At 48.1% G+C, this 57,671-nt stretch carries 45 protein-coding genes (2 of these 45 running past the window's edge); 21 read left to right on the top strand and 24 right to left on the bottom strand.

Features of this window, described 5'->3' with window-relative positions:
- Positions 1-1,315: the 5' portion of a carboxy terminal-processing peptidase gene (locus R0I52_RS02855; RefSeq protein WP_317053088.1), read on the bottom strand. The gene continues 902 nt to the left of window position 1, outside the view; only the first 1,315 of its 2,217 coding nucleotides appear in the window; the start codon lies at positions 1,313-1,315; the stop codon falls past the left edge of the window.
- Between the two features lie 606 nt (positions 1,316-1,921).
- On the opposite strand from R0I52_RS02855, the gene nagZ reads away from it, so the two are divergent.
- Positions 1,922-3,004: a beta-N-acetylhexosaminidase gene (gene nagZ, locus R0I52_RS02850; protein ID WP_317053067.1), complete on the top strand. Its 1,083-nt coding sequence runs from the start codon at positions 1,922-1,924 to the stop codon at positions 3,002-3,004.
- Positions 3,005-3,153: 149 nt separating this feature from the next.
- Here the strand turns inward: nagZ and R0I52_RS02845 are convergent, their stop codons facing one another.
- Entirely contained in the window at positions 3,154-4,752 is a 1,599-nt protein-coding gene (locus tag R0I52_RS02845; protein WP_317053066.1) for an OmpA family protein, read from the bottom strand.
- Positions 4,753-5,084: 332 nt separating this feature from the next.
- Positions 5,085-6,683 carry a hypothetical protein gene (locus tag R0I52_RS02840; protein ID WP_317053065.1) on the bottom strand — a complete coding sequence of 533 codons (1,599 nt, stop codon included), beginning with the start codon at positions 6,681-6,683 and terminating at the stop codon, positions 5,085-5,087.
- 660 nt (positions 6,684-7,343) lie between these two features.
- Here R0I52_RS02840 and R0I52_RS02835 point away from each other — a divergent pair.
- The 6 genes from R0I52_RS02835 (at position 7,344) to R0I52_RS02810 (ending at position 12,707) form a co-directional block, all read left to right on the top strand.
- Entirely contained in the window at positions 7,344-7,952 is a 609-nt protein-coding gene (locus tag R0I52_RS02835; RefSeq protein ID WP_317053064.1) for a rhomboid family intramembrane serine protease, read from the top strand.
- 114 nt (positions 7,953-8,066) lie between these two features.
- The gene (locus R0I52_RS02830; protein ID WP_317053063.1) at positions 8,067-9,017 is read left to right on the top strand and encodes a metallophosphoesterase; all 951 of its coding nucleotides are present in this window, start codon (positions 8,067-8,069) and stop codon (positions 9,015-9,017) included.
- Between the two features lie 142 nt (positions 9,018-9,159).
- On the top strand, positions 9,160-9,714 hold the full coding sequence (gene purE, locus R0I52_RS02825) for a 5-(carboxyamino)imidazole ribonucleotide mutase (protein WP_201584144.1): 555 nt from the start codon (positions 9,160-9,162) through the stop codon (positions 9,712-9,714).
- A gap of 262 nt (positions 9,715-9,976) precedes the next feature.
- Positions 9,977-11,359, top strand: a complete 1,383-nt coding sequence (locus R0I52_RS02820) for a 5-(carboxyamino)imidazole ribonucleotide synthase (protein WP_317053062.1) — start codon at positions 9,977-9,979, stop codon at positions 11,357-11,359.
- The gene (locus tag R0I52_RS02815) at positions 11,359-11,808 is read left to right on the top strand and encodes a YaiI/YqxD family protein (protein ID WP_317053061.1); all 450 of its coding nucleotides are present in this window, start codon (positions 11,359-11,361) and stop codon (positions 11,806-11,808) included. Before R0I52_RS02820 ends, R0I52_RS02815 begins: the two co-directional genes overlap by 1 nt.
- A gap of 260 nt (positions 11,809-12,068) precedes the next feature.
- Positions 12,069-12,707, top strand: coding sequence for an NAD(P)H-binding protein (locus R0I52_RS02810; RefSeq protein ID WP_075101765.1), 639 nt, complete (start codon positions 12,069-12,071; stop codon positions 12,705-12,707).
- A 113-nt stretch (positions 12,708-12,820) separates the two neighbouring features.
- On the opposite strand, the gene epmA is transcribed toward R0I52_RS02810, so the two are convergent.
- From epmA to R0I52_RS02795, 3 genes are read right to left on the bottom strand one after another with little or no spacing between them, the layout of a single operon-like run.
- Positions 12,821-13,879 (bottom strand): EF-P lysine aminoacylase EpmA, encoded by a 1,059-nt coding sequence (gene epmA / locus R0I52_RS02805; RefSeq protein ID WP_317053060.1) that lies wholly within the window; start codon positions 13,877-13,879, stop codon positions 12,821-12,823.
- 44 nt (positions 13,880-13,923) lie between these two features.
- Positions 13,924-15,081 carry a 4-phosphoerythronate dehydrogenase gene (locus R0I52_RS02800; RefSeq protein ID WP_317053087.1) on the bottom strand — a complete coding sequence of 386 codons (1,158 nt, stop codon included), beginning with the start codon at positions 15,079-15,081 and terminating at the stop codon, positions 13,924-13,926.
- Positions 15,082-15,120: 39 nt separating this feature from the next.
- Positions 15,121-16,248, bottom strand: a complete 1,128-nt coding sequence (locus R0I52_RS02795; protein WP_105244748.1) for an AI-2E family transporter — start codon at positions 16,246-16,248, stop codon at positions 15,121-15,123.
- 835 nt (positions 16,249-17,083) lie between these two features.
- Between R0I52_RS02795 and R0I52_RS02790 the strand changes: the two genes are divergently transcribed.
- Positions 17,084-18,775 carry an NAD+ synthase gene (locus tag R0I52_RS02790; protein ID WP_317053059.1) on the top strand — a complete coding sequence of 564 codons (1,692 nt, stop codon included), beginning with the start codon at positions 17,084-17,086 and terminating at the stop codon, positions 18,773-18,775.
- 210 nt (positions 18,776-18,985) lie between these two features.
- Positions 18,986-20,260, top strand: a complete 1,275-nt coding sequence (locus R0I52_RS02785) for a hemolysin family protein (protein WP_317053058.1) — start codon at positions 18,986-18,988, stop codon at positions 20,258-20,260.
- Positions 20,261-20,295: 35 nt separating this feature from the next.
- Here the strand turns inward: R0I52_RS02785 and R0I52_RS02780 are convergent, their stop codons facing one another.
- The gene (locus tag R0I52_RS02780; protein ID WP_317053057.1) at positions 20,296-20,991 is read right to left on the bottom strand and encodes a YggS family pyridoxal phosphate-dependent enzyme; all 696 of its coding nucleotides are present in this window, start codon (positions 20,989-20,991) and stop codon (positions 20,296-20,298) included.
- Between the two features lie 352 nt (positions 20,992-21,343).
- Between R0I52_RS02780 and R0I52_RS02775 the strand changes: the two genes are divergently transcribed.
- Complete coding sequence (locus R0I52_RS02775) at positions 21,344-22,399, top strand: type IV pilus twitching motility protein PilT (protein WP_317053056.1); 1,056 nt, start codon at positions 21,344-21,346, stop codon at positions 22,397-22,399.
- Between the two features lie 124 nt (positions 22,400-22,523).
- The gene (locus R0I52_RS02770) at positions 22,524-23,645 is read left to right on the top strand and encodes a PilT/PilU family type 4a pilus ATPase (RefSeq protein WP_317053055.1); all 1,122 of its coding nucleotides are present in this window, start codon (positions 22,524-22,526) and stop codon (positions 23,643-23,645) included.
- A gap of 153 nt (positions 23,646-23,798) precedes the next feature.
- On the opposite strand, the gene fur is transcribed toward R0I52_RS02770, so the two are convergent.
- The gene (gene fur / locus R0I52_RS02765; protein ID WP_075101773.1) at positions 23,799-24,233 is read right to left on the bottom strand and encodes a ferric iron uptake transcriptional regulator; all 435 of its coding nucleotides are present in this window, start codon (positions 24,231-24,233) and stop codon (positions 23,799-23,801) included.
- A gap of 362 nt (positions 24,234-24,595) precedes the next feature.
- On the opposite strand from fur, the gene R0I52_RS02760 reads away from it, so the two are divergent.
- Complete coding sequence (locus tag R0I52_RS02760; protein ID WP_083608584.1) at positions 24,596-25,015, top strand: outer membrane protein assembly factor BamE; 420 nt, start codon at positions 24,596-24,598, stop codon at positions 25,013-25,015.
- 19 nt (positions 25,016-25,034) lie between these two features.
- On the opposite strand, the gene R0I52_RS02755 is transcribed toward R0I52_RS02760, so the two are convergent.
- The 4 genes from R0I52_RS02755 to R0I52_RS02740 form a co-directional block, all read right to left on the bottom strand.
- Positions 25,035-25,367, bottom strand: a complete 333-nt coding sequence (locus R0I52_RS02755; protein WP_317053054.1) for an RnfH family protein — start codon at positions 25,365-25,367, stop codon at positions 25,035-25,037.
- Positions 25,355-26,497: a hypothetical protein gene (locus R0I52_RS02750; protein ID WP_317053053.1), complete on the bottom strand. Its 1,143-nt coding sequence runs from the start codon at positions 26,495-26,497 to the stop codon at positions 25,355-25,357. Before R0I52_RS02750 ends, R0I52_RS02755 begins: the two co-directional genes overlap by 13 nt.
- A gap of 388 nt (positions 26,498-26,885) precedes the next feature.
- The gene (locus R0I52_RS02745; protein WP_317053052.1) at positions 26,886-27,554 is read right to left on the bottom strand and encodes a c-type cytochrome; all 669 of its coding nucleotides are present in this window, start codon (positions 27,552-27,554) and stop codon (positions 26,886-26,888) included.
- Positions 27,555-27,871: 317 nt separating this feature from the next.
- The gene (locus R0I52_RS02740; RefSeq protein ID WP_317053051.1) at positions 27,872-28,204 is read right to left on the bottom strand and encodes a c-type cytochrome; all 333 of its coding nucleotides are present in this window, start codon (positions 28,202-28,204) and stop codon (positions 27,872-27,874) included.
- A gap of 386 nt (positions 28,205-28,590) precedes the next feature.
- Between R0I52_RS02740 and yihA the strand changes: the two genes are divergently transcribed.
- Positions 28,591-29,355, top strand: a complete 765-nt coding sequence (gene yihA / locus R0I52_RS02735) for a ribosome biogenesis GTP-binding protein YihA/YsxC (protein ID WP_317053050.1) — start codon at positions 28,591-28,593, stop codon at positions 29,353-29,355.
- Positions 29,356-29,663: 308 nt separating this feature from the next.
- On the opposite strand, the gene R0I52_RS02730 is transcribed toward yihA, so the two are convergent.
- The 3 genes from R0I52_RS02730 to R0I52_RS02720 all read right to left on the bottom strand — a co-directional run bounded on the left by R0I52_RS02730 (position 29,664) and on the right by R0I52_RS02720 (position 32,345).
- On the bottom strand, positions 29,664-30,404 hold the full coding sequence (locus tag R0I52_RS02730; RefSeq protein ID WP_317053049.1) for an HAD-IA family hydrolase: 741 nt from the start codon (positions 30,402-30,404) through the stop codon (positions 29,664-29,666).
- Between the two features lie 278 nt (positions 30,405-30,682).
- Positions 30,683-31,708: an RluA family pseudouridine synthase gene (locus R0I52_RS02725; protein ID WP_317053048.1), complete on the bottom strand. Its 1,026-nt coding sequence runs from the start codon at positions 31,706-31,708 to the stop codon at positions 30,683-30,685.
- A 376-nt stretch (positions 31,709-32,084) separates the two neighbouring features.
- A complete protein-coding gene (locus R0I52_RS02720) occupies positions 32,085-32,345 on the bottom strand; it encodes a hypothetical protein (RefSeq protein WP_178377941.1) in 261 nt (86 codons plus the stop codon).
- A 513-nt stretch (positions 32,346-32,858) separates the two neighbouring features.
- On the opposite strand from R0I52_RS02720, the gene R0I52_RS02715 reads away from it, so the two are divergent.
- Entirely contained in the window at positions 32,859-36,968 is a 4,110-nt protein-coding gene (locus R0I52_RS02715; RefSeq protein WP_317053047.1) for an Rne/Rng family ribonuclease, read from the top strand.
- Positions 36,969-37,130: 162 nt separating this feature from the next.
- Here R0I52_RS02715 and R0I52_RS02710 read toward each other — a convergent pair whose 3' ends face one another.
- Positions 37,131-38,057: a DUF808 domain-containing protein gene (locus tag R0I52_RS02710; protein WP_317053046.1), complete on the bottom strand. Its 927-nt coding sequence runs from the start codon at positions 38,055-38,057 to the stop codon at positions 37,131-37,133.
- Between the two features lie 844 nt (positions 38,058-38,901).
- Between R0I52_RS02710 and R0I52_RS02705 the strand changes: the two genes are divergently transcribed.
- From R0I52_RS02705 to R0I52_RS02685, 5 genes are all read left to right on the top strand, one after another.
- The gene (locus R0I52_RS02705) at positions 38,902-39,753 is read left to right on the top strand and encodes a DsbC family protein (RefSeq protein ID WP_317053045.1); all 852 of its coding nucleotides are present in this window, start codon (positions 38,902-38,904) and stop codon (positions 39,751-39,753) included.
- Positions 39,754-40,025: 272 nt separating this feature from the next.
- Positions 40,026-41,369 (top strand): homoserine dehydrogenase, encoded by a 1,344-nt coding sequence (locus tag R0I52_RS02700; protein ID WP_207970161.1) that lies wholly within the window; start codon positions 40,026-40,028, stop codon positions 41,367-41,369.
- Between the two features lie 90 nt (positions 41,370-41,459).
- On the top strand, positions 41,460-42,641 hold the full coding sequence (locus tag R0I52_RS02695; protein ID WP_317053044.1) for a thiolase family protein: 1,182 nt from the start codon (positions 41,460-41,462) through the stop codon (positions 42,639-42,641).
- A 501-nt stretch (positions 42,642-43,142) separates the two neighbouring features.
- Complete coding sequence (locus R0I52_RS02690) at positions 43,143-43,991, top strand: PRC and DUF2382 domain-containing protein (protein WP_317053043.1); 849 nt, start codon at positions 43,143-43,145, stop codon at positions 43,989-43,991.
- Between the two features lie 233 nt (positions 43,992-44,224).
- Positions 44,225-44,866 (top strand): YsnF/AvaK domain-containing protein, encoded by a 642-nt coding sequence (locus tag R0I52_RS02685; protein WP_317053042.1) that lies wholly within the window; start codon positions 44,225-44,227, stop codon positions 44,864-44,866.
- Positions 44,867-45,146: 280 nt separating this feature from the next.
- Here the strand turns inward: R0I52_RS02685 and R0I52_RS02680 are convergent, their stop codons facing one another.
- Positions 45,147-45,698 (bottom strand): hypothetical protein, encoded by a 552-nt coding sequence (locus R0I52_RS02680; RefSeq protein ID WP_317053041.1) that lies wholly within the window; start codon positions 45,696-45,698, stop codon positions 45,147-45,149.
- Positions 45,699-45,940: 242 nt separating this feature from the next.
- The gene (gene secA, locus R0I52_RS02675) at positions 45,941-48,742 is read right to left on the bottom strand and encodes a preprotein translocase subunit SecA (RefSeq protein ID WP_317053040.1); all 2,802 of its coding nucleotides are present in this window, start codon (positions 48,740-48,742) and stop codon (positions 45,941-45,943) included.
- Positions 48,743-49,130: 388 nt separating this feature from the next.
- Between secA and mutS the strand changes: the two genes are divergently transcribed.
- A complete protein-coding gene (gene mutS / locus R0I52_RS02670) occupies positions 49,131-52,328 on the top strand; it encodes a DNA mismatch repair protein MutS (RefSeq protein ID WP_410524022.1) in 3,198 nt (1,065 codons plus the stop codon).
- A gap of 204 nt (positions 52,329-52,532) precedes the next feature.
- Entirely contained in the window at positions 52,533-52,856 is a 324-nt protein-coding gene (gene fdxA, locus R0I52_RS02665; protein WP_317053039.1) for a ferredoxin FdxA, read from the top strand.
- Between the two features lie 90 nt (positions 52,857-52,946).
- Here the strand turns inward: fdxA and R0I52_RS02660 are convergent, their stop codons facing one another.
- The 6 genes from R0I52_RS02660 to R0I52_RS02635 form a co-directional block, all read right to left on the bottom strand.
- Positions 52,947-53,417 (bottom strand): prepilin-type N-terminal cleavage/methylation domain-containing protein, encoded by a 471-nt coding sequence (locus tag R0I52_RS02660; protein ID WP_317053038.1) that lies wholly within the window; start codon positions 53,415-53,417, stop codon positions 52,947-52,949.
- Positions 53,418-53,625: 208 nt separating this feature from the next.
- Entirely contained in the window at positions 53,626-54,819 is a 1,194-nt protein-coding gene (locus tag R0I52_RS02655; RefSeq protein WP_317053037.1) for a serine hydrolase domain-containing protein, read from the bottom strand.
- 132 nt (positions 54,820-54,951) lie between these two features.
- On the bottom strand, positions 54,952-55,452 hold the full coding sequence (locus tag R0I52_RS02650; RefSeq protein WP_317053036.1) for a pilin: 501 nt from the start codon (positions 55,450-55,452) through the stop codon (positions 54,952-54,954).
- Between the two features lie 309 nt (positions 55,453-55,761).
- Positions 55,762-56,229, bottom strand: a complete 468-nt coding sequence (locus tag R0I52_RS02645) for a type IV pilin protein (RefSeq protein ID WP_317053035.1) — start codon at positions 56,227-56,229, stop codon at positions 55,762-55,764.
- Complete coding sequence (locus R0I52_RS02640) at positions 56,229-56,816, bottom strand: prepilin-type N-terminal cleavage/methylation domain-containing protein (protein ID WP_317053034.1); 588 nt, start codon at positions 56,814-56,816, stop codon at positions 56,229-56,231. The genes R0I52_RS02645 and R0I52_RS02640 overlap by 1 nt, the downstream gene beginning before the upstream one ends.
- Positions 56,817-56,872: 56 nt before the next feature.
- Positions 56,873-57,671 carry the 3' portion of a PilC/PilY family type IV pilus protein gene (locus tag R0I52_RS02635; RefSeq protein WP_317053033.1) on the bottom strand. The gene runs 2,846 nt beyond the window's last position, so the window shows 799 of its 3,645 coding nt (coding positions 2,847-3,645); the start codon falls outside the window, past its right edge; it ends in the stop codon at positions 56,873-56,875.

Raw genomic sequence — 57,671 nt, 5'->3', positions numbered from 1 at the left:
GACCATCGATATTTTCTTTATTAAGGGCTTTTAGCGCCTTTTCGGTATCGATACTGACGCTGCGATAGTCTTCGCCATTGCGCCGTGCGCGGTAATTGAGATAAAAACTGGGTATCTCAAGCACACCGATACGTTTGGGCGTTTTGTCGATATTAGGACGCTGTACTTCGACGATGCGATGCTTGACGCCCGACTCTTCTTGTTGAATGATATCGCGCACCACCGTCACGGTGCGAGCACTTGAGTCTGGCGTATTGGGCTGACGTAGTTTAAGAGTCACTGAGGTGCCGCGCTTACCGCGAATCAAACTGACAATCTCTCGCGTCGACCAGCCGACCACATCGGTCATGTTTTTGCCGTCTTTGGCGATACCGACGATCAAGTCATTGGGTTTTATCTGGCCAGTTTTGGCTGCAGGGCCACCATCGACTAGCGTGACAATGCGCGTATAGTCTGGGTTTTTGCGATCTGGGCGAATCGATACACCGATGCCTTCTAGTTGCAAGCTTGACTGAATTTGCAGCTCAGTCGCTTGAATAGGCGCATAATAGTTGCTGTGTGGGTCATAGGTCAGCATCGCTGTATTTAAAATCGTCTCCATGATTTCATCGTCTTTGAGACGTTTAAACTGCTCTTGCTGACGTGTGAGACGTTTGAGTAATATCTCACTTGGTGTGCGTTTGTCATCACGGACGAGGTCTTGACCACGCGTGATATCGGGGTTGTTTAAAAATACCTGCTCTTTGGCTTTTTCGTCTTCTTGCCCTAAGGTGATGCTAATCAGCTGAAATTTTAGCTGGCGCGTCCAGTAGTCACGTTGCTCTTTTTTGGTCTTAAAATGCCCAAGCTTTTCACGGTCTAAAATGATGGTCTCATCACCCGTCAAATCAATATCGGTCTTGAGCATTTTACTTGCCATGGCGAAGTACTCACTTGAGCGCTTGCGATAACGCTCAAATATCTCCACCCCCGCCGACAAATCTCCACGCTTGAGCCGCGCGCCAAACTCGTCAGCGTATTTTTTATTAAACTCATCGACATCAGATTGCAAAAACAAAGTGTGATTGGGGTCTAGGCTATCGATATACATCGATAAAATCTCGCTACCCATTTTGCTATCGAGTGGCTGATTGAGATAATGACTACGATCTAGCAAGGCGGCGACTTGGCGCGTGGTGACTTTTTGTTCAGGCGTCGGTACAAAGCCTTCGGTGCTGGTCTCTGCCACAGCGGTGCTATAGCTTTGGGTTAAAATGATACCGGCGATGCCCACTGACACTGCACTGAGTAACCACTGTGCTGGTTGTTTTTTCATCATATATACCTAGTTTTTTAAGTGAGTAATAATATCGTTATTGTAAAAACCCAGAAGGCTTTGCTCTGCTGCTATCTTAATACCGTCTTTGTCATTACAACCATTGGTATCGCAGATTGTAGTGGTTGTAATAGTTGACTACCTATACGGCATTCTATACAGAATTGACCAGATAGCATTAAAATATCGTGAAAAATCAATCAATATTATCACGAGCATCCATATAAAACTGTCTTAAACTGTATAAACAATCTTACACGCTACGCCGCTCTGTACCAAACTTTCTGTCATATTTGTCACAGTCCATCTTTGCGTTGCTAGTGCTTTTTGTACATCGACGAGATCACTCATTAAACCTCATAAGCCTATAAATTTAAAGCCATTTATCTGGCGCATTATACGCCGTGCCTAATAACTGTCATAATAAGCCCATCTACACAATATACTAAGGCATGTCTGTCGCGAGCCGACGGGACTTAAGCTGTACAGTCTTCACAAATACCGTCACCCGCCTTAGTACTCCTTATTGTTAATCTTATTAAATGACAGTAACAGCCGTATTTTAAGATAACCACTTATCAAGTAATAACCAAAAAGGATAACGCAATGTATGGCGTTTTAATGATTGATATCGATAGTACCGCCCTGACCGCTGAAGATGTCAGTTTAATCAAACAAGCACAAGTCGGCGGTGTGATTTTGTTTGCCCGCAACGTCACTGACGCCGCGCAAGTGCGCCAGCTGTGTGATGACATACGCTACCACAACCCTGATATCTTGATCGGCGTCGATCAAGAAGGTGGACGCGTGGCACGACTACGCAACGGCTTTAGCCCTTTGCCAGCGATGGGCAAGCTGGGTGAACGGTTTGAGCAAGATCCGGCGCAGGCGCTGAGCCTCGCTTATGACTGCGGCTATCTGATGGCGACAGAGGTGCTGGCCGTGGGGATTGATTTGAGCTTTGCGCCTGTGCTTGATAGAGGCGGTATCAGCCAAGTCATCGGCGATCGCAGCTTTCATCAAGCGCCGCAAGCCATCATTGCCTTGGCCTCTCAGTTTATGCGCGGCATGAAAACCGCTGGCATGGCAACCACAGGTAAACATTTCCCTGGGCACGGTGCCATCGCACCTGACTCACACGTGGCAGAAGCAATTGATAATCGCAGCTTGGATGAGATCATCAATAGTGATATGCAGCCATTTGCCCAAACCCTACCATGGCTCGATGCGCTGATGCCCGCCCATGTGATTTTTTCGCAAGTGGATAATAAACCTGCAGGGTTTTCAAAGATTTGGCTACAAGACATCATCCGTGAGCAGTTAAAGTTTGATGGCGTGCTGTTTTCAGATGATTTGTCGATGGCAGGTGCGCAGGCGGCAGGCGATGTCAGTGCGCGGGTAAAAGCGGCCATCAACGCAGGCTGCGATATTGCTTTGGTCTGTAATGACCGTATCGCGGCTCATGAAGCCGCCCAAGCAGCGCAAGAGCTGCCCTATCCCAACCAAAACCGTGTCAAATCTATGTCCGGCAAGATACCTGCATGGCAAGGCGATCTTGAGTCAACTTGTCAGCAGTTTGACCACTGGCAGCAAGCCAAGCAAAACGTAACGCAGGCGTTTTTTGCAGCGGCCGAGACATCTGCTAATTATTCTGCTAGTGACTCAATAGACCCCACCGCTTATAAATAAGCGCTGCTCGTTTTTATCGCCATTTTTAAAGTGAGGACACATCCTAAATTCTATACTTTATTTTGTGTTCATTGCATTTTTGATAAATAAAGACCGCATTTTAAAATGCGGTTTTTATGAGCGTAGCTGATATTTGAACGCAGCTGATATTAGTTTGCTGGATCGATAACGCTACCTTGGGTGACGTCATCACCATCTGGCAATAAGTCATCGTTGTTGCTATCTAGCGGGTTTAAGTCTGGATCAAGCGCATCGTTACTGATTGTCGTGCCAGCATCTGCATTTGCCACGTTGAACTCATCGTTCACTACAAACTCGATGCGGCGATTGCGGAAACGGCCTTGTTCAGTTGAGTTATCAGCGATTGGCTCTGATTCACCCATACCTTTGGTGGCCAATTTGCTGGCATCGACTCCTTGGGCGACCAAATACTCTTTGACAGCATCGGCGCGCTCTTGTGACAGCTCGATATTGTAGTCATCAGACGCTTGGCTATCTGTATGGCCGATAATCATCAGCTTCATATCTGGTACTTCGGTGATGATTTTGGCCGCGCGGTCTAGTAGCGCTTTGTTGGCATCAGGGATGATCGCTTTGTCCAATTCAAAATTAATCACTTGTATACTCAGCGCGCGCGCCACATCACGAGGGTCTGGATTTTCACCCAAGTTGTTCATAGCGGCATCAGCGGCCGTTAGACTATCGTCAATCTCACCTTGTAAGTCCAGTGGGCCTTCCGCTTGAACAGTCATGGCTGGCGCAGCCGCTTGTAAATCGGTCACTAACTGTTGTAACGCAGCCTCGTCTGGGGCATTGACGGTGATGGTATCACCCTTGATGAGCATACTGGCGTTTGGCACGTTTTTGACGATGGGCAAAATAGAAGCAAGCTGAGCGGCGGCTGGCATATCGGTGGCAAAGTTATCATCGACGTCTGCGCGGCATTTATTGGCTTCATCGCCAAATGCGGCTGTCAATGCGTTCATCACTTTGCTTTGTAGGGTTTCGTCACCGGCATTCATACGGCAGGCATACAGCTCATTGTTTTCGCCTGTCGCGATACGCAGTGAGGCAGGCTCTACATCTGCGGCAACTGCCACTTGCTCATCGCCTGCTGCTTGTTGCTCACTGGCGACTGGTGTGGCAACTGGCTCAGGGTTTTCTTGACAGCCTCTGAGCAGCGCCCATGCCAATGCCCCCAAAATAATCAAACCAATAATCGGTAGCAGCGCTTTCATAAAGCTGCCTTTTTCTTCTTCAGTATGCTGCAATGGCGCGGTGCTGGTGGTATCAGAGATACGAGTACCCGCAGCTGGGGTAGCCGCCAACATACCAGCTGGCAAGACCGTACTTGCCCATGCCGGGATATGATGCTGGTAACTGGCCAAATTATCATTTAAGAACTGCGGCACAGGCGTGGTGCCTGCTAAGCTTTTGATTTCATGAAATGCGAGCGGTGCTGCCATCGCAATCAAGCCGCGAGCGGCGGTAGCATCGACATTGTGCTTGTCCGCCAGCTCACGCGAGATTTGATCGCGGTGAGCGCCTTCTGTCCAGACGCGGTCATAAAACCCTTGATCGTCACGGGCGATGTTTTCATTTGCAAAGCGTCCATAAGTATCATGATCAGCAAGACGCGCGGCAAAGATAGCATAAAACTGCTCAAGCAAGCTTTCTTTGGCTGGGCTGTGATCATCTCCTAGTACTGCAGGGCTGACGGTCCGTGTTAGATGACTGATAATATCCATTAGATAATTCCTCCGTTAATACGTATTTATGTAATTACACTCTTCACAATGCTTTTTTTAACAATACTTTATAGGTTCAACACTTTGTAGGTTCAACTCATACATTCAACTTTTGTTATTATAAAAGTATTAAGTATCCGTTCACAATCAACAGGTTGTTGTGCAAATGCTACGTTAAGTAATGTTTCAGTTGAGACACGTAACTATCTCACCCTAAAGCCCGCCCAAATGCGACTGTCCGACAAAAGCTTAGAAAAAGACTTAGAGAAAGACTTAAAGGAGAACACAGAGACAATTTTTTAGTAAAACGATCCATCTGTAGCCTCACATCGCTACCTAACTTTTGCTGGCTCGGCGACGATTATACTACTTGCCATTTCATCTACCTCTGATAGCGAAATAGGGCCTGATGGCCTAGCTTGGTTGTCATTAGACGGCATGTTATTGGGCAGGTCATTAGGAGCCGTGTTGGGCATATCGGCTGGTATACTGGCATCCTTGTTGGGCGCAGGCATAACGCTATCGCCTGTTTCATCGTCTGTTGCCTGATATTCGCCAGTACCAGTAGCATTATTGAGATACTGGTCATTGGGGTATGCATCATTGCTCAGACTGTCAGCATCACCCAATTCGCTGTTTGCCGCGCTCGGGTTATCAGGCAAAGGGATGGGTGCGGTACTATCGATGACCATGGCTGGCGCCAAAGCACGCATCTCACTGAGCAAATGCTGTAGCAGCATAGTATCTGGCGCTTCTAGCGTAAGTCGATCGTTTTGTAGATGCAAGCGGGCAAAGGGCGTGGATCTTAGCATCGTCAACATATTGGGCAATAGCTCCGCTGGTAAATTAGCAATACTGTTGGCAACCCCTTCTTGTACGGTAAACTGACATATCGTTGCCTGCTCACCAAAGCTTGATCTGAGCGCTTGCTGCAAGGTGTTTTGTAGTGCTGTATCACCGACAATCGCACTACAAGTGTATAGATTGCCACTATCGTCCACACCTACAATAACCTCAACGGGCGTCGACGCGGCTACTGGCTCAGGCGCAGGCGGCACGGACACAGGCTCGGTGACAACTGGCTCGGCTGGCGGCGCGCTATTGGGTTTTAGGACAAACGCCCATAAAGCAAGGCCAAGCGCAGCCACCGCCAGCAACAACAAAAACACCCGCACCAACAAGTCACGGCACTGATTACGGCTGCGTACCCTTTCTTGCTTTAGACTGGTGTTTTTGGCCAGATGATGCGCCGCTGGATTGGCATGGATAGCGCTACCTGCTTTATTAAAATGCCCCTCAGAACCATGTGTACCATAGGCACGTGCATTAGAGTCATCGGTATCGTTTGGGTTAATAGGCGCATGGGTAACCGTCGCTGCCTCGGCAGCCGTCTCAGGATCAGTTAAGCCGCCGCTGGTTTCGGCAGTTGACGATACACTAGGCGCGGCCGCATCGGGTTTTGGTGGTCTGCCTATACTGGCCGTAGCCATAGCCGCGGTGATGATAGGTGCTGACCATATCGGTAAATATGGGCGCAGCTCTGACATCTGCTGCTGTAGAAATGCGGGCAAAAACTGGCCATTTGCCAAGATCATAAGCTCCCGATAGACCAGCGGCGCGGCATTGATCAGTAGCTGTTTGGTCGCGGTTTCATCAATATGATGATCGGCTGCCAGCGCTTGTATCATCTCTTGCTTTACTGCAGAGTCTGGCCATAGCTGCGTAAAAAACGGACGCTCTACAGCCGCATCTGCACGGATTATCTCATCGCTACGCAATAGCTCAGAGTATATATCTGGCTGAGCCAAACGGGCAGCCAAAACCGCATAAAACTGCTCAAGCAAACTGACATAAGCCACGCTTTGGTGACTCGCCTGCTCACCTAAGACAGCTGGGGTCACGGTTTGCTCTAGTTGATCGATGATACTCATAGACGACTGCCTCTATCGGCCATTGATGGAAAGTTACAAAATGACAAGCTTGTGTTTTATTATGACTAGGGTTGACGCTATTGAAAAGCAGTATCGGTAAAGAAAAAGTACTGGCTGTAAGCTTTAGATAAAAACACCAGTGTCGCAAAACCACGCCGACATTGATGACCTATCATGCCCGCTCAAACGTTACCTTAGTCAGGTTTGACTGCTCTCAATCATTGCACGGCTACATTATTCACCAGAAAAGCATAAAAATGCAGCGTTTTGTCACATAATAGATTTTGGCATTGGCTCAACTACTGTTAGTATTATGATTGACCTCGGTGCTCGATCAGCAATAGTGGGTTTGTTATAAAACCGCTAGCGTAGGGCTGGGCCCGATACGGCTTATGCTAGGATTACGTAGACTTAAGATACATAAAAATAAAGTGATATAGGTTCAGTAGGCACAGCCGATAAGTAAAATGTAGCCCTCTAGGAGCACAATTTTAGCGTATTGATTTTTAAGTGGACTATCGCTAAAAACACAATTTATCATAAACCCTTGGTTATGAAGCTAGTAACGATCGTCAGTTTTTATGCAGCCGTAACGCTTAGGCTTTGAACGTTGTCATTTGTCGCATTGTCATACATCAGGCGCGGCCTAAGGATTTTTCTTTGTTAAACCATACCACTCTTATCATTATTATTACGGTTATCATCAGCTTGTTGGCATGGCAAAACAAACGCTTGTTTAACCGTTTTATTTTTTATCCACCAGCGGTAAACAACGGTCAGTGGGATCGTTTTGTGACGCATGGTTTTATTCATGCCGACAGTATGCATCTATTGTTTAACATGTTTACGCTGTATTTTTTTGGTCGCGCTATCGAAGGGCTATACCAGCCGTTTTTATTTGGCTATGGATTTGTGGTGTTTTATGTGCTTGCCATTATTATCGCCATAGTGCCAAGCTATCTAAAAAATAAAAACAATGCCAGCTATCTGAGTCTTGGCGCGTCAGGCGGGGTTTCAGCGGTGCTGTTTGCCTTTATCTTGCTGGCACCGTGGGAAAGCCTTTACTTGTTTGCCATTGTTCCGATTCCGGCGATTTTGTTTGCAGTAGCGTATGTGGCTTATAGTATTTATGCAGATAGGCGCGGCGGCTCAAATATCAATCATATGGCGCATATGTGGGGCGGCGCGTTTGGGGTGGTGGCCACGATTGTTTTAGAGCCGCGTGTCTTGCCGCATTTTCTCAACGCGCTGCTGTCGCCAAGTTTTTAGCGCCGCTATGGCTATGGCTGATAATGGCCGATAGACAATCATCTCATTGATGGTTTGACTTTCTATGTATTGCGTTTTTATAAGCGCATAACTTCTCCTTTATGTTGTTTCATTATGATTATAGATGTTATTGGTGATATTCACGGCTACGCAGACAAACTTGTCGGTTTGCTTAAGCAGTTGGGTTATGTCCATAATGGCCAATACTTTGTGCCGCTAAAGGGTCATCGAGCGCTGTTTATTGGCGACTTGATGGATCGCGGGCCACAGCAATTGGCGACGTTGGAGATTGTGTTTGCCATGCTAGACGCTGATGTGGCCGATGCGGTAATGGGCAATCATGAGTATAACGCGCTGGCTTTTGCCACCCCCGACCCGGACGCGCCTGGCGAGTATCTGCGCTCGCACGATGCGGTGCATACCCGTCAACACGAGGCGTTTTTGGCAGAAGTGCCTTTTGGCTCAAAGGCGCATCAGTACTGGCTCAAGCGTTTTTATGAGATTCCGTTGTGGCTTGAGACTGACTATGCCTGTTTTGTCCATGCCTGCTGGGATGTAGATAGCATGGCTGTACTAAAGCCATTGCTCACCGCAGATAATTGTCTGACGCCGCATGCGCTTGAGGTGACCTCGCGTGAGTTTAGTCCGGCCTTTGATGCGCTAGAGCGAGTGCTAAAAGGTGTGGAGACACCTTTGCCAGACGGCTTAGTGATGGTCGATAAAGAAGGCACGGAGCGCAAGCGAGTACGGGTACGCTGGTGGCTGGATGCGTTGAACCAGCGCACGCTGTACGAAATCGCTCGCGCGCCCGCCTCGGCATTGGCACAGATTCCTCAAGACGTCTTGGCTGATAATATCGATTTTGCCTTAAAGACCCACAAGCCTGTGTTTGTCGGGCATTATTGGCTGACAGGTACGCCTGAGCCACTCAGCGCGCAAGTCGCTTGCACAGATTATTCTGCCGCCGTAGACAGCGGCTATCTAACGTGCTATCAGCTTGATACGACCAAACCACTACCACTCACCGCAGATAGTTTTGTACAGTATCGTCACGATCAGCACTAAGACCGCGTATGATGAGCGCTACCTGCTAACACTTCTGTGATGCCTGAGGGGACAAAGACGCGATAATATAGCGAAACCTCAATCTTGGCTTTACGAATGCGGCAAAACTTTTGTATGATGGTCTTTTTGAGGATATCGCATCATGAGCACCCAATCAGCTACGACTCAACCTAACCCTATCGCCTCTCCTGCTGGCCAGCCAAAAGTCGGCATCATCATGGGCTCACAATCTGATTGGGCCACCATGAGCGCCGCCGCCCAGCTGCTAGCCGACTTTGATATTGCCTTTGATTGCGAAGTGGTCTCAGCGCACCGTACGCCTGATAGATTGTTTGACTACGCTAAGCGTGCAAAAGACAATGGCCTACAAGTGATTATCGCGGGTGCTGGCGGGGCGGCACATCTGCCTGGTATGTGTGCCAGCCAAACGCCGCTCCCTGTCTTTGGTGTACCGGTCAAGTCCTCCATGCTCAGCGGTTGGGACAGCCTACTCTCTATCGTACAGATGCCAAAAGGCGTGGCGGTCGGCACTCTCGCTATTGGGACAGCAGGCGCATATAACGCCGCTTTGCTGGCGATTCAAGTGTTGGCATTACATGACGAAGCGGTGGCCAGCAAGCTCGATACGCTGCGTCAGACGCAAACCGATACCATCCTTGCTAGCCCAACCCCAGGTATCATTAATCAATCCGCTTAGCTATTTATGGTATCTGGGCTGATGGCTATCATACAAAACAACGCGTGAAATAACTAGTCGAGATAACCACACGCAATAACCACTAGGAACCACCATGCAACAATATGCAAAGCCAAGCGATCACTCATCTTAGCGCGTCTAGCGATTGTTTAAAATGTGCGTTTAGCATGCGGGTTCACCCAAGAATAAGGTGCAGACATTGCGCCTTTTCCTATTTTAATACGCTCGTTTTCATCCATTATTTATTCAAAGAGTTACTATCATGACCACAGCCAATGCTTATCCTGTTACTCAAACTATCCGTACCATCGGTATCTTAGGTGGTGGTCAGCTGGGCATGATGCTCGCCCAAGCTGCGCTACCGCTCGGCTATCAATGCGTGTTTTTAGAGGACAATGCTGACTGCCCAGCCAGCCTTTATGGCACAGTATTTTCAAGCGCGCAGCTCGATGACTTTATCGCAGCGGCCGATGTCTTTACCTTAGAGTTCGAAAACACGCCAACTGCCACGGTCGAAAAACTGGCCAGCCTCTCAAAATCAGGCAACAAGCAAGGCATGTTTCCGCCGCCAGTGGCCTTAGATATCGCTCAAGACCGCTTAAAAGAAAAGCGGATGTTTAACGACTTAGCAATCGCCACGGTGCCTTTCCAAGAAGTCAGCTCTGAGGCTCAGTTAAAGCAAGCCTGCGATGAGTTAGGGCTGCCCATCGTTCTAAAAACCAGTCGCGGCGGTTATGATGGCAAAGGCCAATATGTCATCAAACAAGACAGCGATATCACCAAAGCTTGGCACGACCTCAAAGACGCGGTCAGCGGTAAAGGCAGTCTAACGCCTACCCCAGCGCCGCTGATTGCCGAAGGTTTTATCAACTTTAGCCGCGAGGTGTCTATCATTGCGGCGCGCGCCCAAGACGGTAGTGTGCGCTGTTATGATTTGGTCGAAAACCACCATCATCATGGTATTTTGGCCAAGACTCAAGCGCCTGCTGTCGGCACCAGCCACATCTTTAGCCAGGCTAAAGAAGCCATCACCACGATCATGAACCATTTAGGTTATGTAGGCGTGATGGCGCTTGAGCTGTTTGTCACCAAGGACGCGCGCGGTCATGACTATCTGCTGGCCAATGAGATTGCGCCGCGGGTACACAACTCTGGGCATTGGAGCATCGAAGGGGCAATTACCAGTCAATTTGAAAACCATATCCGCGCGGTGGTCGATTTGCCATTAGGCGATACTGATAACGTCCATCCAGCGATTATGGTCAATGTGCTGGGTCAATACCCTAACATCAGCGACGTACTGGCTATCGATGGTGCCCATTATCACAGCTACCACAAGGCTGAGCGCGACGATCGTAAAATCGCTCATATCACCTTGATGCCCAATGACGTCACTGATTTAGAGCCTTCGATGGCCAAGCTGGTCGCCATCTTACCCAACAAAGTCGGTTTGGATAAAGAGTACGCTGCCATCCAAAAGCCTCAAGAGCCGGCCAGTCCACAAACGAACAGTGCTGCCCAAAATACCAAATTGTTCGATAGCAAGGCCGCTAACACCGCTGTAACCCAAGCTACAGAGGGCCAAGTGGACAGTGAGGCGAAGGCACAGCTCACACAGGCCAAAACCACACAGGCCAAACAATAATGCAGATTTGGGTAGATGCAGATTCGGTACCATCCATTGCCAAAGACTTGATTATCAAAACTGCTGAGCGCACGCAAACGGCGGCGATATTCGTCGCCAATCAGCCGATTAAACTGCGCCGCTCACTCCTCCTTACCATGACGGTGGTACCATCGGGGTTTGATAAAGCCGATGATTATATCGTTGAGCAAATACAGGCAGGCGATCTGGCCATCACCAGCGATATTCCTTTGGCCAATGATATCTTGGACAAAGGCGCGTTGGTGCTTACCACGCGCGGCGTCATTTATAATAAAGAAAATATCAAGCAAAAGCTGAACATGCGTGACTTTATGGATACCATGCGCGGCACTGGCGTTTTAGAGCCACAAGAGATGAGTGGACAAAAGCCTTATGGCGAGCGTGACAAAAAAGCCTTTGCCGATGGTCTAAACAAGCTGGTACGCTGATCTCCCGCGTATTTCTGCGACTCTTGCAAAACCTATACACTCTATAACCAAACACTATGCAAACGGCACGCTTCATAACGAAGTGTGCCGTTTATTGTTGTTAGTCTATATGCAGTTTTTAAGATGTATGTTTTCAGACACGCTTTGATAGGGCGATGACATTGGCAACAGGCAGTATCGTTTAAAACACCGCATTATCAAATGCTCAATGATAAAAACGAAAACGTCATCGTAATTTATATATAACAATAGGAAGGCATATGAAAATTTTAGTGATTGGAGCAAGTGGCCGTGTGGGTACAGATTTGGTCGAGCAACTATTGGCAGACGACCATCAAGTCATCGGTACCACGCGTCAGGATAAAAAACTGTTTGATAACGACAATTACCGTCAGCTAGACTTAGATATCACCGCCGAAAAAGACGCCATCGCCGAGCAAATAGAGCAAGATATCGATGCGGTCTATTTTGTCGCAGGCTCAGGTGGCAAAGATGTTTTAGAAGTGGACTTACATGGCGCTGTAAAGACCATGCAAGCGGTAGAGGACAAAGGCATCAAACGCTATATCATGCTAAGCACGGTGTTTTCGTTAGACACCAGCAAGTGGGACACTCCTGGCATAGCTGATCTAAAAGAATACTATATCTGTAAGCATTATGCCGATCAGTGGCTGGTCAACGACAGCACGCTTGACTATACCATCGTACAAGCAGGGGCCCTAAAGGAACGTGCAGGTACTGGTAAAATCACCATCAACGATGACAATGCAGGCGAAAATGCGATTGCAGATGTGGCGGCGACCTTGACTGCGGTATTGGACGCAAACAATACCATCAAAAAAGTCTTTAGTCTACATAATGGTGAGACCGCCATCAACGAAGCCATCGCCACGTTGTAGTAGATAAACGACCGTTACAGCTGAAAAAGATAAAAGCGAGTCAGCCTTTTTGCTTGACTCGCTTTTTTATGATGGTCTCTTAAAAGACTTGACGCAGAACGCTTATAGCACAGTTACGCCAAACCACTAGGAAAGGCTATCACATCCTCTAAGCTGCGCGCCCCTGTTGTCACCATCAATAACCGATCGATACCAACCGCGATGCCGCTACAGGGCATCAGCGCATCAGAGGCTGCCAATAGATGCTCATCGATTGGCATGGCTGGCAGGTCATGCTGCTGACGCCGCTCATTGTCCTGCTCAAAACGCTGGCGTAACGCTGGCCCATCTGCCAGCTCATCATACGCATTGGCAATCTCGATGCCATTGATATACAGCTCAAAACGCTTGGCAACGGTATTACCTTCTTTATCCACCGCGGTCTTTGCCAGTGCTGCCGTCGCTGGTGGGTATTCAATAATCAGCGTCGGCAGATCATGACCTAAGTTTGGCTCAACGACGTGGCTAAACAGCAAGTCAAGCCAGCTTTGGCGGATGCTCTCCTCGCTCTGACCGGTGTCGTTTTTTTCGGCCTTATTGATGCCCGCATTAAAATCAAACCCCATCAGCCCTTTATCCTCTGCAACTGCTTGTAGCGTCGCAAGGCTAGCGGTCAGCGGATGAATCCCGACAAAATCCATAAAAGCATCGACATAGCGATAATGACTGAGCACCACTGCATGACCATATAGCGCTTCTAATAGCGCTCCCAGCTCGGCGGCCATATCCTCAAGGCTATAATGAGGCTGATACCACTCCAGCATGGTAAATTCGATATTATGCCGCGCTCCTATCTCATTGTCTCGAAACACAGGACAGATCTGATAAATCGGCACTTGCCAGCTGGCGAGTAAACGCTTCATGGCAAACTCAGGCGAGGTATGTAGATAGTAGGTGCGCGGCTTGTCTTGATAAGTGACCGCCGCGGCGACCGACTGCAAAAAAGTATCGGTATTGCCCGCTTGCGACAGTAGCGGCGTCTGCACCTCTAACACATGCCGCGCTGCAAAAAACTGCCGCACCTTACTCATAAAATGCGCGCGCTGCTGTGCCATGGCAAGCGTCATGGTCGGCGCATAACTGGGCTGAGAGCAAGCGTTTGGGCTTGATGTGACTGGTGCTTTGGAACTCATGATGATGTACTACAACTTTTTATAAAAACCTATGGAATATACGCCTAAAACTGCCACTCGCGGCGCAAATGATAATCACGGCGCAGCTGATCAAAAGCCGCGGCCTTTACCTGACCATCAGCGAGCGTGGCTCGCAGTGCTTTATCATCTTGCATGATGTCATAAAACTTAACCAGCCTATCAGGGTGCGCCTTTAGCTCAGACCACAAAAACATATTGAGCGGTAGCAGCTGATGCATCGACTGCACAGGGCTGATTGAGAGTTTTTCACAGAGCGCATCATAGATCATTTGAGTGCCGCGCAGCTTACCTTCCAAGGTGTAGCCGGCGATATGCGGGGTGGCAATCGCCAGTTTGCTTAGCAGTGCTTCTTCAATTTGCGGCTCATGCTCAAAGACATCGAGCACCACTTGCCGGCCGGTACGCTCAATATCCGCCTGCAAGGCAGCAGCATCGATGACGGGCCCGCGAGCACTGTTGATTAATAAGGTACTGGCTGGCATCGCATCCAGAGCGCTTTTGTCGATCAAATGCCGCGTTGGGTACTTACTGGCATGACTACTATGATTGGTACTGCCCGCCGCACTAGTCGCACTCGATTTGTCGGTCAAGGGCACATGCAGGCTGACCACATCGCTTTGTTTGATGACTTGCGCAAAGCTGGCATTATTGAGGCTTGAAGCTGGTAGCAGCGGATCATAGCCAAGCACTTGCCAGCCCAGACTACTGGCATATTGCGCCAAGGTACTACCGATATTGCCCAGTCCAATAATGCCCACTGTGGGCGGCGTCGATGACGGCGGCCAGTACTCAGGCCGCAAGGTCAAAATAGCGCTCAGCACATACTGCGCCACAGAGTGCTTGCTACAGCCTGCTGCATTAGCAAAGTGAATACGTCGCGCCGCTAAGTAATCTTGATCGACATGATCGGTGCCAATCGTCGCCGAACCGACAAACCTCACACTGTCGTTGTCTTTCAATAAATCTGCGTTGACCTGGGTCACTGAGCGTATCAGTAAGACATTGGGCTGCGTATCTGCCAATAGCTGCGCGTCGATATCGCGCCCTGCCACTTTGATCATACGCACGCGCCGACCTGTCGTCCCACTGAGCGTATTATCATTAAAAAACTCAGACAAGCTGGCGATATTGCTATCGGCCACGATGGTGAGGTCTGTTGCTGCATTTGGTTTATTTTCCATTGCCACATCCGCGTTTTTATTTAACATGGTCGTGCACCTCTATTCTGATTTAGTCACAGTTGGCAGCGTCTGAGTCTCAGACAGTACCACGTCTTGCTGAGCAAATATCTCATTTTTATGCTGAGATATCCACTCACGCCACACGGCCAGACCGATGGCTAGTACCACAGGCCCGATAAACAGACCGACAAAGCCAAACGCTGTCAGCCCGCCCAATACCCCGATAAATATAATAATAAAAGGAATCTTGGTTGCACCGCTGATGACGATAGGCCGAATCAAATTGTCCACCCAGCTAATGACAAATATCCCCCACAGTGCCAGACCGATACCTTCTACTGTATGGCCTTGGCTTAGCAGCCAGACCGACACCCCGCCCCACACAAACGGCGTCCCAAACGGAATCAAGGCAATAATAAAGGTGACGATGGTCAATAAAATAGGACTGGGCGCGCCTGAGAAATAATAGCCAATACCCGCAAGCAAAGCCTGCGCCAGCGCGGTCAGCCCGATGCCATAGACCACCGCTCGCGTCGTCGTGCCGACCGAATCAATATAGCCATCGATGCGATTGCCAATGATATTGCGCAAGGCTTGGCGTATTTGCCGTACCAAACTGGTGCCATCTCGGTAAAAAAAGAACAGCGTCATCAATGCCATACCCAGCTTGGCAAGTCCACTAAACACCACATCGAAGGCGACTTTGCCATAATATAAATGTGACTGCACCCACATCCGAAACGCTTCTAGCGTGCCCTCTGGGTTTTTATTGATGCGCCACAAGATATCTTTGACCTGCTGACCGATAACTGGCAGGTCCTTGATGGACTCTGGCACATCCAGATAGCCCACCTTGATACGATAGATCAAGTTACTGATAAGGCTCAACGCTTCTTGTTGTAAAATAAAAACCCCAATGACCAGCGGTATACCGATAATAAGTGAGATACTCACGGTCATAATCGCCGCGCTAAAGTCTGGACTGAGCTTTACTTTTTCATGAAAAAAACTATAAATAGGAAACGTCACATACGCCAAAATCGCCGCCCACAAAGCCGGCACAATAAAAAACTGTACCACCTGAAAGCACAGTACAAATAACGCAACCAATAAGGTAATGGCCAGCAGGCGCTGAATAATAAATTCTTTTGTCCAGTTTTCAATCATAGCGTATAAACCAAGGGCTGACAGCAAAGACCATCACAGCTTTGCTGACAAGTTTATAAATGGGTGATGAATATCCGTCTATAGATCATGTCCATAAGTCGTATTCACAAGCGAGGGTTTGTCCAACATTCATAGCGATAACACCATCACGATAGCAGTAGCAAGTCCTATGATACCGTAACACATTTAGCGGCCATTCTTTTTATAAAAACACACCAAAATCAAAGCGATTATCAACCCTCATTATGCAATAAAATATCCCAAATAAATAACGCTATGTTGTAATCTTTACTTACAACTTTCTCTATACAATCTTACCGAGCTATGAGCACAATAACCACACTGCATCATAGGGTTTTGGTCGATAAAAACCATCACCGACAGCAGCGCGCTTCTACCCATTTGCAGCAGATACCTCATCAGGTAATTCACCGGCGCGTTCTATTTGTCACGGTAATTGATGTTATACTAAAGCGATTATTTTACGCTTTTTGGGCGCATCAATGGCAATCCACCATAAAATAAAGACCGTTACAAAGCCGCTATCACATGGACATCGCCATTTTGATATCAAATCAAGAGGTTAGCGTCGTGTTATCGATGACGCTAATTTGAGAGATTAGCAGAATATTGGCGCACGTATCAGGTGCCGCTTTACGCCTTCTCTCAAAGCGAAAGTTTCATCTAGGCGCTGTATGATTTAATAATCAAGCGGTCTATACCAGTGCTGTATAACCGCATTATTTTGCATAAATGTTGTTTGAATGAATGTTGGATTTTTAGACCCACACTGCCTGACCACATTTTAAATACTATATCGATAGGAAAAATAACAATGTCAAAAGACACTGATAATCCCAATCTAAACCCCTCGAGCGAGGCCAGTCATACCAGCAAGCCGCCAGAGACCGTTACTTTTGCACTGGCGCAGTCACACTTTTTGGTCGGTGATATCACCGCCAACGCCGAAAAAATGCGTACCTTAGCGCTGCAAGCACGTGAGCAAGGCGCCGACGTTATCGTCTTTCCAGAGCTGTCCTTATTGGGCTACCCACCACAAGACCTATTGCTGCGCCCAAGCTTGTCAGGCCGCGTCAAAAGCGCGCTATCTACCCTAAGCGATATCGACGACATCGTCATGATTGTCGGCTATCCGCACGTCGATCATCACGGTACTTTCAACTCAGCGGCCATCTTACATAATGGTCATCAAAAAGGCTTTTATCATAAGCAAATTTTGCCAAATTATGGCGTGTTTGATGAACGCCGCTACTTTGATAAAGGCCGCAATCAAGTACTGTTTGACTATAAAGGTATCACCATCGGTCTGCTCATCTGTGAAGACTTGTGGGAAAAAGGCCCAGTCGCTGAGCTAAAAAAACAAGGCGCTGATATGATCGTCAGCCTAAACGCCTCACCGTTTGAGATCGAAAAACAAGAAAACCGCAAGACCATGCTGGCCAAGCGCAGCCGCGAAAACGACTTGCCTATTATCTATATCAATGCCGTGGGCGGACAAGATGACTTGGTGTTTGATGGCGGCTCGATGGTGATACAAGCAGATGGCAGCGTCGCCCACGAAGCGCCGCGTTTTATGAGCCAATTACTGCTGGCCACTTTAGATGTCAAAACAGCCAAGTTCGACAGCCAAACCAAAGCGCCACTGAGCTTGAGCCGCGAGTCGGAGATGTATCAAGCATTGGTGGTGGGGCTACGTGATTATGTCAATCTTTCAGGATTTTCAGGTGTCATCGTCGGCCTGTCAGGCGGTATCGATTCTGCCTTGACGCTTTGTATCGCGGTCGACGCGCTGGGCGCAGATAAAGTCTATGCAGTGATGATGCCGTACGAATATACCTCACAGATCAGCTTAGAGGACGCGCAAGCACAAGCGCGCCGCTTAAACGTTTCTTATACTGTCTGCCCAATCTTTGATGCGGTGGAAGGTATCCGTCATACCCTAGCGCCACTGTTTAATAAATCGCCTGCTGATACCACCGAAGAAAACATCCAAGCGCGCGCGCGCGGTGTGGTACTGATGGCACTGTCCAACAAGTTCGGTCATCTGGTCATCACCACTGGCAACAAGTCAGAGCTGGCAGTTGGTTACTCAACATTATATGGCGACATGGCAGGCGGTTTTGATGTACTAAAAGACGTCTATAAATCACAAGTATATAAGCTGGCAAGCTACCGTAACCGCCTAGAAGACACGCCTGTGATTCCAGAGCGCGTCATCACACGGCCGCCGTCCGCTGAGCTGCGTCCTGACCAAAAAGACCAAGACAGCCTGCCTGATTATGATGTATTGGACAGCATCTTGATGTCGTATATCGATGAAGACATGGGCTATCAAGAAATCGTCGATAAAGGGTTTGAGGCAGCTATGGTGGCCAAGGTCATCAAGATGGTGGACAACAGCGAATACAAACGCTGTCAGGCTCCTATCGGCACCAAAATCAGCCACAAAGCCTTTGGCCGTGAGCGCCGCTATCCACTGGTCAATAAGTGGTCAATCAAAGGCTAAACGCTCAGCGCTTTCGTCTTTAGTGTCTAAGTCTTTACTAACTTAGAAGCTAGAGCAGCGCTTAATATTATTTTACCTCCTTATGATTAGCTGGGTGCTTGCCCAGCTTTTTTGGTTTTTATACATAAGGACTCTATACCCATGCTGTTTTTCTTTTTATGCTAATTCTTCATTATCTTTAATGAATCTTACCTTTCTACCGAGTCTGTCATGAGTTTGCTAACCGCTAGTGTGTTTCTGCTTTTATTACTTGCCTTGAGTGCCTTTGTCTCTGGCGCTGAGATTGCCATTGCTGCTGCTCGCAAGATCAAGCTACAAATCATAGCAAAAGAAGGAGAAGTACGCGCCCTTGATGTGCTACATATGCAAGAAAATCCTGGTGGCTTTATCACCGTGGTGCAGGTGGTGTTAAACGCCGTTGCCATCTCCGCCGGCGCCATCGGTGAGTCTGCTATCAGCCCTTATTTTCAATTGGTGGTAAAAAACGAAGCCGTCTCGTCAGTCACCTCCTTTGTCCTCATCACCAGCATGTTTTCTTTGCTCGCAGACTTGATGCCCAGACGCTTGGCGATGTCCAATGCCGAGGCTTTTGCCGTGCGCTTGGTGCGGCCAATGATGGCGCTGACATTTATCTTCAAACCTGTTATTTGGGTATTTGACGGCGCGGCCAATATATTGTTTAAGTTTTTTGGTATCTCCACCATTCGTCAAGATGACATCACGCCAGAAGACATCTATGCGGTGATGGATGCTGGTGCCGAGGCAGGCGTGCTCAAAAAACAAGAGCATCATTTGATAGAAAACATCTTTGAGATGCAGGAGCGTACCGTCACTTCAGTGATGAACCCGCGCGAGCATATCGTGTATTTCGATACCAAAATGAGCACCGAGCAAATCGTCGAGACGATGATTGAACAGCCGCACAATAAGTTTTTGGTCTGTCATGACGATGATTTAGAGCATATCATCGGCTATGTCGAATCTCGTAGTTTTTTGGCGTTGGTACTCAATAAACAAGAAGTCAGCCTCACGGACAAATCCCTGATAAAACCAGCGCTGTTTGTGCCAGACACCTTGTCATTGTTTGAAGTGCTGGAGATGTTTAAATCCACAGGTGCTGACTTTGCCGTCATCGTCAATGAGTATGGCTTGGTGGTGGGCGTCATTACCTTGAGAGATGTCATGAGCATCGTCATGGGCGAGCTTGTGACATTAGAGGAGCAGCCTATCGTTCAGCGCACCGACAACTCATGGCTGATCGATGGTATGACGCCTATCGAAGATGTGGTGCGCGCGCTCGATATCGTCAATCTGCCGCGCAACCAAAACTATGAAACCATCAGCGGCTTTATGATGTATATGCTGCGCAAAATCCCCAAAAAGACCGACTCTATCGAATACGCCAATTATCGTTTTGAGATCATCGCCACCGACAACCTCAAAATTACCCAAATGCTGGTCACCAGACTTGATGAGACAGGGTAACTGGAGAATGGTTAGAGAGAAGATAGGACAAGCATCTACTCTCGCGACCCAAATATGGCGGTACCCACGCGCACCATCGTCGAGCCATGAGCGATGGCGTCCGCCATGTCCCCACTCATGCCCATGCTCAGCGTATCCCAATGCACCAAGTCTGGGTGCTTATCTTTAATGTCTTCAAACAGCTGCTGGGTACGGGCAAAGGCATTGGTATCTGTCTTGGCAGGGATAATCATCAGTCCGCGCAGTATCAGACGCTCATAGCGCTTCATGGCACTTATCAGCTCAGGCAAATCGGCTGGCAGACAGCCTGACTTACTGTCTTCATCATCAATATTGACCTGCACCAATACGTTCAATGGCGGTAAATCCTCTGGCCGCTGATCATTTAAGCGCTTGGCGATAATACCGCGCTCGACCGTTTGTACCCAATCAAAATGCTCAGCGATGGCACGGGTTTTGTTGCGCTGAATACTGCCGATGTAATGCCAAACGATATGCTCAGCGTCAGGTTGACTTTGTAGCTCATTGATTTTTTCGAGCGCTTCTTGTAAGTAGTTTTCGCCAAAGTGGCGCTGACCTTGCTGCGCCAGAGTCGCGATCATCTGTGCAGGTTTGGTTTTGGAGACGGCCAGTAGTGTTACCTGCTCGGCTTGAGAGTCCGCTTGCTCACAAGCTGCCACCACCTGTGCATGAACGCGTTGCCAATTGTCGATTAAGTATTGCTTATCCATAGTATTTTCGCTGTTGTTATATAGGTTTGTTTATAAGCTTCGCCCGTTGTGGTTGGGTCTAACAGCTGGGTCTGACATTAACTGTCTCACTCCTCATCCTGCGACCTACAACGCTAGACGAATTTTACATTTTCTTTGGGCAGTAGATGGTTAAATGCCAGCAGTCTTGTTATGATATTGTTACATGGTCTAACATATGCTACTGAATATAAGCGTCATGGTAAAGACAGGGTAGGCTGGCGGATCACCTTATTCAAGGCTGTGTCCTGCTGCGCTAGATATTAGCATCACACTATCATTGGCTTTTATCATCTTTTGTTTGACCTTTTTTGACTGATAGGACTATCCGATTATGGCTGAAAAAAACACCTTAAGCATCGAAGACTTGTTGCGTTTTACGGTTAAACATAAAGCATCTGATTTACATATTTCAGCCGGTATGCCCGCCATGATTCGTGTCGATGGCGAGATGACGCGCATCAATATGCCAGCGATGACGCATCAATCGGTGCATCAGCTGATTTATGACATCATGAATGACAAGCAGCGCGCCGATTTTGAGGAGTTTTTTGAGACGGACTTTTCTTTTGAGATTCCCAATCTTGCCCGCTTTCGGGTAAACGCTTTTAATCAAAACCGCGGCGCAGGTGCTGTGTTTCGTACCATTCCCTCTAAGGTCCTAACGATGGAAGATTTGGGGATGGGCGATGTGTTCAAACGCGTGTCAGACTTCAAACGCGGCGTGGTGCTGGTGACTGGCCCGACCGGCTCTGGTAAATCCACGACGCTGGCAGCCATGATTGATTATATCAATGAGAGCCGCAAAGAGCATATTTTAACCATCGAAGACCCCATCGAATTTGTCCATGAATCGAAAAAAAGCCTCATCAACCAGCGCGAAGTACACCGCGACACCTTGGGGTTTGAGCCAGCCTTACGCTCGGCACTGCGTGAGGATCCCGACGTTATCTTGGTGGGTGAGCTACGTGACCTTGAGACCATTCGCTTGGCACTAACAGCAGCTGAGACCGGTCACTTAGTCTTTGGCACCTTGCACACCAGCTCAGCGGCCAAAACCATTGACCGTGTGATTGATGTGTTCCCTGCCGCCGAAAAAGACATGATTCGCGCCATGCTCTCAGAGTCGCTACAGGCAGTCATCTCACAGACCTTGCTGCGCCGTCAAGCGGGTGGCCGTATCGCCGCACACGAGATCATGCTGGGTACGCCAGCCATCCGTAACCTCATTCGCGAAAACAAAATCGCCCAGATGTATTCGGCGATTCAAACAGGCGCAGGCGACGGTATGATCACCCTTGACCAGACTTTAAAAAACCTCGTGGCCAAAGGCACCATCAGCAAAGACGTGGCGCGCCCTTATGCCAAGCAGCCTGAGACTTTTTTATAGGCGGTGATTTGCCATTAAGACAGCACTGACGCAGTGCTCTGCAGTATCAGCATCACTGCGGGCATCACGTATCACATAATTTTAGATATTTTTTTAGGCGATTGACATCGAAAGCGGGTACAACATGGACATTGATAAACTATTGCAGTTAATGATCAATAAAAACGGCTCTGATCTTTTTATTACTGCTGAAGTGGCACCTTCGATGAAGGTGAATGGCAAGATATTGCCTGTGGGTAAGACCCCGCTGACCCCTGCCCAAACCCTAAAACTGGTCCAAAGTGTCATGACGGCCAGTCAGCGGCAAGAGTTTGAAGAGACCAACGAGTGTCAGTTTGCCATCACTGATGAAGCCAAGCAGGCACGTTTTCGGGTCAGCGCGTTTGTACAGCGCGACATGGCTGGGATGATTTTGCGTAAAATCGAAAACAAAATCCCAACCGTCGAAGAGCTGCGCCTGCCACCTGTCCTCAAAGAGCTGGCGATGAAAAAGCGCGGTATCATCCTATTGGTCGGTGCGACAGGTACGGGTAAATCGACGACGCTTGCTGCCATGATCGGCCATCGCAACCAGAACTCGCAAGGCCATATCATTACCATCGAAGACCCAATCGAGTTTGTCCACAAGCATCGCGGCTGTATCATTACCCAGCGCGAGGTCGGTATCGACACCCACTCTTTTGAAGCAGGTTTAAAAAACACCCTGCGCCAAGCCCCTGATGTCATCTTGATTGGTGAGATTCGTAACCGCGAGGTCATGAGCTACGCGATTCAGTATGCTGAGACGGGACATTTGGTATTTGCCACACTGCACGCAAACAACGCCAACCAAGCCATTGATCGTATCATTCATTTTTTTGAGACCAGCCGTCACAACCAGCTGTTTATGGATTTGTCGCTCAACCTGCAAGCGATCATCGCCCAACAGCTCATCCCAACGCCGGATGGCAAAGGGCGACGCGCGGCGATTGAGATTTTATTAAACTCCCAGCTCATCAGCGACTATATCCGTAAAGGCGAGATTCACGAGATTAAAGATGTGATGAAGCGTTCACGAGAGAGTGGCATGCAGACCTTCGATCAGGCACTGTTTGATTTATATGAGAACGGCGAGATTACCTATAAAGAAGCGATCTTGCATGCTGAATCACCAAACGATTTGCGCCTAAAAATCAAGCTCAGTAGCAAAAACAGCGCCCACCTTTTAGACGAAGGCGCAGATGGTTTGTCGCTAGATATCACATAAGCTTAGCGCTTCAATTAAGCCCATAAAAAAGCCCTCACAAAAATCGTGAGGGCTTTTTGCTGCGTGCTAGTATTTAAGTGTTTAAACATTAAACAAATAACAAAACGGTTAAAGGTGATAAAGCCTTATCAGACTTTGATAACTTAACCGCTATTATTTGACGCTGTCCTTACATTCTTGATCATCACAAATACCGTATAGCACCAGTGAGTGACCCGATAATTTAAAACCATGCGACTCTGCAACTTTGAGCTGCTCCTCTTCGATAGCTTCATTATGAAACTCGACAATTTTGCCGCAGTGGTCACAGACCAAGTGGTCATGATGTTCTTCTTGGGTGATCTCAAACACCGATAGATTGTTTTCAAAGTTGTGACGCTCGACGATGCCCGCTTGTTCAAACTGGGTCAATACTCGATACACCGTGGCCAGCCCCACATCTTCGCCTTGGTCGATCAGCGCCTTGTACACCTCTTCGGCACTCATATGATGCAGCTCTGCATTTTCTAGCAGTTCTAAAATTTTGATACGTGGTAAGGTGACCTTCAACCCTGCTTTGCGTAAATCTTGATTGGTAAAAGAAGCCATAATATCCCTTGTGACTGTGACAGTCTTAGCAAATAAAGAACCAAAAAATAGGAGGTAGATAAGCTAAAAAATTACTTTATAAAACGTGTTTTATCTAAGACATGCCAAACATGCCTTTTGCAATTCATTGATATCTCGCGTATGACCCTTGCTTATCTTCAACGCCTATATGGTCTATCATTTCGCCGAAAATATCAATGCAAGTCTATGAATTTAAAAAACAAATAACCAAATCGCCTCGATAGCATTTGGTAAATAATGTCGTAAGTGGTAGGCAATTGCAAGTAAATGACGTATCATTTGTTCAAGATAGTCGGCCAGACACCTTAGCATTGATGGTGGCCGCACCTAACCCATTTCTTATGAGTCATCTTACCATGATAAAGACATTAACTTTTCGTCCGTTCAGCCCTGCACGCGCATTACGTAACATTATTCTAACTAGTATGCTCAGCGCTACCGTCGCGATGTCCGGCTGCTCTTTACTGAGTGTTTATAAGATTGATTTACCACAAGGCACTGCCATCACCCAAGCTCAAGCACAAAAGCTGCAAGTGGGCATGAACCAAAACCAAGTGCTATACATCCTCGGCAGTCCCGCGATTAAAGATACCCTAGAGCCAAAGCGCTGGGACTATATCTACGACTATCAAGCGGGCACCGAAGGCCAACGCCAAGGCATTGCTGATGTCAAAAATGCCAGCCAACACCTGATTGTCTACTTTGATGATAATGGCTTGGTCAGCCGCATTGAGGGTATAGAGAGCTTGCCTGCGTCATAATGTAAAGGCTGACAAGCCGCTAGATTCGTGATTTGTTTTTGCGCTGAGACATCGGATCAGCGCTCAAACTACGATAGACTTCGATACGATCAAAAGGCTGCAAGCAATAGCTAAGCGGCTGTTTTTTTGCATAGACACCCACATGCCAGCGCTTCGCCATTGGGGTTGCCACCTCCGCCATCTCCTCGCACCACACGGCCAAAGCGGCAAACTGCGTCAGCCACCCTGCTTGCGATAGCGCTTCATACAGCGTGGTATCAGGGCGTACCTGTAGTGACTTGTAGTGCTGACGCGTGGCATCCTCGGCATAGGCCAGATATACGGTGATAGCGTCGTTATTTAGCTCAGCCACTGTAGCACCCAACCCAGTAATGCCAATATCAGAGCCAGTGGTACCACCAACCGTATCGCCACGCGCCACAAGTTATAAAACCCTTCACTACCGAAATTAAGCGACTTGCGCAAATGACTGATTTTCATTTGCCAGCCAGCAAATATCGATAGTAGCAGCACCGCGACACTACTGATAATGACCAAAATACCGACCAACCAAGTGGCAGGAATCGCCACAACTAACGCCAATGCCACCACTAAAGTGATCACCAAACTCACCACCAGCCCAAACTTATGCGCCAGCTGCTGAGTACTATAGTGCAGCAAATAACTGACAACGAATAGCACCCCTACCCAGTACAATAGCTGAGCGATAGGCGGCAATGCCATGCCACTGACAAACAAAGCCATCATCCCGACCAGTAGCTGCAGTATCCAAATCGGTAGCACCAGCTTGGTCGCACGCGGCTCGGCGGCCAGACGGCTACGAGCAGGTTTTTGGGCATTGTAATTGTCCACGCCGACGGCTGTCACTGACTGCTTGCTGGCCAAGCTTTGACCGAACCAATACAGCCCCGTACCCGCCCCCACACTGACCAGCGCCAAGGCAACCGCGCGCGCCCACTCGCCTAAGCTCACCTCTGTCATGGCAAAGTCAATATTTGGCAGTCCATTGACCGCACCCAGCAGTAACCCCGCAACCATCAATCCCAGACCAATCGGTAACGGCGCGACACCCACTAAGCTCAGCAATACAGCGATGACCATCAGACCTGCCGCCATTGCAAAGCTCGGTAGCGCAGGCGCGCTATCAAGCGCCGTCAAAGCCACCAAGATACCTGTACTAGCGCCCGAGATGACCAGCGCAGCGATGACAATCGACACCAGTGCCGCAAGCCAACCAAAACTGCGCCATATCGGACTAGCATCCGCCTCGCGGGTCAGCTTTTGCATACCAGCCAGTGGCGCATCGACGCTCCGATACGCCAGCGCTATCTCTGCATACACCACAGGCAGCGATACCAATACCATCGCCAGCAGCCACAATAGCCAAAAATCTATCTCACCGACTGAGGCAGGAGCAAACCAGCGAAACAACAGTAACGGCAGCAAGGCAGCAATGAAGTAAGAAGCATAACGGATCATCATAATCTAAATCCAAATGAGCTAGGGCGTGTCATCGTTTATGTCATTGACTATATAGCTAAGGTGTAAAATATTGAGCTTACAACAACAGATCTTAAAGCAACGAAGCTTTTAACAAGCTAATTGACGACACGCGCTTAAGTGAGGAACAGTAATTTATCACGATACAACATCATGTATCTTATAAAAACAAGCCCCTATAAGGGGTTTTATCTTTATAAGGTCATGATAGTGATAATATAAGGGAGCAGCAGTTATAAAAAAACCCCGAAATCGGGGTTTAATCATTAAATAATGCTTCATTATCACATAATAACGACTGGCTATCAGGCCCTCATCAGCAAATCAACGGACAACCGCGCTCTGTGGTCTATGCCGTGATTGCTACAGATTAGTGAACGGCACTAATGTAGTCTGATAGGATACGAATATCACGATCTGATAGCTTCGATGCTACCGTCTGCATCATACCCATCTCGCCTTCTTTGGCAGCGTCGTTGATACGTTTTTGCTCATCGCTATCGATATCATCAGCGCGGCCTGCGGCGCGGAACAGTTTTAGCTGAGTTGAGATATACTCGGCATGCTGGCCACCTAAGCGCGGAAATGCTGCCCACTCGTTACCAGCGGCATCTGGACCATGACAGCCTGCACAGCCGATCACGCCGCGCGACTTATCGCCGCCTAAATAGAGTTTGGTAGCTTCTTGGTTGGTCGCAGGGTTACCAAAACCGACACCCCAAGGCGCTTGGCTGGCATAATAACCTGCCACATTGGCTAGGTCTTGCTGAGATAAGTTGGCGACTTGCGATTGCATGATGCCGTTTTTACGATAGCCTGTTTTAAAATCGACCAACTGCTTATAGAGGTATTTTACGTTTTGGCCACCCAAGTTAGGCTGCGCAGGGACAACGCTAACACCATCAACACCGTGACAAGCAGCGCAGACGGTCTCTGCAATCTTCTTGCCTGCATCGACGTCATGCTCAGGAACAATAATAGCAGCTTGTACGCTGAAACTTGCAACGCATAAGCTGGCAGCAGCGATTAACTTTTTCATTGATACAAATCCTACTAACTCGGTGTAAGCATTATTTAGAGTGATTGTACTGATAAGATACCTGATACCGACCGCCCTATAATCAGCGAGGCAAGTATATAATTTAAGGTCTTGGCCACAAGCAATCTGAAAGTACTTACTAACATCAGGGTTTATTTTCGATTATTATAGCAAGACTTTGTAGCATTTGCCTACTTAATCGTCACATCTACCAGTTTTTCTAATTGGCTTATTATGCTGCTTGCAAAAAAATAAAAGCGCTTTCGGGCAATAAAACCCAGCGCTTTAGATGGCATGACTTATTGATTTTCTACTGATTATTTGCTCATATACTCGATCAGCTGACGATAATCATCATCACTGCAGCTGTCACAGAGTCCGCCCGCTGGCATCTGCGTCATGCCACTTTTTACTGAGTTTATCAAGGTCGGCATGCTCTTTTGTTTGATGAGCTGCTGCCATTTGGCGCTGTCGCCTTTTTTGATGGCATTGAGTGCGCCACTATCGTGACAGGCTGCACATGAGTTATTATAGGTCGCTGCGATATCAGCAGCAGCGCCCGTTATCATCGTGCTGCTTAAGATGAGCGCCGCCGCGCCGCTTATGAGTAAACGCTGAGCACGGTCAAAAAGTGTGGTGATTGAAGACATTGAACACCTCCTTTGGATATGACATTCGTTTAGTCTATTTTTTGAGTAAACGTGTGTCGCTAACTATCTCTTAGCAAATATTGTAACAATGTATGTCATGCAAATACAGATAAATATAGTTTGGCTTTGGTAACCTAATGATGACTGGTGTTACTACCATGATAGCCTGCGATATATGAGGGCCTATGATATTTATATGATATTAATTGCCGTTATTTCAATAAGTAAGCGGACGAATAGTATAGAATAAGCAATTATCAAGTCGTCTGCCATGCCGACTGCTATAAACGTTATGTGACGCTTATGCCCTACTGTCGCCTCTCACTGGTCTAAACGACGCAACGCCTTACCACTGTATCCAATTTTTTAAGATTAATGAGTCACTTATGAGTACCCCGTTTACCGATGTCGCCACCGACCAAGCCTTATTTAACACTAAGTCTCGTCAAAGAATTCAACAAACCGCCTTTATGATGTCAGCGCCGACTTTTCGCCTTTGTCCTGCCGATATGGGCTTAGAGGTCGCTTTTGCAGGCCGTTCAAACGCGGGCAAATCCTCTGCCATCAATGCGCTGACCAACCAGCGCCAGCTGGCACGCTCGTCCAAAACCCCTGGTCGTACGCAAATGATCAACTTTTTTAGCGTCGGTGATAGTGACAGACGACTGGTCGACTTACCAGGTTATGGCTACGCCGCTGTCCCTTTAGAGATGAAAAAAGAATGGCAGGTTGAGCTAGAAGAATATTTGGTATCGCGCTCAAGCCTTGCAGGGCTGGTGTTGATGACAGACATCCGTCATCCGCTTAAGTTTTTTGATGAGCAAATGCTGCATTGGGCCAAAGATGGAGATTTGCCCGTACACATTTTGCTCACCAAAGCGGACAAGCTAAAATACGGCGCCGCCAAAAACGCCCTGCTCAATACCCGTAAAAGACTAAAAAAACTGGGGTTAAACTGTAGCATTCAGCTGTTTTCTGCCTTGCGCAAAGAAGGGTTAGAGGAGCTGGCTGGCGTGATGGGCAAATGGTATGAGTATCAGCTCGATGGCGATAAAATCATTGAAACCAGCCTGAGTGAGTCTGCCGACGCTCAAGATGGCGAGCCGACGATAGCTGTAGAAGGGAGTGATGCAAAAGACGGCACTAAATAAGCGGCGCCACGTGGAAAAGCGGCGTCCTAGGGCGTGTCTTTATTTCAAAGATGGTGATAAAAATAAGATAAGTTGCGGTCAAACAAGGAAAATAGCGCCGTTAATATCGGGATATTGATCAGCTATTTGACAATGGTTGGCAAAGTTTTGCCATTTTTAGCCCATTTAGATAACTATAGTCGATGCACTCTAAAAAGCGCATAGCGTTACTGGGATGAATTTTGCGCAGCCTCTGGGAACGCAGCACGCAAGTAAAATTTATACCAGTAGCGCGTTTAAATTTATATAACAGTTTTATTTTCAACTGACTATAGCGAGTGACTTGAAGATACGCCCTCGCCACATAATAGCGCCATCAATGCTTGCGGCGTCTCAACCTGATAGGTAGGCTGCTGTGCGGCAAGCTCTGCCGCTGATGCTGTACCATAATTGACCGCAATACTAGTCATGCCCAGCTGCGTCGCCATCTCGATATCATAGACGCTATCACCGACAAAAACCGCGTCGGCGATACCCTGCTGAGTAGCCTGTAATATATCAATGAGCATCTGCGGATCAGGTTTTGAGCCTGCTTCATCAGCACAGCGGGTCATCACAAAATACTGATGACTGCTCGAAGCTGCAAGCACCCGATCTAGACCTTTTCGTTTTTTGCCTGTGGCGACGGCCAGCTGCTTACCTTGACGCTGTAGCGTTTGTAGCATGTTTTCTATCGAAGCAAACAGCGGCGTACGGTGGCTATTGGCGATATAGTACTCAGCATAGCTTTGCTGAATGGCCTGCTTTTGTAAATCGCTGGCCTGCGGATATAAAATATCAATACCATTCATCAAGCTAAGACCGATAATATCTTGCACTGCCTTATCTGTCGTTTGAAACCCGTGCGCCTGCCCTGCCACATGCATGGCCTCCACGATTAAACCTACCGAATCCATCAAGGTGCCGTCCCAATCAAAAATAATCAGCGTCTTATCGGCCAGATTATGCGGGTTGGATACGTGAGAGCTGGCTTCGGCAATCGCAATACTGGCAGCAGATTGTGGATTCATAAACAAACCTTGATGACTGTTAAAACTTGATGACCTTTAACACTTGATAAACTGACGTGTGACTTGATGGCTTTTATGAATAACGACTATGAATAACGACGATAAATGGCAAGTGTCAATACAAAAACGTCACGGCGACTTATCAAAAATAAGCGGGCATGACGTTCAGCGCACGTACTCGACTTTATCGTCCGTCCTTAGCGCGTGTTGAACAGTCACAAATAGTATGGACACACTGTCACCATACGCGAGAATGGGACAACACTAATGAGACAATACTAATCAGGTAGTGCGCTCTGCTCTGGCAGCCAGTCGGCCATGTCTTCTGGTAGCGGCGCGGTGATACTCTTATAGCCTGGGATATCCAAACGCCACGCGTGCAAGCACAGACGATGGACGCCTGATTTGTCGTGCACGTTATATTTATCATCGCCCAAGATGGCATGACCGATATGCGCTAAGTGTACACGAATCTGATGGGTGCGCCCAGTGAGCGGCTTGGCTTCAATCAAGCTCACAGGCTGATCGGCCAGCATAAAACGTTCATGAATGATAATGTCCGTCTGGCTGTCCTTGGCTTGCGGGTCTTGGCTATCTACCTTGACACGGCGCTCACCATTAGCAAGCGTATAGCGTAACAATGGCGCATCGATACGTTGCTCACCCATCACAGGCTGGCCTTTGGCGATACACAAATAGTGTTTTTGGATGGTTTTATCCACCAGATGCTGCTGCAAGGCTTTTAGCGTTGAGCGTTTTTTAGAGATCATCAGCAAGCCTGAGGTATCTTTGTCGATACGGTGCACCAGCTCCAGATATTTTTTGCCAGTGACTTCACGCATGGCCTCGATGACACCAAAGCCCAACCCGCTACCACCATGCACCGCAATGCCCGAAGGCTTGTTTAGCACCAACATCCCCTCATCTTCATACACCACTCGTGCCAGCAAGCTATTGGCAAACTCGGTGCTGATAATGGGCTTTTCGCGCGTCGCCAGCTGAATGGGCGCGATACGCACGACGTCTTCACGCTGGACTCTATCATGCGCTTTACAGCGTTTATTATTGACACGCACTTCATCCGAGCGAATCATCTTGTAGATGTGCGATTTTGGCAGACCCTTTAGGCGATTGAGCAAAAAATTATCCAAACGCTGGTCATGCTGATGGCGCGTTACCTCTAGATAATTGACTCTGGCAAAGTTGCTGATTTCGTCGTCAGCGCTTTGCGGGCGTGTTTTGCTATTGAAAATAGCAGGCGCTTCGTGGATCGGCGCGTCATCGGTCGTTTTTGAGTTTGTCATTTTTCGTTAGGTATTTACACAAAGATTTGCTATAGTTTAGCATGTTGAGCGCCAATTAAGCAGAAGCTGCGCAATAATCATTATTGCAAAAGATTGCTTAACGCTATTGTGCCAATCACGGCTTTATGAGTGATTGCCAAGCGCGGTTAGCGATGCCTCTGCCAAGATGGGCCGTCTCATCTGATTTTAGGGTGCATAAACTGAGTAAAGCTGTTTTTATAGACCTCGCTTCTCAGACCGCTCCATAAATTGTAAACGCGGTATGAATGCTTCTTTTTTGATAAGAGTAGGTTTCTTTACCGCATGGCTATTTGTATGATAAAACTGATAGTGACACAAAATACCATTGCGTGAATAATGCTGGCAAAACGCCTATTTATTGACCATTTACCCCATAACACTGATTTACTACCCGCATAATCACGACTGTTTTTGATAACACATTATCAACGTCTTTTATGTGAGGCAGCCGAGCAAGTATGGGACGTTTTACCTTAGCATCGAGACAGATATCGATAGCCGCCTTAGTATCGGTGGTCAAACAGATGACAATAAAGACATAGACATAAACCGTGCCGATAAGCCGGTCATTTACTCTGTTTGCCAAGTACGCCCCGCCGATGACTGATGCGACCATAGCTAACAAAACGCCCAAGATATGATTGACGTAATCGCAAAAGAACGAAAAATAAAGCAAGACCCATTGTTTTACCTGATCTAACAGATGCTGCATCGCGCTATTTTTTATAATAGTATTGATGACAGCGATTATTGCTAGACTTTGAGGATGCATAGCAACAACACAGCGCCTTTTTTAGGATCAGTATTTTTAGAGCCGTCGCTAAGGCTTGCCCACTCTGACAAAGTGCGCGGTCATAATGACCCTAAAAGCCACTGACCAAAAACTTACCTAAGACGCTGATGCATAGATGTTTAGAGCAATCTGCATTTGCATGGTTTGACGTAGCTTGTTTGATATGGCTTGTCTGACACTGCTGGCCTCTTTAGATCACCGTAAAGCAGCCCTTGAGGCTGATTGCTTATGTTCTCCGGTCACCATATCTGCCGCCGATGTCGCCATTTGCAGCACTTGCCGGCACCTCCTAAAGTCCAAGCTTAGTCGTCGTTATGCGTACTCATAGGATAAAATATGAAACGCATTTTGATCAACGCCACTCAAAACGAAGAAATTCGCGTCGCCCTTTGTAAAGGCAACCATCTATATGATTTTGATCTAGAAAACCGCACCCGCGAACAAAAAAAATCCAACATTTATAAAGGTCATGTGACCCGTGTCGAGCCATCGCTTGAAGCGGTGTTTGTCGAATACGGCTCACAGCGTCAGGGCTTTTTGCCGATTCGTGAAATCTCTGCTGAGTATCTAAGCGGCAACCCACGTGATGAAAACATCAAAAAGCTCATCAAAGAAGGCGACGAGCTAATCGTTCAGGTCGAAAAAGAAGAGCGCGGTAACAAAGGCGCAGCCCTATCGACTTATGTATCACTCGCTGGCCGTTATTTGGTACTGATGCCCAACAACCCTCGTGGCGGCGGTATCTCACGTCAAATATCAGGCAAACTACGTGAAGACATGAAGCGCATGCTAGGCAATCTTGACTTGCCAAAAGGCATGAGTGTCATCATCCGCACCGCTGGTATCGGTAAAACCCAAGAAGACTTGCAGCACGATCTCAATCACTTGCTCAACATCTGGCAAGCCATCCAAGAACAGAATAAAAAATACCCATCACCGCGCTTGGTGCATCAAGAAGCAGGCGTGGTCACCCGTGCCGTGCGTGACTATCTGCGTGACGATATCGCTGAGATCTGGATCGATAACGAGAACGCCTATATCGAAGCGGCAGGTTTTATCGATGCAGTGATGCCAAAACAGGCTGAAAAGCTGCGCAAATATACTGACTACGAGCCGATGTTTTCGCGCTTTAATATCGAAAAGCAAATCGAGACGGCCTATCAGCGCGAAGTGCGCTTGCCTTCAGGTGGCTCTATCGTCATTGACCAAACCGAAGCGCTGGTCTCTATCGATATCAACTCCGCTAAATCAACCAAAGGCTCAGACGTCGCCGAAACCGCCTACCACACCAATCTAGAGGCCGCTGACGAGATTGCCCGTCAGCTACGCCTACGTGATATGGGCGGCTTGATTGTCATTGATTTTATTGACATGAATGACAATAAACATCAAAAAGAAGTCGAAAAACGTCTGGTTGATGCCACCAAATACGACCGCGCCCGCGTACAGTTCGGTGATATCTCCAAGTTTGGCCTGATGGAGATGAGCCGTCAGCGCTTGCGTCCCTCACTCGAAGAGTCGACAGGCTATATCTGCCCGCGCTGTCATGGTAACGGTATGATTCGCGACTTGCGCTCATTGTCATTGTCAATCATGCGTCAAATCGAGCAGATCGCCCTAAAAGAGCGTCAAGGTGAAGTACAGGCCGAAGTACCGACCGATATTGCAGCGTTTTTGTTAAACGAAAAACGCGACAGCTTGGTTTATCTCGAGCAAGACAGCGGTACACGTATCACCATCTTGCCGCACGCGCATCTTGAGTCACCAAACTTTAAGCTGCACTTTAACCGTGATGGTTTTGCCCCATCCAGTTACGAGCGTATCACTGACACCCAGCAGCAAGAGTATAGCGATCTTGGCTACGACGTCGATTGGCAAACGGCGGACAACGAACGCCCTGAGCAGCAGCCAACGCGTCAGCCGCGCCAAAGCAGCGATAAAAGCGCAGCACAGAAAAACAAAAACCGCGCCCAGACACCGTCAAACGCTCCTGCGCAAACACGAAACAACAGCGCGCAACAAAGCGAACGCCATCAAAGCGACCGCCATCAAAGTAAAAGCACCAACACCGCGGCCGCGACACGTACGCCGCAAGCAGATAAGCCTCAACCAGCAGCCACGCCATCAGCGAGTGTGACCACCGCCCAGCCGCAAGCCGTTGCTTGGCTATCCAACCTGTTTGCTCAGGCACCGCAAGCATCGACCACGCCTACCGTGAGCAGCCGTGATGCTGCCGAAGCAATCGAAGCCTTGGTCAACACTGGCGCACAAAGCTTAGGCGCTTTTGGTCAAATCGATAACAGCGCGCTGAGTGTCGAAAGCCGTACTGCGAGCACCGAGCAAAACTCGCAAGCCCCTGCGCAGCAGATCGATGGCAAATCAGACAGCGCCAACCGTCAGCAAGCGCGTCGCAGCTCAGACAATAAAAACGAAGAGAGCAGCGACGACAGAAGAAGACGCAAATCACGTAAGTCTCGCTCTGCTAAGCCGCGTCAACGCAAAGAGCAAAATAGCGAGAGTAACCAAAACGTAAGCGCTGAGACCCAAAGCAGCTCCGATGCCGCCGAAAGCACAAACGAGCAGCCAAATAAACGTCAGCAAGACAATAGACGTAGCAGTGAGCGCAGTCGCCACAACCGCCAAGATAACGGCCGCGATACTGGCGAGCGCCTTGATATAGATAGCAGCACCAGTGAGCGTAAAGCAGCAGACGAGCAGCCGCTCAATAAACGTAAGTCGCACAGCCAACGCGGCTCACGCGGCAAGCTAGAACGCGGTGAGACGCTTACCTCTGATAGCGTCAAGCAGCCCTCTGGCAAAAATGGCGACGCAAACACCAGCAAACACGCTGCGAACACGCGCCGTAACCAAGACCCAAACGAGGTCATGCTGCAGGTCAACGAAGCCCCAGCAGTGCTAAAATCGCCAGAAGTGGTGCATCTATCCTTAGATGATAGTAAGCCGGCCTCTGCCAAACGCTCATCTGCTGACAAGCAACAGTCAGCAAATGACAGTACAGCAAACGATACTGCGAGCAAAACAAACGCTGATCAAGCAACTACGGCCAAAAGCGATTCACAAAAATCGCCTGCCGATAAACAGTCAGCAAATCGCCAAAGCGCAGATAAATCTGGTAAAAATGGCACTACGGCGCAGGCAGATACCAGCGGTGATAAAGCGGCGCACAGCAAAGCGGTAACCGCTAACGAGCAGGCAACTGCTAAACAGCCGACCGCCGATGAGCCGTCAGCTGCGAAGAGCCCTACTACGCGTCCAGCTTCAGAGCCCGCTCCAGCTGATAGCGCTGCTGCCACCAAGGCGCAGGGCACAGCGGCAAACACGGGTGACCGTGATACCGGCAATACAAATAGCAGCGCTGCTAAACAGACGCACGCCACTGACAAAGGCACACAGAGCATAAGTGCCCAAAGCAGTCCTACTGCGGATAAAGCCGGTGTGGACGTTGGCGCAGCGCCCTTGCTCACGCATGATGCCTTGTTTGCCAATCGTTACGTCACCGCTCAGAAGTTTGGACAGGCCAGTAACGACCCACGTGTCGTGCGTCGTCAGAAGGCACAGTCCACTCAGCAGCCAGCGGTAGAATCGGCAACATCTGTACCAACAATACGTGGTAGCGTTGGTGACTTTGTGCGTCAAGCACTCACCGATGCCGAGAGCCGTCTAAAAAATGACGGTGTAATCCGCTGCTTTATCGAAGCACACTCACAGCAAGCAAAATCTGCTGACACCGCGCAAGCACAGCAACCAGTTGCTGACGCTCAGGCTCGAGACTTTGACTTTAGCAACTATGGCTACCAGCCATTGGCGACAGACTATCTGGCGCGCTTTGAGGCGATGACTCAGGCCGTTAGTCAGTTTGCTGTCGCCCAAGGCAAAACAGCGGTCGCGCCGCGAGCGATCGGCAAACGTGCTAGCAATGACCCCCGTGGTCAGCATCCTGATTATCAGGCAGACGAGGTGGACGCTCATGATGTCGATGCAACTGCCCTAGCCAATCAAGCACAGGCAGACAATGTCAGCACTGAAAGTGAGCAACTGCTAAAAGCCGATGAAAACGTGGCGCCTGCTACTAGTTCATCAGCTGATCATGTTGACAATGACGATACTCGCACAAAGACGGCTGAGTCTGACAGCGAAGTCGCTCAGCAAGGCGATACATCTGAGTCAGAGGCTCCGTCTAAAGACGCAGACAAAGGCGCAGAAAAGGAAGACAGCCAAGCGGCCAAGTCCAAAACCACGATCGCCAGTTATAAAAACATGATTGAAAATGTGGCCGAGCAGTTATTGCCACAGACTGGCATGTTTAACTTGACCACACCAAAGGTTCCTAAGGCGCGCAGTCGTAAGCCAAAGACTGAGCACAAAAAGCCGACACCAGCTGAAAAACCAGACGCTGAGGATGCCGATAAACAAGCGGACAGTTAATCACCGTCGCTTGTACTATTAAATCGCTTGTATTACCGCTTGTATTATTAGATACAGTACAAGCATAGATACTCAAAAGCCCCGATAGTTCACTATCGGGGCTTTTATTTTGCTTCACTTTGCTGAGTAATGCGTTATCTGTTTAGCACTTTTCATTCAAGCTTAGTGCGTCGCTGATTTTGTATCGTCGTCGCGCATTTTGCCAACGATAGTAAAAATCCCAACAATAACAGCACCGATAATAAAACCGATGACTCCATTTAAAATAGCGGTGGTCACGCTCTCAAAGATACCCGTCAAATGGGCGATGTCCTCGACACCGTGATGCAAAAATCCAATGCCATGCACCAAAATACCACCACCGACCAAAAACATCGCTAAAGTACCGGCGATAGAGAGAAACTTCATCAGTTTTGGCGCAGCGGCAAACATCACTTTTCCAAGTTTCTGTTTAAAATTGCCTTCTTGCTCCATCAAATGCAAACCAGCATCATCTATCTTGACGATACCAGCCACCAATCCATAAATACCGATGGTAATACCAATTGCCAAAATGGACAATACCAAACTGCGTTCTAACAAGGTAGCGCTTGCCGTTGCCCCTAGTGCAATCACGATGATCTCAGCGGATAAGATAAAATCAGTTCGTATCGCCCCTTTGATTTTGTCTTTTTCAAAAGCGACTAAGTCGACGGTTTCATCGGCATTGGCCTGCCGGCGAGCGTTTTGCTCTTCATCATGCGGCAAAGCATGCGGCCAAAATCGATGAATGACTTTTTCTGCACCTTCATAAACCAAAAACAACCCGCCACACATCAATAAAAATGTCACCAAAGGCGGGTAAATAGCACTAATAATAAGTGCCGCTGGGACTAATATTAGCTTATTGACAAAAGAGCCTTTGGCGACTGCCCACACCACTGGTAACTCACGGTTGGCCTTGACCCCCGTGACTTGCTCTGCGTTTAGCGCCAAATCATCGCCCAGCACCCCCGCGGTTTTTTTGGCCGCAACTTTGGTCATGACGGAGACGTCATCCAATATCACACTGATATCATCGAGTAGGGTTAATAAACTGGCACCTGCCATGTGGGCTCCTTAGCGCAATCATTGAAGTGAGTGATTGAAATAAATACTATTAAAGGGACATATATAAAGAATTCATATAATTTTTTAGCAAAAACAATGCCGTTAGCAGTAGACTATAGTCAGTTCTAAATAAAATCGATACGCTCATATGAACGTGCAACTGGTATAAATTTTCCTTGCTTGCTGTGTCTACGCTGACAGATGCTGCGCAAAATCCATACCAGCTGCACTGTATCGTTTTTAAAGTGAATCAACTATATCTGATTAAACATCACAATCAAACATCATGACCAGATGTTGTGACTCAGCACGGTAGCTAAACATTGATAGTAACTAGCCAAGCTTTGATATTACATAGTACAAATGTATCTTGTTTTTTGAATTTAGGTGTATAAACATTATGTTTTTCAACACCGCGATGACATCATTTTAGATATCATCAGCCCTAAATAAAACGGACATAGCAAACACTATGAGCCACGTTCTGCTGGTGTCTATTTAGCGCCGTATCTGTCGGCGGCGGTACAGCACGCAAGGAAAGCGCCGTCATAGAAGTATATAAGATCGCCGTACCTGACCATCGCTGTACCTGCTCAACGATGGCTATTATTTATCATAAATATGTTAAGATAAGCGGCATTATCAAGTGGGGGCGCTTCTCGTTTGAAAGAAAAACCCCTTTGTATTGAACCTTTTAACTCTTATTGATAAGCGCTATATCCACGTTCACAGTCTGGCATGATGGCGGCGTTTTTCTCACGTTGCCCCATACTGCACGCGATAGCGTTTATTTGTTTTATGCCGACGCATTTATGATTAGGCGCAATGCCTACAGGAAACCTATATGTCATCCTCCATCACCCAAAAAGCCCACACTGTCATTGGATTTCGCAAAACCCGCCTATCACGCTTTATGATGGGGGCGTTATTGGTCGCCATTGCTGCTGGCTGCTCAAACAATGCCGCCGATGCCACCAGCAACACCGGCGTGGTCAATAGCACTCAGGCAAATACCAAGACGGTATCGGCAGAGAGTGATGCAGCGGTGGTCAGCGCGTTGCAAGAAAACCTAAAAGCCTCGGGAATTGAGGAGACTATCCTCTCAGCCGTACCGACAGATATGGACGGTATCTATTGGGCGACCGCTGAAGGGCTGCCGTCTTTTTTTACGGATAAGTCGGGCAAGCACATCATTCAAGGTCAGATCATCGCGGTCGGTGACGGCGCGCCGGTCGATATCAGTGCTGCATTGGTGGCCAATACCGCCCAAAAAGCATTGCAAGCGGTCGATAAAGACGAGCTGATTATTTACCCAGCCAAGGGTGAGACCAAAGCGGTGGTCTACTCGTTTACCGATGCCGACTGCCCTTATTGCACCAAGCTGCATGAAGAGATGGCTGATATCAATGCGCGCGGTATCGAAGTGCGTTATTTGGCGTGGCCTCGTAGCCAAGCATCGGTACCCAAAATGGAGGCAATCTGGTGCAGCCAAGATCGCCATGCCGCTATGAACCAAGCAAAAATGGGTGCCAACGTGCAAGCGCCCAGCTGCGAAAACCCAGTCGCAGCGCATATGGCATTAGGCGCAAGATTGGGCGTGCGCGGTACGCCAGCTATCTTTACGGAGTCTGGCCAGCAAATCGGTGGCTATCTGCCGGCTGAGCAGCTGGCACAAACAGCGATTGACGCCAGCTAGCACACTGCTTTTATATCATTGACTTTGGCGACAGTCAGTTTGGGTAGACGTCACAACTGCATGTCGGTATGATACGATGAAGTGTCATAAAACATCAGTAACACAACCGTAGTGTAAACATCAATGTGAGTCTTTTTTATTCAACGATAATGACGCCTTGATAACCCTATCAACAACGACATTTGCGCCCACCGTATGCTCGATACGACCAGCGCATTTATCTGATAGCAGTGTTATGCTGGGCGTCTTATATTTAACCTCTTGAGGATACTGTGAGTCATTCCATCAAACTAGCGATACTTGGTCTAGGCACCGTCGGAACGGGCGTGATCAATCTAATCAATGACAATTTAGATGAGCTAAAGCGCCGCAGCGGCCAAGACATTACCATTACCGAAGTGGGTACGCGCCGTCATCGTGATGATATTGATCCCAATATTATGCAAAGCAGTGACTTGATGGCAATTGCGGCAAGCGACAATGTCGACATCGTGATCGAGGTGATCGGCGGTACCACGCTCGCCCGCGAAGTCATCATGCATGCCATCAAAAACGGTAAGCATGTGGTCACCGCAAACAAAGCCTTGCTCGCCGAACATGGCAATGAGATTTTTGCTTTTGCAGAAGAGCATCATGTCCATGTGGCATACGAGGCAGCAGTCGCAGGCGGTATTCCAATCATCAAAGTGATGCGTGAAGCCTTGGCGGCCAATAAAGTAGAGTGGCTGGCCGGCATCATCAACGGCACGGGCAACTTTATCATGACAGAGATGCGTGATAAGGGTCGTCCGTTTGCTGATGTACTGAGCGAAGCCCAAGCGCTAGGATATGCCGAAGCCGACCCAACCTTCGATGTCGAGGGTATCGATGCGGCGCATAAGCTGGCCTTACTGGCCTCTATCGCCTTTGGTATCCCGCTACAGTTTGATAAGGTCTATTGCGAAGGCATCACAGGTATCACCTTACAAGACGTCAACTATGCCGAAGAGCTGGGCTATCGCATCAAACATTTAGGCTTTGCGGTGCGCCGTGATGGCACAGGCGACGATGCTGCAACTGGTGTCGAGCTGCGTGTCCATCCGACCCTCATCCCGCAAGACGCTCTTTTGGCCAATGTCAATGGCGTAAAAAACGCAGTTTTGGTCAATTCACACCCACTCGGGCAGACCTTGTACTGCGGTGATGGTGCCGGTGCTGGTGCGACCGCGTCTGCGGTGATGGCGGATGTCATGGATTTGGTACGTGTGTTAGGTAGCAAGGATGCCGACGATAAAAGCAACAACGGTCACCATGTGCCGCACCTCGCGTTTATCCCTGAGCAACTATCTGACACACCGATCCTACGCGCCGAGCAGATGACCACGGGTTACTACTTGCGCGTCCATGCTTATGATAACCCAGGAGTGCTGGCCGATATCACGCGTATTCTCAGCGATGCAGGTATCAATATCGATGCGATTTTGCAAAAGCCGGCGCACAAGGTTGGTCAGGTGCCCGTCATTATCTTGACGCTACCTGTGGTTGAGAGCCGCATGAACCTGGCCATCGAAAAAATCGAAAAACTAGACACAATTACTGATAAAGTAGTACGCATTCGCCTAGATGAGCTAGCGTAAACAACAGCAAGATGGATAGCTGCTAGCCTGTCAGCGTTTGGCCAAAAAGTGCCACACGTTCATTTAAATACGTAAAAAGGAATAATAACGATGTCAAATGATGCAATTGTGATTTTAAATGGTGCCCGTACTCCTATGGGCGGTTTTCAAGGCTCGCTAAAAGATGTGAGCGCAACCGAACTTGGCGGGGCGGCGATCAAAGCCGCTGTCGAGCGCTCAGGTGTCGATGTCGACAGTATTGACGAAGTCATCATGGGCTGTATTTTGACAGCAGGCTTAGGTCAGGGTCCTGCCCGTCAAGCGATGCGCAACGCCGGCTTGTCTGATGCGACGGGCGCGGTCACTATCAATAAACTGTGCGGCTCAGGCCTAAAAGCAGTCATGCAGGCTCACGATGGCATCAAAGCGGGCAGCTTTAAGGTCGCAGTCGCAGGTGGTATGGAGTCGATGACCAACGCTCCTTATATCATGCCAGGCGCGCGCGCAGGCTACCGTATGGGACACAAAGAAGTCAAAGACCATATGTTTTTAGACGGTTTAGAAGACGCAGAAACGGGCAAGCTGATGGGCATGTTTGCCCAAGAAATGGCTGACGAAAAAGGCTATACACGCGAGCAAATGGACGAGTTTGCCATCGAATCGCTCAATCGTGCGCTGACAGCAATCAAAGACGATCACTTCAAAGACGAGATCGAACCCGTTACTTTTAAAACCCGCAAGGGCGAGCAAACGGTCGATACCGATGAGCAGCCAGGTCTGGCCAACGCCGAGCGCATCCCTACCCTGCGGCCAGCATTTGCCAAAGGCGGTACCATCACCGCTGCAAACGCCAGCTCAATCTCAGACGGTGCAGCAGCAGTCGTGTTGATGAAAGAATCACAAGCCAAAGAAGAAGGTCGTGATTATCAAGCACGTATCATCGCCACCGCGTCTAACTCTCGTCATCCAAGCGAGTTTACCATTGCACCGATTGGCGCTATCGAAAAAGTCCTTGCTAATGCTGGCTGGTCCATCGCTGATGTCGATCTTTGGGAGATCAATGAAGCCTTTGCTATGGTCACGATGGCGGCGATGGATGAGCTAAATATCGACCATGCCAAAGTCAATGTCGAAGGCGGCGCTTGTGCTCTTGGTCATCCAGTTGGATGCTCTGGCGCGCGTATCTTGGTCACTTTGATCAATTCACTCAAGCGTACAGGCGGCAAAAAAGGCGTGGCGACCTTATGTATCGGTGGCGGCGAAGCCGTGGCAGTGGCCATCGAGCTTGCCTAATCAGCAGCTACCTGATGATAGGGGCAATATCTAGATTAATATAAGCCCTAATAGCTGTCAGGCTGCTTATTCTTTAATATATCAAGCTCTTGAATGTATCAAAACCGCATGGCGATATGCTCTGCGGTTTTTTTGTGTTTGTCATTTTTTAAAATAGCCAGATTATTACATCGTGTAAAAACGCGTTAACTTGTACCCCTTACTCTGTTATGCCACTTACAGCCTATTACACGCCATTACCTCAAGCGCACACTTTGCTACCTTGCTTATATATCTCATCTAAAATCAGGGTGTTACGATAATTACAAGTTGAGGCAGCAACTGCCAAGCTAACACTGGCAGGTATAAAAGTTAATAATACGATGTGTCCATAGCAACTTTATACAAGACACTTTTCTAAGTAAATATTGTTTAAACCATTATCTTTACCTAACTGTCAAAGATAATGTCTTAAACAGAATTTAATAATCAATAATGAACTCATAAAAAAGGAAGATAATAATGAGCCAGCTAATCCGTTTAAAAGACATCCAAGCCACGCACCGCGACCTAATCGGTGATGACTATTATGATCCAACAGGCAAAACTGCCTATGGTGTTAATGAAGAAAAAATCGGTAAAATCGAAGGCGCACTGGTAGAAGACACCACGGGCCGTATCCGTTATTTGATCGTAGATGTAGGCGGCTGGTTTAGCTCAAAAGAAGTCCTTGTCCCAGCAGGCCTGGCACGTATCGTCGGTGATGATGTATTCTTCGATAGCTTAACAGAAGCGCAAGTCGAAGCAATGGAAGTATATGACCACGATTATCAGTACAGCTATAAAGAGCAGTACGAAAAAGACCGTCAAGCCTTTGTCGCAGACAGTGTGCCAGAAGCTGAGCGTATGGAAATTGCTGACAATGCTTATGATGCACCAAACACCCTAGAACTACTAGAAGAGCGTCTAACCGTCAATAAAGATCGTATCGTAGCAGGTCTGGTCAAAGTCGGTAAACATGTGGTCACAGAAGAGCGCAACGTCGATGTCGAGCTAGAAGAAGAGCATGCCAACATCCAGCGTACCAATGTCGATCGTCCAACAGATCGCCGCATCGGAGATGTCGATGGTAATGAAACCATCGAAGTCGAGCTAGAAGCAGAGCGTGCACGTGTGGGCAAAGACACTTATGTGGCAGAAGAGGTCAACGTCGGTAAGACGACTGAGCGCCATACTGAGACGATCGTCGAAACCATTCAGCGCGAAGAGCTCGACATCGACCGTGATGGTAATGTGGTAGACCGTGAGGGCAACATCGTCAATCGTGACGACATCACTGCCGAAGACGTACGCCGTGCTCGCGGTATGTAATCCATAACAGCCTTATACTGGCCTACTCCCTGATTGGTTATAATAATATGATAAACACACCAGTCATAGTCGCCACTTACAGCTAAGTACGGCTGCACTACAAGATAGGAGGTAGCGTCACTTAGCAAATAAAGGCCAGAGCATGTCTCTGGCCTTTTTTCTGGCTTTCACCAAATAGCACATCGATCTTGCTCCATGACATTGATAGTATTTCATAATATAAGGATATCAAAATGACCACTGACCCTAATGCCGTCACCGACTCCAACCGCGACCCATCGAAAGACGATGGCATCTCTACATCAGCCACTCCTCTTCACAAAGACACCACGCAGATGGCCGAAGATACAGATCCAGCAGTTGACCGGCACCCCTTATCACAAGAGGTTGGTCATTTAGAGCTGCTAGAAGAGCGCCCTGTGGTCAACAAAGAGCGTCTTGATGTCGGCAAAGTCACAGTGACCAAGCACCGTCGCACCAAAACCATCGATGTGCCGATAGAGCTGGTAGAAGAGTATCTTACCATTCGTACTGAATACCACGATGCCGAAAGCCAGGACTTACTATCAGGTCAGTACGATGATAAAGATATTTTGCGTCACGTCGAGCCTGCGCTAGATAGCAAAGCGGTGGTGACGGTCAATGGCCAACAGATTGAAATCGATGAAGCACCGCTCGAGATCGTCTTGTCTCGCCAAGTTGCCACCATTACCAAGGAGACATTTGCCATTCAAGAAGTTGATGTCAATAAAACCACACATACCCATACCGATAGTATTCAGGTGACCCTAAAGCATGAAGAGCTTGATGTCACCGAAGAAGGGTTTTTGGCTCATGAGCATAATGCCGGTGATGATATAGCCAATTTAAAATAAAACCGATAGGCGCATCTTACAGTGCATTAACTATAGCAGCTTTATCAGAAGCCCACGATAAGTAAGCTGATGACATAAAGACAATATCAGGCAAGACGACAAAAAAAGCAACGCTGTGTTAGCGTTGCTTTTTGCGTACAGTATCGAATCAATGCTTAGTCGTAAAATCTAAATATAACCATATAAAGGTATCAGCTGTTGTCTAGCTGTAGACTCACTCTTACTGCTGGTTAGCTGTTTAGTTGGCTAGCTATCTAATGATAAAATCGCGACGGCGTGGTTAGGCAGCTGACTCATCGGCGCTAGGCTCGGCTGATTTTTTACATTCATAAGTGCTGACATTATCGGCATCGGCACCAGCGGTACGCATTATACCTGTCTCACGCTCTGTATGCGCCACACGCCACTGTACAAACCCTACACCACCATCGATGGCGGTATCGAGATTGAAAACTTCTGGGTTGCTCGCATCATTGGTTTTGGTCAAAGTCGCAGTGCCATTGGCAGTTTCGATGACCACTTGGTTATCAGCGTCTTTATAAGTTGCTTTTACCTCTAGTGCTGGCGAGCATGAATAGGTCATCTGAGTGACACCGCTATTGACCATCGCGACTGTGTCGTCTGCCACCTCATCAGCTGGCGCATCTACTACCATATCATTTGGCTCGGCAGGCTCAGCAGACATCGGTACAGACTGCTCTTCGCTGATGCTTTCTTCTAGGCTAGGCTCTGTTTCTTGCTGTTTTTGGCAAGCGCTGACAGTCATGACACCAGCCAATAAGCCTGTTAAAACGACAGAGGTTCGAAATTGTTTTAATAATTCTACGTTCATCACACTCTCCATACAAATATGTTAAATACTATAGCGTGTCCCTAAATGCACGCCTATGTGCAATTTGTAAACAATCCATACAAAAACAGTGAGTATATACCTGATACCTGCTTCTAAAGGCTGTCTGCAAGCCAAAAAAGACACTTAACGTCTTTCTGGGTGTCCTAATCCTTTTCATAAAAAAACCCCTATCTGTGCAAGATAAGGGCCTGTAAACATCTCATTTAAATTACTTGCTATGCTTAGATCTTACCGTGGCACTGCTTGTACTTCAGGCCTGAGCCGCAAGGACAAGGCGCGTTACGGCTGATATGCATACCCGCGTATGGGTTTTCCCCAGCAGCGCTCGCACTGGCATTCGCACCTGCAGCACCGGCCGTCATACCAGCGGCGACCGCTCCCGCTGCTTGGTTACGGTTTTGCGCTGGTGGCTGCGCGGCACCGGCGTTGCTGTCTAAGTTATCGACATCATTGTGCTCAAACTGCATCTGCATTTGTGCGGCGTTTTCACGCTGCTGCGCCTCTAGCGCCTCTAACTCTTCTTTGGTCGGGATGTGCACGCGTGATAAGTCTTGTACGGTCTCAGACTTGATAGCACCAAGCATCATCTGAAACAGCTCAAAGGACTCGCGCTTGTACTCTTGCTCTGGGTTTTTTTGTGCATAACCGCGCAGATGGATACCTTTGCGTAACTGGTCCATCTGGGTTAAGTGCTCTTTCCAGTGCTTGTCCAGACTTTGCAGCATAAGGTGACGCTCAAGCTGGGCGGCGTCTTTTTCGCCCATCTGCTCGCGGCGAGTATGATAACGCTCCAATGCCGTTTGGATGATTTTGGCACGCAAGCCTTCTTCATCTAGGCGGCGGTCTTCATCCAGCCAGTCATTAATCGGCATCGAGATTTTAAACTCATCCTCTAGCTCATCTTCTAGGCCGTCGATATTCCACTGATCATCGATAGAGCCTGGCGGAATAAACTGATCAATCAGGGCATTGTAGACTTCATGATGCATGACTTCGATGGCCTCTTTTAAGTCCATCTCTGCGAGCAAATCATCGCGCTGACTATAGATGACTTTACGCTGCTCATTGGCGACGTCATCGTATTTGAGTAGGTTTTTACGGGCATCAAAGTCGCGGCTTTCGACTTTACCTTGCGCGTTTTCGATCGACTTTGAGACTATCTTATGCTCGATGGCTTCGTCTTCTTTTAGTCCCATGGCGCGCATCATATTGACCACGCGGTCGCCTGCGAAGATACGCATCAAGTCGTCTTCTAATGATAAAAAGAAGCGCGACATGCCAGGGTCACCTTGACGACCGGCACGGCCACGTAGCTGATTATCGATACGGCGTGACTCATGACGCTCAGAGCCGATGATATGCAGGCCACCAGCGGCCACGACTTGGTCATGCTTAACTTGCCATTCTGCTTTCAGGCGTGCCATCTCTTCTGGGCTGACCGCATCAATGTCTTCGATAAACGACTGCCAGTTACCGCCCAAGATAATATCGGTACCACGGCCTGCCATGTTGGTGGCGATGGTCACCGCTTTTGGGCTACCTGCCTGCGCGATAATCTCTGCCTCACGCTCATGCTGTTTGGCGTTTAGGACGTTGTGTTTGATGCCTTCTTGATCGAGCAGATAAGACAATTCTTCACTGGCCTCAATCGTCGCTGTACCGACCAGTACCGGCGCACCTTTGGCCTGAATCTCTTTGATCTCGCGAATGATGCCCTTGTATTTGCCAAGCTTGGTCAAGAAAATCTGATCGTCCATGTCGATACGGGCGATCGGCTCGTGCGTTGGAATCACGATGACATCTAAATCATACGTGGATTTAAACTCCGCCGCTTCGGTATCGGCCGTGCCCGTCATGCCAGAGAGTTTGTCATAAAGACGGAAGTAGTTCTGAAAAGTTGTGGTCGCAAGCGTTTGGTTTTCTGCCTGAATCTCGACGTTTTCTTTGGCTTCTACCGCTTGGTGCAGGCCCTCTGACCAGCGGCGACCGGGCATGGTACGGCCCGTGTTTTCATCGACGATGATGATTTCACCGTCGTCAACGATATAGTGGACGTTTTTGACAAACACATGATGGGCGCGAATGGCGGCTTGGACGTGCGCGAGCAGCGGCAAACGACTTGGGCTATACAAGCTCTCGTTTTCGCCAAGCTCACCGACTTCTGTTAAAAAACGCTCGATTTTTTCATAGCCTTTTTCGCTAATCTCAATCTGACGGTTTTTTTCATCAATCCAAAAATCTTCATCTTCGTTATTTTTATTGGCTTCTTCGTCTTTTGAGCGCTTAAGCCGCGGAATGATGGTGTTAATCAGCGCATACATGCGTGAAGAGTCTTCGGCTTGCCCTGAGATAATCAGCGGCGTACGTGCTTCATCAATCAAGATTGAGTCGATCTCATCGATAATACAAAAATTCAGCGGGCGCTGTTTTTTTTCAGCGAGGCTAAACACCATGTTGTCACGCAAATAATCAAAACCGTACTCGTTGTTGGTACCGTACGTGATATCAGCTTGATAGGCGTCGATTTTTTCTTGTGGCGGCTGCTGTGAGTAAATCACGCCGACGGTCATGCCCAAAAAGTTAAAGAGCGGACGGTTTAGCTCCGCATCACGCGCCGCAAGATAGTCGTTGACCGTGACCAAATGCACACCTTTACCGCTGATGGCGTTTAGATACATGGCCAAAGTACCCATGAGGGTTTTACCTTCACCTGTTTTCATCTCGGCGATTTTGCCTTCGTGCAAGGTGATACCACCGATTAGCTGCACATCATAGTGGCGCATGCCATTGACGCGCCATGACGCCTCACGGCAGACAGCAAACGCTTCTGGCAATAGCGCATCCAAACTCTCGCCGTTTTGGTGCCGCGCTTTAAACTCGGCAGTTTTTTGTTGTAATTGCTCATCAGACAGGGCTTGTATCTCAGCCTCTTGTGCATTGATCTTACTGACCACGCGGCGCATGCGTTTTAGTTCGCGGTCATTTTTGGTGCCAACCACACTGCCTATAATCTTTGATAACATAATTTTTTGACCTATGGAAATATTCGATAATTAGTGCGCATTAACCAATGCCTAGCGTTGCACCCTGCTGGGTGCCTGTCGTCACTCGGCGCAGTATCATCTAATACTGCGCGCTATTTTATGATACTGCGCCTAACTAAGTATCGCCCAATTAAGTGTGCCGTCATTATATATGGTTATGACGCTGATGGATACAAGGGCTGTGAGCAGATATTTGCCGACGTAAAAACAGCGCTGAACGTGTTAAAATAGCGCCTATACCCTTAATTTAACAGCTGTTTGGTGATATTAATAAAAGCAAATAATTGCCAATCTGCATCCCTGATTTTTTCTAAAAAATACGCATTCTTTCTAAGCAAACCCATTTAAGTACCATAAGAGACTCTGCATGACCGTCAACACCTCTGCCCCGCACGCTCGTATTAGCCATCCTGCGCCCACAACAGATACCGCGTCCAAGCAGCCTTTATCCAAGGCAAGCGCTGCCAAATCTGCGGACGCCGATCAGCTACTTATCGGCGATACTGTCTATCATCTGGCCGATCACACGCCGATGATGGTGCAATATCTAACCATGAAAGCCAACTATCCACAAGCGCTGCTGCTGTACCGGATGGGTGATTTTTATGAGCTGTTTTTTGATGATGCCAAGCGCGCCGCGCAAATACTAGACATCACGCTCACGCGCCGCGGCACCGACAAAGCAGGCAATACCATTGCCATGGCAGGTGTGCCGTTTCATGCCGCCGACAGCTACATGGCGCGGCTCATCGCGGCAGGTCAGACAGTGGTCGTCTGTGAGCAAATGGACGACGCATCAACCGATGCCGCCAGCCCCTCATCCGCCCCATCGGCGATGGGCGATAAACAAAAAAAGAGTAGCAAGGCCACTGGTATCATGCGCCGTGAGGTAGTCAAAACGCTGACCGCAGGCACCATCACGGATGACGCACTGATCGCGCCCAACCACACGCCGACCGTGGTGGCAATCGATATCGCCCAGCCGCGCGCAAACAGCAAGCAGCCACTACAGGCCGCCGTCAGTCAGCTCGACTTAGCCGCTGGCACCTTGACCACTCAGAGCCTGAGCGCCAATCATGATGACTACGATGACCTACAAACACAGATGCTGACGGTGCTTGCCCGCTTCGCCCCTAGCGAATGTATCATCAGCGAAGCACTAAGCGATGCTACTGGCAGTACTGATACCGACTGGCCGCTATGGCTGCGACAACACCTTGACTGCCCGATCATCGAGGTAGCTGCCAATGACTTTCACCGCGACCATGCCACAGACACCCTTTGTCAGCAGTTTGGGGTGCAGCGTCTCGATGGACTTGGTATCCATGACGCGCCGCTTAGCCAGTCTAGCTGTGCCGCCTTGATTCATTATGCGCAGCAAACCCAGCAGCGTCACGTGCCGCAGGTCAATCAGCTTATCGTCGAGTTTAGCGATGATTACTTGATCATCGATGCCGGTAGCCAGCAAAACCTTGAGCTGTTTGCTCCAGTCAGTAGCAGCGGCACATCGCTGATCTCGGTCGTCAATCACTGCCAAACGCCGATGGGACGTCGCCTGCTGGTGCAGCAAATGAAACGCCCCTTGCGCCAGCATGCGCGTATCAATATGCGCCTAGACGCCATAGACAGACTTTTGCAAGCAGACAGCCCAGCTGACAGCAGCAAGCAAGGTAGTCCGCATAGTCCGCAACTACAGCGTCCCTCATTGGTCAGCCATATACGCGATACGCTAAGTGCCATCGGTGATATCGAGCGCATCACCAGCCGCATCGGCCTGATGAGTGCCAAACCGCGAGACTTGCGCAAACTGGTGGACGGTATCAACAGCAGCGCGCAGCTGAGCACCTTATTAGAGCAAGCAGGCATCCATCACGAGCAGGCAGGACTGCTGGCCATGCTCATGCAGCAACTGCCCGCGCAGCTACCTGCGGTACAATCCGTCGCCGAGCTGATCGAGCGTGCCATTATCCCAGAGCCGCCTGCTCATATCCGCGATGGCGGTATGCTGGCAGCAGGCTATGACGCCGAGTTTGATCGCCTCACACACCTGCATGACAACATCCAAGTGACACTAGATGAGATGGTCGCGCGCGCCCGTCAGGACAACCAGCTACCCAGTCTAAAAGTCGGGTTTAATAAAGTCAGCGGCTTTTATTTTGAGCTGCCCAAAATGCAAGCCAAAAACGCACCCGCGCACTTCATCAGGCGGCAGACGCTCAAGAGTAGTGAGCGTTTTATCACCGATGAGCTAAAGGAAGTCGAAACCGAATACCTAAGCGCGCAAAGCTTAGCACTGGCTCGCGAAAAACAGCTGTATCATGAGCTGCTGACGATACTCAGTAGTCATTTGGCCGAGTTGCAGCAGCTAAGCGCCGCCATCGCCCAAATAGATGTACTCAGCAACTGGGCGCAGCTTGCGACCCTTTATAATTGGCAACGTCCAGTTATGACTAAAGATTCAAACGATGGCAACTTGTTAAAAAACAGCAGCCAAACCCGTATAGACCAGAGCAGTATCGACATCCAGCAAGGCCGCCACGTGGTGGTCGAGGCGGCATTAAACCCCGACAATACCAGCAGCCCAGCCGCGCGAGACGCAACGCAGACTTTTAGCCAAAACCTCAGCCAACACCCCAGCAAACCTGCGCGCGCCCATGCCTTTGTCGCCAACGACTGCGCGCTGGGCAGTACCAATACTAAAGAAGGACATCCTGCACGCCTGCTGATGATCACAGGCCCCAATATGGGCGGCAAATCCACCTATATGCGCCAGACCGCTCTTATTGTCTTGCTCGCGCACTGTGGCAGCTTTGTGCCAGCGGCCAGCGCGCGCATCGGTGATATCGATCGCATCTTTACCCGTATTGGCTCGGCTGATGATCTGGCAGGCGGCAAGTCTACCTTTATGGTCGAGATGATCGAGACGGCCAATATCTTAAACCAAGCGACCGATAAGTCACTGGTGCTCATGGATGAGGTCGGCCGCGGTACCGCCACCACCGACGGGCTGGCCATCGCCCACGCTTGTGTCAACAGGCTGCTTGAGATCGGCTGCTTGACCCTGTTTGCCACCCACTACTTTGAGCTGACACAATTGGCTGCGCAAAATAAAGGTATTCGTAACGTCCATGTCGCCGCCAGTGAAATCGATGGGCAATTACTACTGCTGCACCAAATCCGTGATGGCGCGGCCAGCTCTAGCTTTGGACTACATGTCGCCAAGATGGCCGGTATTCCGCCATCGGTGATTGATGATGCCAAACGCTACTTGCGCGATCATCCAACAATGGTGGCTAATACTCAAAGCGTTGATGACACCCAATGCGTTGATGACAAAAGCGACTTAGCTAAGTCGCGAACGGATAATTGCCAGCTTGACGATCAAAGACCGCTGACCACGATAGAGGCCAGCCCTCTGAGCCACGAGCAAGCAGCGGCAGATATTCCGCAGCAAAATCAGCTATTTATCTTACAAGACGCGCTGGCAGCCATCAACCCTGACAACCTAACGCCCAAACAAGCGCATGATCTGCTCTATCATCTTAAGGATATCATTAGTCACTAAAGGGAATTGTCAAATCAGCATAAAGGCGCTAAAATGTGGCTTGTTTTTAGTCAATCTAGTTTTTTAGTTACTCTAGCCCTTATGGTGCATCATTAGGCAGACTGCCGCGACGATTGAATATAGCGATCGCCGTCATACTCGCCGCGGTAGGCGCTGACGATACAGACACCATATCAGCCAAATCAATAACAGGTAGACATCACTATGACCTTTGTCGTTACAGATAACTGCATTCTTTGCAAATACACCGACTGTGTGGAAGTCTGTCCTGTGGACTGCTTTTATGAAGGACCAAACTTTTTGGTCATCGACCCTGATGAGTGCATCGACTGCGCGCTATGTGAGCCTGAATGCCCTGCCAATGCCATCTTCTCAGAAGATGAGGTGCCAAAGGGGCAAGAGATATTCACTCAGCTAAATGAAGAGCTGGCGCAAAAATGGCCAAACATCACAGAGATAAAAGAGCAGATGCCAGAAGCCGCTAAATGGGACGGCGTCGAGGGTAAGATTCAGTATTTGGAGAAGTAGGCAGCCTGATCGCACTTTGACGCATGGATAAAACCCGTCAATAAAAAACCACCGAGCGGCAGCTGCTGTTCGGTGGTTTTTTTATCATAACTACTGACAAGCTTGTGGTAGATATGCGTCTTTGATACCCGCACTTGCCTGACATTGCCACGCCCCATCCGCTAAATAATCAAGGCTGAGCGTCTGAGCTTGCAAATAAGGCAGGTTGTGAATACGACAAATAATAGCATTTGCTGTCGTACTGCCAGCCAGCGGTGCTGTGACGGTAAACTGACAATATTTGGTCTGGGCTGGCATATTTAGCCCACGAGGACTAAAATCGGTCACCCCTGCGCCATTGTCAATCAGTGTGCGATATGGCAGACGAAAGTGATTTATTTCTTTATAAATAGTCAGGATCTGGGTCTTTCTGACCTGCGTCTGATAGCTGACGGTCGCTGTCGCTGCCAAGATACCGATGATAGCGACGGCAATCATTAGCTCAATTAAGGTATAGCCAGATTGCGCGCTGCCTGATTGTGTCAGGTGACGATTTGCGGCAGTATTATGTTGATACTTCATAGCATTATTATCAATTAATGGGATAATTGCTATGGTGCAGAGAGCGTGCCAGTTAGGTTTGGCGACTAGCCAGTTATTAAACATAAAAAAGCCAAACAGTACGTTTGGCTTTTTCGGTTAAATCAGACTTTGCATACACTGGACATTTTGTTCAGAATTTTGTCTTGCATGATATGAGCTAAGCTAAGAGCCTAGCCTATGCTTGTTACTATTGATCAATCATATGTTGGTATATCATCATCTTTACCTTATTACTGCCCTTGACGCCTTCGTTTGATGTGCCATTGCTCAACAAGGCCACCACGCCGCCACTATCACTGGCCGCTACCAAAGAAGATAAGCCTAATAAGTTACCATCACGATAATAAATTATGGTGGATGGTTCGTTAGGCTGATAAGTAACCATTGCATAACCATAGCACTCTGCTATTTGTGTCAAATCACAGGCTACTTTAGAGCTGTCTGTCAATATGTTTGGTGGTGATTTAAGCGACATTGCCTGTACTTGTTGGGCTAAATCAATAGCATTTCCCGATAACCCTGCAGCCGACGCAAGCCCTTCATAATCAAACGCTTTATAGATATCGGCGTATCCAGTTAGCCCTGTTTCGACATAGTTATATGTCACCTCATCATTCATAGCATGATTGGATATAAAACGTAGACTCGTGTCAGCAAAACTATAGTTTTCTGCGATGACCTTCGTATATGGTTTGTTATAGATGCGGCTAACAACTTCGCCCAGTAGACAGTAGCCCAGATTAGAATAGCTGGTTTTACTATCAGGGTCAAAGCCTAGAGTAATATTATTTAGACCCGTTAAATTATTAGGGCAAATGTCTTTACCGATGCCAAACATATCCTGACCAAACACACTATAACGGTCAAACCCTGCACGATGCAGTAATAGCTGACCAATAGTAATGTCACTGATTCTGCTATCTGTTGGCGTGTCAATTTCGCTGATTATCTTGGCGACTGGCGTATCGAGTGATAGCTTACCGTCTTTCACTAAGGATAAAATAGCATCTGCCGTCCACAGCTTGGTTACGCTGGCATAGCGAAAACGCGTTTGGTCGGTAACGCTTTCTGATAGTAGAGGATACTGACCGACATAGCCATTTTCGCAATGGTGTAATTTACCATTTGGTTCAATATAGGCAATTTGGTTGGCAGGGGCGTTATTATGTTTGGTTTGATAGGTTAAGATATCAGATAGCCATGTAGGGCTATTATTACTACAGCTCACTTCACGTACTGATAGCTCAGCACGTACTGGATATAATTTTTGCCATAATAGATTACGCGCTAACGAGTTACTATAATAATAGCCAGCTATTATTGTAATAAACAATAGAACACTGACGATAATAATATCTGTTAATTTTAGTTTTTGAAACATTGGCTTATACCATTATTTAGGTAATCATATTTTTTATAATGACTTAAATTAACATATAAATAATTAAGCATAAAAAAAGCCAAGTATAATACTCAGCTTTTTTTAGTTCACGATTGTAAATATGTACCTATATTAGAATGCTGTCAGACTAGCACCTGCAGTACAACCGTTAGGGGCGTACTTAGCTTCAACACTTGTTTCACATTTCCAACTCCCAGCTGTGCTACGTGTCCAAACTAATAGTTTAGGTGTATCACCTTTTAAGTTAGCAGAAGCATTATTACCAAATTTTCCTTGAATCTTTGCACTACCATCTGCAACGATCTCGACTTTCGGTGTTGCTGCTTTAGCTCCTTCCACCGTGTCTCCACCAACTGCTGAACCTAGTAAGTTAGATGCCGTTAGGCCTAAGTCAGCAGCAGTACAATCGCCAGCAGCACTACCTGTAATTTTACCAGAGTTTACACAGTCTTCTACAGCTGTCTTATAGTTACCAGTTTCAGCCATTACACGTGACACTTGTGATTTAGTAATATAGTTCTGATACTGAGGAATAGCGATAGCAGCTAGGATACCGATGATCGCAACCACGATCATGAGTTCGATTAGGGTAAAACCTTTTTGAGTGTTCATAAGAACTCCTTTAGAGAGGGTAAAGATAACGGATATTCGCTCACGCTATCTCTCGTTATATAATGTATTGGTCTTTCGTGCTCTATTAGATGCATATAGCGTGCCAATATCATTAGTCACAGTAGGTATATATGCTAAGTGCCCAATTTTTATCGCTATTTATCTATACTTTGATGTAGATACTTACCATACTGCTATCTACTGACACTAATTGTTACGCTAAGCATACCTAAAAGTGTCAATTTATGTCAATGGCAGCTACTTTGGCTCACGATAACTGACAATAATTGTCAGTTGCCAGACTATTTTTTAGTCATTCCACTCGCTGCCAGTGCCGCATTTTTTTTCATTACCGATAGTACGGCATTTAATGTTTTGATAATTAAGGCTCAAGACGCCATCACTTGCCATTTGCGTACCAGACTTCGGCGTTGCCGTAATCATCCATTTATTGGTCAAGGTGTTGTCGGGAGGCGTCAGGGTAGTTGGCTCGATACTGACATCGTATAGAGCTGTCCCTTGCTGAGGATAGGCGGTCGCAAAGTCTGCTTTGATCTGCGCGCTGATAGCGCGGTAGCTACCCTGTGCCAGCTTGCGACTCTCAATCTCAGAGGCGATATTTTGCATCTCTGTCATCATATCGACCCGCTTGGTCTTGATGACATAGCGCTGATAGCTGGGATAAGCGATAGCCGCGAGCACACCGATGATAGCGACGACGATCATAATCTCGACGAGAGTAAAACCTCTCTGTGTATGCTTGCTACTGTTGATCATTACCACTCCTTCTGGCCTGTGCCGCAGTTCTTATCGCCTATTTTTACTTCATTCTCACTTTGACAACGCACACCGTTACTGCCGAGCATCATATAGTGAGCATTTTTAGTGATACCTGTGTTGTTAGGTGAGGCTAGCATTTTCCATGAGCGACCTGTGACTGTATCAACATCAGTGCCGCTAGTTATCAAAGAGCTGCTGGTGTCTCTACCATCAACCAACGTAATCTGGTAACGATAATTACTAGCGTTACTCCCACTTGGGACATAAATCGTTTTATTGGTTGGTGTGTCGTCATAAACATAAGTTGGAGTAGCAGTACCGTTGCTAGTAGTTATTTTTTGCGGAGCAAACCCTTGATAGCTAAGCTGTCTGCTGCGCCATCGCTCCAGCTCTATTTGAAGTTGTTGCATCTTAGCTTGGACATCACGCTCCGCATTTAGTACTGCATAGCGCCGATAGCTAGGAATAGCGATGGCAGCTAGTATACCGATGATAAAAATGATAATCATCAGCTCGATAAGCGTAAAGCCCTGAGCCACGCGGCGCGCGACTGATGAGCGATATGCCATTATGTTTGCCGCCATCTTTTGTCACCCTTATCTTTTATCTTGACGAAGTCTCACTATAAAACACCAGTTTTTTATTGACTGCTGTTTTGCTCATACCATGCTTTTGGCTGTAGCGTATAGCGCTCATTAAATAAGTATTCCGTTGCGCTACCATCACCACCAGCTTGACTTGGCTTACCAGTACCAGGATAAAGATCTTTGATATTACTGTCGTTCTTAAAACCATCTTGACCGTATCCAGCACGGTTTGCAGCTTCGATACGATCAGCAATAGTAGTAGTACCTATCAAGACCTTTATGTCTTTGTTATCAGCGTTGTATGCACCAAGCGTCAGCTCTTGAATACCTTGTCCTGCTGGAACGTAGCCACCAGTGCCTGTCACTGAATCATCATCCATACAGATACCGTAAGGTAGACAATATAGCTGACGCTCTGAACCACCTACGATTCGTGCTGCACAACTTGAGACGGCGCCATAGATTTTATCGGGGTTATAGACAGTGGTATATAAGATATTGTTGATAGCAGCCATGTCACCTACACCCTTGTTGTATCTGACTTTACTATAGCCGTCAAAACGAGTCAGTGGATAATACCAGCCTTTTTTGCCACCCGTAATCATCAACTTCTTGACCTCAGACTTCTTATCGGCAGTCACAGTACCCGCAAGCTTATCGGCCAAATTCACCAAGTTTTCATTTTTCAAATCAGTGACGGTTTTAGTGAATCCATCTTTGTATAAATCAATACTCGAGATATCAGTGTCAATGATACCGTAGACTCGATTGGCATACTCATTGTTGTCACGCAACGTCGACAGTGGCGAGCTACGATTACCAGAGATGACATTAATAAGGGCAAAGATACTA

Origin of the sequence: Psychrobacter sp. CAM01, assembly GCF_032842965.1 — a bacterium.
In the GTDB taxonomy this organism is placed as follows: domain Bacteria; phylum Pseudomonadota; class Gammaproteobacteria; order Pseudomonadales; family Moraxellaceae; genus Psychrobacter; species Psychrobacter celer.
Note: the sequence above shows the minus strand (reverse complement) of the source record. Positions and strands in the feature narration are given on the sequence as shown.

What these genes read in the sequence shown, in the direction of transcription:
- R0I52_RS02760 (WP_083608584.1), top strand. Translation starts at nt 24,596, where the DNA reads ATGAGTCATCTTACCATGATAAAGACATTAACTTTTCGTCCGTTCAGC.
- R0I52_RS02660 (WP_317053038.1), bottom strand. Translation starts at nt 53,417, where the DNA reads ATGAAGTATCAACATAATACTGCCGCAAATCGTCACCTGACACAATCA.
- nagZ (WP_317053067.1), top strand. Translation starts at nt 1,922, where the DNA reads ATGTATGGCGTTTTAATGATTGATATCGATAGTACCGCCCTGACCGCT.
- purE (WP_201584144.1), top strand. Translation starts at nt 9,160, where the DNA reads ATGAGCACCCAATCAGCTACGACTCAACCTAACCCTATCGCCTCTCCT.
- R0I52_RS02845 (WP_317053066.1), bottom strand. Translation starts at nt 4,752, where the DNA reads ATGGATATTATCAGTCATCTAACACGGACCGTCAGCCCTGCAGTACTA.
- secA (WP_317053040.1), bottom strand. Translation starts at nt 48,742, where the DNA reads ATGTTATCAAAGATTATAGGCAGTGTGGTTGGCACCAAAAATGACCGC.
- R0I52_RS02820 (WP_317053062.1), top strand. Translation starts at nt 9,977, where the DNA reads ATGACCACAGCCAATGCTTATCCTGTTACTCAAACTATCCGTACCATC.
- R0I52_RS02830 (WP_317053063.1), top strand. Translation starts at nt 8,067, where the DNA reads ATGATTATAGATGTTATTGGTGATATTCACGGCTACGCAGACAAACTT.
- R0I52_RS02690 (WP_317053043.1), top strand. Translation starts at nt 43,143, where the DNA reads ATGAGCCAGCTAATCCGTTTAAAAGACATCCAAGCCACGCACCGCGAC.
- mutS (WP_410524022.1), top strand. Translation starts at nt 49,131, where the DNA reads ATGACCGTCAACACCTCTGCCCCGCACGCTCGTATTAGCCATCCTGCG.
- epmA (WP_317053060.1), bottom strand. Translation starts at nt 13,879, where the DNA reads ATGAGTTCCAAAGCACCAGTCACATCAAGCCCAAACGCTTGCTCTCAG.
- R0I52_RS02750 (WP_317053053.1), bottom strand. Translation starts at nt 26,497, where the DNA reads ATGATGATCCGTTATGCTTCTTACTTCATTGCTGCCTTGCTGCCGTTA.
- R0I52_RS02695 (WP_317053044.1), top strand. Translation starts at nt 41,460, where the DNA reads ATGTCAAATGATGCAATTGTGATTTTAAATGGTGCCCGTACTCCTATG.
- R0I52_RS02745 (WP_317053052.1), bottom strand. Translation starts at nt 27,554, where the DNA reads ATGAAAAAGTTAATCGCTGCTGCCAGCTTATGCGTTGCAAGTTTCAGC.
- R0I52_RS02685 (WP_317053042.1), top strand. Translation starts at nt 44,225, where the DNA reads ATGACCACTGACCCTAATGCCGTCACCGACTCCAACCGCGACCCATCG.
- R0I52_RS02815 (WP_317053061.1), top strand. Translation starts at nt 11,359, where the DNA reads ATGCAGATTTGGGTAGATGCAGATTCGGTACCATCCATTGCCAAAGAC.
- R0I52_RS02785 (WP_317053058.1), top strand. Translation starts at nt 18,986, where the DNA reads ATGAGTTTGCTAACCGCTAGTGTGTTTCTGCTTTTATTACTTGCCTTG.
- R0I52_RS02640 (WP_317053034.1), bottom strand. Translation starts at nt 56,816, where the DNA reads ATGGCGGCAAACATAATGGCATATCGCTCATCAGTCGCGCGCCGCGTG.
- R0I52_RS02725 (WP_317053048.1), bottom strand. Translation starts at nt 31,708, where the DNA reads ATGACAAACTCAAAAACGACCGATGACGCGCCGATCCACGAAGCGCCT.
- R0I52_RS02720 (WP_178377941.1), bottom strand. Translation starts at nt 32,345, where the DNA reads ATGGTCGCATCAGTCATCGGCGGGGCGTACTTGGCAAACAGAGTAAAT.
- R0I52_RS02775 (WP_317053056.1), top strand. Translation starts at nt 21,344, where the DNA reads ATGGCTGAAAAAAACACCTTAAGCATCGAAGACTTGTTGCGTTTTACG.
- R0I52_RS02800 (WP_317053087.1), bottom strand. Translation starts at nt 15,081, where the DNA reads ATGGAAAATAAACCAAATGCAGCAACAGACCTCACCATCGTGGCCGAT.
- fur (WP_075101773.1), bottom strand. Translation starts at nt 24,233, where the DNA reads ATGGCTTCTTTTACCAATCAAGATTTACGCAAAGCAGGGTTGAAGGTC.
- R0I52_RS02840 (WP_317053065.1), bottom strand. Translation starts at nt 6,683, where the DNA reads ATGAGTATCATCGATCAACTAGAGCAAACCGTGACCCCAGCTGTCTTA.
- fdxA (WP_317053039.1), top strand. Translation starts at nt 52,533, where the DNA reads ATGACCTTTGTCGTTACAGATAACTGCATTCTTTGCAAATACACCGAC.
- R0I52_RS02730 (WP_317053049.1), bottom strand. Translation starts at nt 30,404, where the DNA reads ATGAATCCACAATCTGCTGCCAGTATTGCGATTGCCGAAGCCAGCTCT.
- R0I52_RS02740 (WP_317053051.1), bottom strand. Translation starts at nt 28,204, where the DNA reads ATGTCTTCAATCACCACACTTTTTGACCGTGCTCAGCGTTTACTCATA.
- R0I52_RS02770 (WP_317053055.1), top strand. Translation starts at nt 22,524, where the DNA reads ATGGACATTGATAAACTATTGCAGTTAATGATCAATAAAAACGGCTCT.
- R0I52_RS02645 (WP_317053035.1), bottom strand. Translation starts at nt 56,229, where the DNA reads ATGATCAACAGTAGCAAGCATACACAGAGAGGTTTTACTCTCGTCGAG.
- R0I52_RS02655 (WP_317053037.1), bottom strand. Translation starts at nt 54,819, where the DNA reads ATGTTTCAAAAACTAAAATTAACAGATATTATTATCGTCAGTGTTCTA.
- R0I52_RS02780 (WP_317053057.1), bottom strand. Translation starts at nt 20,991, where the DNA reads ATGGATAAGCAATACTTAATCGACAATTGGCAACGCGTTCATGCACAG.
- yihA (WP_317053050.1), top strand. Translation starts at nt 28,591, where the DNA reads ATGAGTACCCCGTTTACCGATGTCGCCACCGACCAAGCCTTATTTAAC.
- R0I52_RS02650 (WP_317053036.1), bottom strand. Translation starts at nt 55,452, where the DNA reads ATGAACACTCAAAAAGGTTTTACCCTAATCGAACTCATGATCGTGGTT.
- R0I52_RS02710 (WP_317053046.1), bottom strand. Translation starts at nt 38,057, where the DNA reads ATGGCAGGTGCCAGTTTATTAACCCTACTCGATGATATCAGTGTGATA.
- R0I52_RS02680 (WP_317053041.1), bottom strand. Translation starts at nt 45,698, where the DNA reads ATGAACGTAGAATTATTAAAACAATTTCGAACCTCTGTCGTTTTAACA.
- R0I52_RS02795 (WP_105244748.1), bottom strand. Translation starts at nt 16,248, where the DNA reads ATGATTGAAAACTGGACAAAAGAATTTATTATTCAGCGCCTGCTGGCC.
- R0I52_RS02810 (WP_075101765.1), top strand. Translation starts at nt 12,069, where the DNA reads ATGAAAATTTTAGTGATTGGAGCAAGTGGCCGTGTGGGTACAGATTTG.
- R0I52_RS02790 (WP_317053059.1), top strand. Translation starts at nt 17,084, where the DNA reads ATGTCAAAAGACACTGATAATCCCAATCTAAACCCCTCGAGCGAGGCC.
- R0I52_RS02715 (WP_317053047.1), top strand. Translation starts at nt 32,859, where the DNA reads ATGAAACGCATTTTGATCAACGCCACTCAAAACGAAGAAATTCGCGTC.
- R0I52_RS02705 (WP_317053045.1), top strand. Translation starts at nt 38,902, where the DNA reads ATGTCATCCTCCATCACCCAAAAAGCCCACACTGTCATTGGATTTCGC.